Here is a 54778-nt window from a genome sequence, read left to right as displayed (position 1 = left end):
CCTCCCGCCCGCCTTCGGCGGTCGACCTCCCCCCTCGAGGGGGAGGTGGAGCACGAGCTTTTGAACGCCTGCCTCATCGAGGAGATTCCCGACATGATCGATTATGGAATTCTGCGGCTCGTCTGGTGGGCCCTGCTCGGAACGCTGCTCATCGGATTTGCGGTCGCCGACGGCTTCGATCTCGGCGCCGCCGTCCTCCACCCCTTCGTCGCGCGCACCGACTCCGAGCGCCGGCAGACGCTCAACGCCATCGGCCCGGTGTGGGAGGGCAATCAGGTCTGGCTGATCCTCGGCGGCGGCGCGATTTTCGCCGCCTTTCCGGCGCTCTACGCCGTCTCCTTCTCGGGCTTCTATCTGGCGATGTTCCTCGTCCTGCTCGGCCTCATTCTTCGGCCGGCGGCGATCGTCTATCGCAGCAAGGTGGAGACGCATGGCTGGCGACGCGCCTGGGACTGGATATTCTTCGTCTCCGGCTTCGTGCCGGCGCTGCTGTTCGGCGTCGCCTTCGGCAATGTCTTGCTCGGCGCGCCCTTCCGCTTCGACGATCAGATGAACATCGTCTATGAGGGCGATCTCTTCGGCCTGCTCACCCCCTTCGCCCTGCTCGCCGGAGTCGTCAGCCTCGCGATGATCACGCTGCAGGGCGCGTGCTGGCTCGCGAGCAAAACGCAGGGCCAGCTCGCATTTCGCGCCAAGCTCGGCGGCCTTCTGGCGGCGATCGCGCTGCTGGCCGCCTTCACCTATGCCGGCTATTGGGGCTCCGAAAATATCGAGGGCTATGTGCTGACCAGCGCCGTCGATCCGTCCGCCCCCTCCAACCCGCTCGCGAAAACCGTCGCTCATGAGGCCGGCGCTTGGCGGGCCGCCTATGAGGCGCGGCCGTGGACGCTCGCCGCCCCGGCCGCCGTCTATTTCGGCGCGCTGGTCGCCGTGCTGGCGCTGGCCTTCTCGGCGCCGCTGATCGCCTTCATCGGCTCGAGCCTGGCGACGGCGGGCGTCATCGCCACGGCGGGCTTCACTCTGTTCCCCTTCGTGCTGCCGTCTTCGATCGAGCCCAATCACGGCCTGACGCTCTGGGACGCCTCGTCCAGCCAGCGCACATTGACGCTGATGCTGGCGGTGGTCGTCGTCTTCCTGCCCATCGTCCTCGCCTATACGGCCTGGATATATCGCGTCCTGCGCGGGCCGGTGTCGCAGGCGAGCGTCGGCGACAAGGACAATTATCCGTATTGAGCGCAGCTTCCCCCATCGCGCATAGGAGATCGCCATGTGGTATTTTTCCTGGATTCTCGGTCTCGGCCTCGCCTGCGCCTTCGGCGTCATCAACGCCATGTGGCTGGAGCTCGAGGAATATAGCGAGGAAAAGTGATCGACCTGCGGGGCGGACGCCTTGACGGGTCGACGGCTTTCGCCTAGGAAGCCCACCTTCACCACTTCGGCGATGCGCTCCGTTCCTCGGCGGGAACGGAGCCGTCGTCGTATAAAAAGCCCGCAGGGGCCGGCCTCCACCGGACGCGGGTCTGATCGGCGAACCTCGAGTTCGCCCTCACATGGAGAGACGAGAAAATGGCCCGTATAGCCGGCGTCAACATTCCGACCAATAAGCGCGTCGTCATCGCTCTGCAGTATATCCACGGAATCGGGCCGAAAAAGGCGCAGGAGATCATCGAGAAGGTGAACATCCCGGCCGAGCGTCGCGTCGCCCAGCTGACCGACGCCGAAGTGCTGCAGATCCGCGAGACGATCGACCGCGACTATCTCGTCGAAGGCGATCTTCGCCGCGAAGTGGCGATCAACATCAAGCGCCTGATGGACCTCGGCTGCTATCGCGGCCTGCGCCATCGTCGCCAGCTGCCGGTGCGCGGCCAGCGCACCCACACCAACGCCCGCACCCGCAAGGGCAAGGCGAAGCCGATCGCCGGCAAGAAGAAGTAATCAGGCTTACGTGTCGCGGGCTCTCCCGCGACGATCACCTGGGCGCGGAGCGACGAACGCTTCCGCCCTCATCGAGCCCTAGCGCCCGGCATTACGGGCGCGTTCGAAGGACGAGAAAGAGACTATGGCAAAAGAGACCACCCGCGTTCGCCGCAGGGAGCGCAAGAACATCGTTTCCGGCGTCGCGCATGTGAATTCGACGTTCAACAACACGATGATCACCATCACCGACGCGCAGGGCAACACCGTGTCCTGGTCGTCCGCCGGCACGATGGGCTTCAAGGGCTCCCGCAAATCGACGCCCTACGCCGCGCAGATGGCCGCCGAGGACGCGGCCCGCAAGGCCGGCGAGCATGGCGTGCGCACCCTCGAGGTCGAGGTTTCCGGGCCGGGCTCCGGTCGTGAATCGGCGCTGCGCGCGCTGCAGGCCGCGGGCTTCACCGTGACCTCGATCCGCGACGTGACGCCCATTCCGCACAATGGCTGCCGCCCGCGCAAGCGCCGCCGCGTCTGACGAGACCTGTTTCATCGAGACGAATTGCGACGGGGTCTCGCGCCGCAGGCGCGCGGGACCCGGCCGAGAGCTGAAGGAAAGGCGCCACAGTGAGCATCCAGAAGAACTGGCAGGAACTCATCAAGCCCAGCAAGCTCGAGGTGACGGCGGGTTACGATCCGCGCCGCATCGCGGTGGCCGTCGCTTCGCCGCTCGAGCGCGGCTTCGGCTTGACGTTGGGCAATGCGCTGCGTCGCATTCTGCTCTCCTCCTTGCAGGGCGCGGCGATCACCTCGATCCATATCGACGGCGTGCTGCACGAATTCTCGTCGATCCCCGGCGTGCGCGAGGACGTCACCGACATCGTCCTCAACATCAAGGACATCGCCATCAAATACAGCGGCGAGGGCGTGAAGCGCCTGACGCTGAAAAAACTGGGTCCGGGCCCCGTCACGGCCGGCGACATCCAGGCCACCGGCGATCTGCAGATCCTCAATCCCGATCTCGTCATCTGCACGCTGGACGAGGGTGCCGAGTTCCGCGTGGAGTTCACCATCGCGACCGGCAAGGGCTATGTCCCGGCCGACCGCAACCGCGCCGAGGACGCGCCGATCGGCCTCATCCCGATCGACAGCCTCTATTCGCCGGTCAAAAAGGTGAGCTATCGGGTCGAGAACACCCGTGAGGGCCAGGAGCTCGACAAGGACAAGCTGACGCTGACGATCGAAACCAATGGCGCCATCTCGCCGGAGGACGCGCTCGCCTATGCGGCGCGCATTCTGCAAGACCAGCTCTCGGTCTTCGTGAATTTCGAGGAGCCGCGCCGCGAGGAGGCCGCTCCGTCCATCCCGCAGCTCGCCTTCAACCCGGCGCTGCTGAAGAAGGTGGACGAGCTCGAGCTTTCGGTGCGCTCGGCCAACTGCCTGAAGAACGACAATATCGTCTATATCGGCGACCTCATCCAGAAGTCGGAGGCGGAAATGCTCCGCACCCCGAACTTCGGCCGCAAGTCGCTGAACGAGATCAAGGAAGTGCTGGCGCAAATGGGCCTGCACCTCGGCATGGAAGTGCCCGGCTGGCCGCCGGAGAACATCGACGATCTCGCCAAGAGATTCGAAGAGCATTATTGATCCGCACTCTCCCTTCTCCCGCTCCGCGGGAGAGGGAAACACAGAGACGGCCGTTCCTTGGCACGGCGGCCGCTAAAATAACGGAGACGCCGAATGTATCATCGTAACAAGAAGCGCCGCTTCGGCCGCACCCACGAGCATCGTCAGGCGATGTTCGTCAATATGGCCCAGGCGCTCATCAAGCATGAGCAGATCGTCACGACTCTGCCCAAGGCCAAGGATCTTCGCCCCATCGTCGAGAAGCTGGTGACGCTCGGCAAGCGCGGCGACCTCCACGCCCGCCGTCAGGCCATCTCCCGCCTGCGCGACGTCGATCTGGTCAGAAAGCTCTTCGACGTGCTCGGCCCGCGCTACAAGGAGCGCAATGGCGGCTACACGCGCGTGCTGAAGGCCGGCTTCCGCTATGGCGACAACGCCCCGCTCGCCGTGATCGAATTCGTCGACCGCGACGTGGACGCCAAGGGCCAGGATTCCGGCCCCGTCCAGACGGCGACGGAAGAGGCGGCCTGAGCCGATGCTCCCCGGCCCCGCGAGTGGAAGCGTTCTCGGTTGGCCGAAAATTCTGCTGAGATTAGAAGGGGCGGCGCTGATGGCGGCCGCCCTTTTCGCTTATTTCGGCCTCGGCGCGGATTGGCGCCTGCTGGCCTGGCTGTTCCTCTTTCCCGATCTGTCGATGGCCTTCTATCTCGCCGGCCCGCGCGTCGGCGCAATCGCCTATAACACCGCTCATACGACGATCATCCCCTTCGCCGTGCTCGGCGCCGGCGTCTATCTCGACCAAGGGCTGATGATCTCGATCGCGCTCATTCATCTTTCGCATATCGGCTTCGACCGAATGCTCGGTTTCGGCCTCAAATATGGGACCGCCTTCGGCGACACCCATCTCGGCCGCGTCGGGCGCAGGGCGGAATCCGAAGGTTGACCCGCCGAGTGGAAGCCAACTATTGCTGAAGCCGATGCTGCTTTTGTAGCCGCGCGAGCAGCTTCGGATCGATCGGCTCGCCATCGAAGGCGGTGGCGAAGCCCGAGAGCGGCGCGTGGAGAATAAAGTCGCCTCTCGATTGGGTTCGTCCCCAAAGAAGCAATTCGTCGCCGCCTTTCAGCACTTCGAGCAGGCTACGATCGACGTCTGCTCGGACGAAGCAGCCGTTAGGAAAACAGGCTTGGCGCGCCGTTGCTCCCACATGGCCGCCGTCGATCGAAAAGCGAGGATGCGAATCTGCAATGAGTTCTGGGGGGATGATGAAGAGCAAGACGACTTTATGACTCTTTTGCAGGTCATGGACACTGAGGCCCAAAACAGTCTGCCCACCGGCGCCATAGTCGCGGGTGACGTAACAGGTCGGCTCGCCGAGCCTCTTGTCGAGACCGCAGGCTTTCAACCAATTTTGCAAAGGTCGAAGCGCGAGGTGAACAGGCCGCGCATCGGCGGCGCTCGAGAGCATGGCCGAGACAATCACGGCCACCGCCGCCGCACTCCGCGCTCGCATCTGCAAATCTCTCTCGAAAAACGCGATATTTACCGATGACGATAGTTCGCCCATGCGGCGGTGACAAGCGCGACGGCTCGGATCGCCAGAGCGAAACGACGGAATGAGAGTGATCGAGCCCTGGGACGAACTCGCCCGCGCCCGCACCGCCGCGGGCGACGAACTAATCCTGCGCCGGCGCGGCGGAATCTATGAAATCCGCTGCAACGGCTATGATCTCATGTCCAACCGAGCCCATCGCTCGGAGGAGGCGCTGGCTCGTCTCGCCCTCGCCGAGACGCGCGCCGCCGCGCCGCGCATTCTAATCGGCGGCCTCGGCATGGGCTTCACCCTACGCGCCGCGCTCGACGCCGCGCCGAGAGACGCGCGCATCATCGTCGCCGAGCTGCTCCCCGAGATCATCGCCTGGAATTGCGGCCCCCTCGCGCCGCTGGCCGGCCGGCCGCTGGAGGACGCCCGCGTCCAATTGCGGGAGGGAGACGTCGCCGCGCTGATGGAGGCAGAAGCGGGCGCCTATGACGCCATCCTCCTCGATATAGACAATGGCCCGGAGGCGGTGCTCTGCGACATCAATTCCGCGCTCTTCTCCGCGCGCGGCCTGCGCAAGATGCGGCGCGCCCTCGCCCATGCGGGCGTGCTCGCCGTCTGGTCCGCCGACCCGTCGCCGCGCTTCGAGGAGCGGCTAGAGGAGACGCGCTTTTCCTTCCGCGCGGTGGAGGTCGCCGCGCGCGGCGCCGAAGGCGATCCTCGCCACACCCTTTATCTCGCGCACGCCCGGTGATCGCAGTCCGCGTCACGCCGGCTCCAGAGCCGCCTCCGCATCCTCGCGACGCTGCGCCGCCCACATTTTCGCATAGCAACCATCGGCGGCGAGCAGAGCGTCATGCGAGCCGCGCTCGACGATAGCGCCCTCCTCGAGCACGATGATCTCGTCGGCCTCGACCACGGTCGATAAACGATGCGCCACGACGAAGCGCGTCACGCCTCGGGCCACATCGGCGATCCGCTCTTGAATGAGCCGCTCGGTGCGCGTGTCCAGCGCAGAGGTCGCCTCGTCGAGGACGAGAAGCCGAGGACGCTTCAACAGCGCACGCGCGATGGCGACGCGCTGCTTCTCGCCGCCCGAGAGCCGCAGGCCGCGCTCTCCGACGATGGTGTTCTCGCCCTGCGGCAGGCGCCCGACGACGTCGTTCAATCCGGCCGCGCTCATCGCCGCCTCTATTTCCTCGCGCGTCGCCCCCGGCCGCGCGAAGCGGATGTTGTCGACGAGCGTTTCATTGAACAGCACGCAATCTTGCGGCACCAGAGCGAGAGCGCCGCGCAAGACGCGGAGATTGAGGTCCTCGATAGGGACGCCGTCGAATCGGATCGCGCCGCGCTGCGGCTCGTGGAAGCGGAACAGCAGCCGCGCGAGCGTCGACTTCCCACCGCCGCTAGGCCCGACGATCGCGAGCGTTCGTCCGGGCGGAATGACGAAACTCACCTCGCGCAGCGTCGGATGATCCGGATGATGCGAATAGAGGAGCCCTTCGACGCCGACCGACAGCGGTCCCTCGCCGGGCAGCGCCTCGCCGCCGGGTGAAAGCTCGGCCTCGGTCTTCTCCGTCAGAATGGCGAGCATACGCTCGACCTGAGCGCCACTGCGGATGACCTCACGCCAAACGAGCGTGAAATGCTCGATCGGCCGGACGACTTGCGTGAGATAGAGCGCGACGAGCAGCAGATCGCTCGGCGGGCCGCCGCTCGTCTCGAGCCGCTTCACGGCGAGAGCGAATATGCCGCCGAACGACAAAGTGAAGACGACCGTCAGCGCGATCTGGTTTCGCGCGCCTTGCGCGGAATGGCGCAACCATCCCCCCTCGGCTTGGTCGAAGAGATCGCGGAGCCGCGCCATCACGGCGCGCTCGGCGACGAAAGCCTTCACGGTCTCGAAATTCAGCAGGCTTTCGATGAAGAGATTGGAGGCCTTGCCGTCCTGCTCCAGCGCCAGCAGCGCCGTTTCCCTGTACCCCTTCGCCGAGATCGCGAAAGTCGCCGCATAGAGCGCGACGAAAGCCGTATAGGCCGCGAGCATGGACGCGTCGAAGAGATGCGACAGGACGCCGGCGGCCGCGACGATCTCGATCGCCATCGGCAGAAGGCCGGAGACCATGGAGAGCAAATGACGGCAGGCGTTGACACCTTCCGAAATGGTGCGGCCGAGCTCGCCGGTCTTGCGCGTCAGATGATACGCATATGGCAGATCGAGCGCATGCGCATAGACTTTGCTCGAGATCGCATGGACGAGCCGCCGCTCGACCGACATTGTGAAGGGCGTCGCGATCGTCGGCGCCAGCCGCGCCGCCCCGAGCAGCCCCACATAGAGGCAGACCGCGAGCGTCGAGCCAGCGGCGTCGGCGTGGCTGAAGAGATCGACCGCGCGGCCGAGCGCCAGCGGCGCCACCGCCTGAAACAAGGCGCCGAGCGCCGTGAGCGCAGTTGTCGCGACAGTGAGGCCGAGAAGCCGCGGCCCCACCGCCTCCAGAATGAATTTCGGAACGCTTTTCATCATTTGCGAGCCTTTCGCCGCTTCGGCTCCGCGCAAAAAATAAAAGAACCAGCCGCTTTCGATCGAATCGAAAGGGCCGCATCCGGTAATAGAGAAGCCCGAGCCGCGCAAGCCTGTGGCGCGGACGACGTTCGAATTCTTCACCCGCCCCTACGCGCTCATGCGAATTCCACGAGTCTGACGCTTTTCGGGCTAATATGCGGGAACGAATCTCACCCCGACGAATCTCACCCCGAGAGGACGATCGATGATTTTTCTTCGGCGCCAATTCATTGCGGCTCTCGCCATTCTCGCGCTCGGCGCGCCGGCGGCGCGGGCGGAGACGCTGATCGCGCCACAGCAGGAGCGCGCGCTGCCGCATTCGCGCGCCGATGTCGTTCTATCCTTCGCGCCCATCGTGAAAAAAGCGACGCCCGCCGTCGTCAATGTCTTCGCGACGCGCGTCGAGCAGCGGCCGGCCAATCCCTTCTTCGACGATCCGATCTTCCGCCGTTTCTTCGGCGAGGGCGGCGGCGGCCAGCGCGGGCCGACGGCGCAATCGCTCGGCTCCGGCGTCATCGTCGACGCCTCCGGCCTGGTCGTCACCAATAATCACGTCATCGAAGGCATGACCGACGTGAAGGTCTCGCTCTCCGACAAGCGCGAGATACCGGCGAAAATCCTGCTGCGCGATCCGCGCACCGATCTCGCCGTGCTGAAGCTGACCGAGGCCGCGACCTATCCGATGATGGAGCTCGGCGATTCGGACGCGCTCGAGGTCGGCGACCTCGTCCTCGCCATCGGCAATCCTTTCGGCGTCGGGCAGACGGTGACGCAGGGCATCGTCTCGGCGCTGGCGCGCACGCAGGTCGGCATTTCCGACTATGGCTTCTTCATCCAGACCGACGCCTCCATCAATCCCGGCAATTCCGGCGGCCCTCTCGTCGATATGAGCGGACGCGTCATCGGCATAAATTCGGCGATCTTCTCCAAATCGGGCGGCTCGGTCGGCATCGGCTTCGCCATCCCCGTCAATATGGTCAAGATCGTCGTGGCGGCGGCCAAGGGCGGCGGCAAGCAGGTCAAGCGCCCGTGGCTGGGCGCGACGCTGCAAAATCTCTCCAAGGAGATTTCCGACAGCCTCGGCCTCGAGCGCCCCGCCGGCGCGCTGATCGCCGATCTCTACCCCAAGGGCCCGGCGCTGGAGGCCGGCTTGAAGCGCGGCGACGTCATCGTCGCCGTCGACGGACAATCGGCGGACGATCCAGAGGCGGTCGGCTATCGCCTCGCCACCAAGCCGCTCGGCGGACAGGCGACGCTCGGCGTGCTGCGCGCCGGCAAGACCATCGCCGTGCCTCTGAGGCTCTCCGCCGCCCCGGAAGTCCCCGCGCGCGACGCGGTGAAGGTGAAAGGCCCTTCGCCCTTCGCCGGCGCGACGGTCGTCAATATCTCGCCCGCCGTGCTAGAGGAATTCTCCGTGCAGGGCGCGGCCAATGGCGTCGTGGTGGCGGAGATCGATCCGCAGTCGGTCGCCGCGCAGCTCAATCTGCAAAAGGGCGACGTGATTCTCGTCGTCAATGACGAGAAGATCGGAACGACGCGCGACCTCGAGCGGGCGACGATCAACCGCCATTATTATTGGAAGATCACGCTCGCCCGCGAGGGGCAGGTGATTACGACGGTGGTGGGCGGGTGAGGCGGCGCCGATCGCATCGGATATCGCTTGGAGCTCTGCGACATTTCGGGCGAGCATCGCCCGATCGCGATTTTGAGCGCGGCGACCCCATTTCCGGCCGTGGCGGTCGGAGAGCGCTTCGACGACGAAGGCTGGCCGCGCCTCGATCCGAACGATCCGCCCGGCTCCGCAACGACGTCGAGGCGTTACACGATTCGTTCCGTCAAGCATGTCGTCACTCGGGGTGACGGCGTAATCATCGCTCGCTATTGTCTCAGTCTCGCGCCTTTCGACGGCGATCGATCGCCGGTGTGGGGCGCGAACAATCCTATCCGCTCGCAAGCGGATCGCTGACTGTCGCCCTCGTCTTTGCGTCTATTTCGTCCAAGGGTCTTTCATGTTCTCCATCCGAGACGATGGATTGCTGCGCGATGGCGCGCGGAGCCGACGCCTATTACGACCGTCTCATCGGCGGCGCCGTCGTGCGTGACTGACGCGATTTTCTCCCCTGTGCGCCTACGCACAAACACGCAGCCGCCGCTCCCTTAGAAACAGCATCGTTCGACGGGCATGAAGCCCGCGACGCTGGGGGAGTAGAGACAATGACCTTCGCCGTTTCGGAACTCGCTTCGCGCCCTGTGCAGACCGCCGCCGCCATGCGGATGGCTTTCGTCATTCTCGGCGCCACTGTCGCGCTCGCCGGCGCCAAGGCTTTCACGGCAAGGAGCGTCGCCGCCCCCATTCTCCCGAGCGCGCCCGTCGCGCCGATCGCCGAATCCGTCGCTCTCGCCGACGCCGAGACGACGCAGGACGTCTGTCGCCGCGTCGTGGTCGAGATCGACGAAGGCTATGGCGTGCGCGGCCATGTCACGCGTTGGATCTGCCGCAAGGCGTTTTGATCGTCGCTCTGTGTCCTCGCGCACAAACGCCGGGCCTCGGCCGTCGTAAAACCCCCCTCATGCGCTGGGCGAGCCGCCCGGACGCGCCTTCCGAGGATGAGACAATGACCTTCGCCGTCACCGAATTCGCGTCGCGCCCCGTCGAGACCGCTTCCGCCGTGAAGATCGCCTTCGTCATTCTCGGCGCGACCGTCGCCCTCGCCGGGACCAAGGCGCTGCTGTCGCGCAATGCTACGCCGATCGCCGAGCCGGCCGTCTTCGCCATCGCCGAGCACGCGGAAGACCGCTGCCGTTACGTCCCGGTCGAATCCCACGGCGGGCTCGCCGAGGGCAAGGCGCTGCGCGTCGTCTGCCGCAAGACGCGTTGAGCTTTCGCTGTCATAGCCGCACGAAACGATAGCCGACTCCGGGCTCGGTCACGAGGATTTTCGGCGCCGCGGCGTCTTCTTCGATCTTGGCGCGCAATTGGCCGATGAAGACACGCAAATATTGCGTGTCTTCGCCATGGGCGGGGCCCCATACCGCCGTCAATATCTGCCGATGGGTGAGCAAGCGGTCGGCATGGCGCGAGAGCGTCGCCAACAGCTCATATTCCTTGGGCGTCAGCTTCACGACGACGCCGTTGCGGGTCACGAGGCGCCGGCCGAGATCGATGCGCAGCCCGCCGCTTTCTATCTCGCTCGCCTCGGCCGCGGTTTTCCCGCCATGACGCAACGCGGCCCTCAAACGCGCCAGCAATTCGCCGATCGAAAAGGGCTTTTCCACATAATCGTCGGCGCCGGCGTCCAGCGCCGCGATCTTCTCCGCCTCGCGCTCGCGCGCCGAGAGAATGATGATCGGAACCTGTGAAAAGGCGCGCGCCCGGCGCAGAACCTCCTTGCCGTCCATATCCGGCAGGCCGAGATCGAGCAGAACCGCGTCCGGGGCATGGGCGGCGATCGCCTTCAGCGCCTCACGTCCGGTCGCGGCCTCCAGCGTCTCATAGCCGCTGGCGGCGAGCGCGGGCCGCAGCACGCGCAACATTTGCGGTTCGTCGTCGACGATCAATATGCGCGGGCCGCTCATGCCGTTTCGCCGCTCTGTCTTTCTCTGCCGCAGTCGCATAATCCGCTCCGCGGCGCCATACAACGGCGCCGATTCGCGCCGAATTGATCCGGCCGCCGCCACCGCCGAACGATCGAACGATTCCGTTCGATCGGAAAGCGCACTAGAAACGAGCCGATGACGCAAGCTCAATCCGAAGACTTCGCCCGCCTCTATCTGGCGACGCCCCGCCTCGCCGAGGTCGAGGCCTTTTTGCCGCGCCTCGCCGCGGCGCTCGCGGCCGCCGAGGTCGCGAGCCTGCTGCTGCGCCTAGACAATCTGGAAGGGTCGGCGGCGGAGCGCGCCGTGGGCGCCATCGCCGAAATCACGCAGCCCGCAGGCGTCGCTCTGCTGATCGAGGGCGATCCAGAGCTCGTCTCGCGCTGCGGCGCGGACGGGCTGCATCTTCCCTATGACGAGAAGCGCCTCGCCGCGGCGTCGAAGCGCCTCTCGCCGGATTATATCGTCGGGGTGGGCGGTCTTTCGACCCGCGACGAGGCGATGCGGGCCGGCGAGGCGGGCGCGGATTATCTCCTCTTCGGCGATGTCGGCGAGAATGGCGCGCCGCCGCCGCTCGAATGGACCGCCGAGCGCGTCGCCTGGTGGGCGGAGATTTTCAACACGCCCTGCGTCGCCTTTGCGCGCAGCCTCGCGGAGGTCGGCCCACTCTCCGCCGCCGGCGCGGAATTCGTTTTGCTGGCCGAGGCCGTGTGGGACGATCCCCGCGGCCCCGCCGAGGCCGTTCGCGACGCTGCGCGGCTCGCCCGCGAGGCGGGGCGATGAGAGCGCGACTCGCCCTCGCTCTCGCCCTGCTGGCGAGCCCCGCCCCGGCCGCCGAGTCGACGCCGCCCGCCGCCGATCTCGCCTTCGGGGCCTATCAGCGCGGTGACTTCGTCGCCGCCAGAGGCGAGGCGGAGAAGCGCCTCGCCGCAAATCCCAAGGACGCCGCCGCTCTGACCTTGATCGGCCGGCTCTATCTCGATGGGCAAGGCGTGGCGCGCGACCGGGCGCAGGCGATGCAATGGTTTCGCCGCGCCGCCGACGCCGGCGGCAGGGACGCGGCCTATTTCTTCGGCGCGGCGGCGCTCACCGGCCGCGACATCGCCAAGGACCACGCGCTCGCCCGCGCCTATCTCGAGAAAGCGCAGGACCATCCGGCGGCGCTCGAGCTGCTCGGCGAGGCCTCGCTCGAGAACGACGGCAAGGAGCCCGATTTTGCGCGCGCCATCGGCTATTTCCGGCGCGCGGCGCAGCTCGACAATTCCGACGCCGCCTATGCGCTGGCGCTGCTCTATAAGACCGGCCGCGGGGCCGCCGCCGATCCCGCCGAGGCGGCCAATTGGCTGCGCAAGGCCTCCGAGGCCGGCCACACCGCCGCCATGGTGGAATTCGCGATCATGGAGTTCAACGGCGTCGGCGTCACGCGCGACCGCGCCGATGCGGTAAAGCTGCTGCGGCGGGCGGCCACGGCCGGCAATATCGTCGCACAAAATCGGCTGGCGCGCTTGCTGGCGGAAGGACTCGGAGTCGAGAAAAATCATTCCGAGGCCATGCTGTGGAACAGCCGCGCCAAGGCGGCCGGCCTCGTCGACGACAAGCTCGACGCACTGCTGGCGGCGGCCACAGCGGCCGCGCAAAAGCCCGCGCCCGCCGCGCCGGCCGCCACGAAATAGCGCGCCATGGCGAGCCTTGCGGCGCATTTGTCGCGCGCGGTCCTGCGGCGCTCGCTGCGTCCGCGCCTTTGCGGCGAGGCGGGAGACGAAGCGGCCGTCCAGGCGCTGAATCTGCGCTGGCCCTGGCCCCCGGCCGGCGCCGCCGAGACCGATCCGCAAACGCCCGGCGAATGGGTCAGAACGGGCTCCGCCGAGGCGGCGACGCTGCTCTATCTGCACGGCGGCGCCTTCATGGCCGGCTCGCCGCGTCTCTACCGCTCGACCGCGCGTTTTTTCGCGCGGGCCGGTTTCGACGTCTTCACCCCCGCCTATCGGCTGGCGCCCGCGCATCGTTTTCCGGCCGCGCTCGACGATGTGACCGCCGCCTATGAGCGCCTCGCGGCGCTGGGGCCGCTCATGCTCGCCGGAGATTCCGCCGGCGGCGGATTGGCGCTGGCGCTGATGCTGCGGCTGCGCGCACGCGGCCTGCCGTTGCCGCGCGCGGCGGCGCTGTTCTCGCCCTGGACCGATCTTTCCGCGAGCGGCGCCTCGACGCGCGACAATGAGGGGAAAGACCCGATCTTCACGCGGCGCGCGCTGCGGCTGGCCGCGCGGCAATATCTCGGCGAGGCGAGCACGCGCGAGCTCGAAGCCTCGCCGCTGTTCGGCGATCTCTCCGGCCTGCCGCCGCTTCTATTGCATGTGGGCGCGGACGAGCTGCTGCTGGACGATTCGCGCCGTCTCGCCGAGCGCGCCGCAGCGGCGGGAACAAAAGTGGAGCTGACGATTTTCGCGTCTGTGCCGCATGGCTGGCAATTGGGCGTCGCCTTCATGCCGGAGGCGCGCGCCTCGCTGCGCGAAGCGGCCGCGTTTCTCGCGCGCTACGCCGGAGACTGAGCCGCCCGCCCGGCGCTCTCCCCGCGCGAGCGGGAGGAGCGCCGGGCGAGCGGCTCGATATTCTATCGTATTCCGCCTTACTCGCGGCCGACGCTCAGATAGGTGAAGCCGCGTTTGCGAATGTCGGCCGCGCGGTAGATGTTGCGCAGATCGACGATCACCGGCGTCTTCAACAGCGTCTTGACGCGATCGAGATCGAGCGCGCGGAACGCGTCCCATTCGGTGACGATGACCAGCGCATCGGCGCCTTCCGCCGTCTGATAAGGGTCGTCGCAGAAGGTCACTTCCGGCATCAGCGGCTTCGCCTGACCCATGCTCTCGGGGTCATAGGCGTGGACCTTGGCGCCGTCACCGGCGAGCGAGGCCACGATGGCGAGCGAAGGCGCGTCGCGCATGTCGTCGGTATTGGGCTTGAAGGCGAGGCCGAGCAGGCCGATCTTCTTGCCGCGCACCGAGCCGCCGAGCGCCGAGATCACTTTGCGCGCCATGGCGCGCTTGCGGGAATCATTGACCGCAACGACAGTCTCGACGATGCGCAGCGGCGCGGAATAGTCCTGGCCGGTCTTCAGCAGGGCGAGCGTGTCCTTGGGGAAGCAGGAGCCGCCATAGCCCGGCCCGGCGTGCAGGAATTTCGAGCCGATACGATTGTCGAGGCCGATGCCGCGCGCGACATCCTGCACATCCGCGCCCACTTTCTCGCAGAGGTCGGCGACCTCGTTGATGAAGGTGATCTTGGTGGCGAGAAAGGCGTTGGCCGCATATTTGGTGAGCTCGGAAGTGCGGCGGCCGACGAAGACCAGCGGCGGCTGGTTGAGGCTCAGCGGACGGTAGATTTCCGCCATCACCTCGCGGGCGCGGTCGTCCTCGACGCCGATGACGACGCGGTCCGGGCGCTTGAAATCCTCGATCGCCGCGCCTTCGCGCAAAAATTCCGGATTGGAGACGACCGCGAAATCGGCCTTGGGATTGACCTCGCGGATGAGGCGCTCGACCTCGTCGCCCGTGCCGACCGGCACGGTGGATTTGTTGACGATGACGGTGAATTTGTCGAGCGCGCGGCCGATCGTCTCGGCGGCGGCGTAGACATAGGAGAGATCGGCATGGCCGTCGCCGCGGCGCGAGGGCGTGCCGACGGCGATGAACACAGCGTCCGCGCCGCGCACGGCGGGGGTGAGATCGGTGGTGAAGAACAGGCGGTTCTGCTTCACATTATTGGCGACGAGCTCGTCGAGGCCGGGCTCGTAGATCGGAATTTCGCCGCGCAGCAGCCGCTCGATCTTGGAGGCGTCGCTGTCGACGCAGGTCACGACATGGCCGAAATCGGCGAAGCAGGCGCCGGATACGAGGCCGACATAGCCCGATCCGATCATGGTGATGTTCATCGTATGTGGTCTCTCATTCGGTCCAATGGAGTGTCATTGCAGCGAAACTATTTCGTCGCCATGACAAAATGGCAGTTCGGGCCGCGCGCCGGCGGGCCGGCCCTAACCTCCGACCCCGAAAGCCGCCAAAGCGGCCATATTGACGATATCGGCGTCGGTCGCGCCCAATTGAACGATTTGGATCGGCTTGTCGAGCCCGACGATCAAGGGACCGAGCACGGTCGCCCCGCCCAGCTCCTGGAGCATTTTGGTCGAAATGGAGGCCGAATGAAAGGCCGGCATGACCAGCACATTGGCGGTGTCGCTGAGACGTGAGAACGGATAGGCCGCCATTGCGTGGCGATTGAGCGCCACATCGGCCGCCATTTCGCCCTCATATTCGAAATCGACGCGTCGAGCGTCGAGCGCGCGCACCGCATCATGGACGCGGGCGGTGCGCTCGCCCGGCGGATAGCCGAAAGTAGAGAAGGCCAGCATGGCGACGCGCGGCTCGAGGCCGATGCGCCGCGCCACCCCGGCCGCCTCTATCGCTATATCGGCGAGGTCGGCGGCCTCCGGCATTTCGGTGATCGCCGTGTCGGCGACGACGACGATGCGCCCATGCGCCAGCACCAGCGAGACGCCGATGAGCCTGTGTCCCGGCTTCTGATCCACGACATGGCGCACATCTTCGAGCGCATTGGAGAAATTGCGGGTGACGCCCGTCACCATCGCGTCGGCGTCGCCCTGCGCCACCATGGCCGCAGCGAAATGATTGCGGTCGGTGTTGATGAGGCGTTGGCAATCGCGGAACAAATAGCCCTTGCGCTGCAGCCGCTCGAACAGAAATTGCGCATAGACGCCATTGCGCGAGGAGAGCTTGGCGTTGTGCACCTCGATCTGATCGCCGAGCTCCAATCCGGCGCTCTTGGCCATCTGCGCCACGCGCTCCTCGCGGCCGACGAGAATGGCGCGGCCCAATCCTTGCGCGACGAAGGAGAGCGCGGCGCGAATGACCTGCTCCTCCTCGCCCTCGGCGAAGACGACGCGCTTGGGATCGCGCCGCACGCGGTCATAGATCGTGTGCATCAGCCCGGCGATCGGATCGCGCCGCGCGGACAGCTCGGCGCGATAGACGTTCATATCGACGATCGGATGGCGCGCGACGCCCGAATCCATCGCGGCGCGCGCCACCGCCGGCGGCACGATGGAGATGAGGCGCGGATCGAAAGGCGCGGGGATGATATAGTCGCGGCCGAAGCGCGGGCGCGCGCCCTGATAGGCGTTGGCGACCTCGTCCGGCACATCCTCACGCGCGAGCTCGGCGAGGGCTTTCGCCGCGGCGATCTTCATTTCCATATTGATCGTCTTGGCGCGCACATCGAGCGCGCCGCGGAAAATATACGGGAACCCCAGAACATTGTTGATCTGATTGGGATAGTCGGAGCGTCCCGTGGCGACGATGGCGTCCGGCCGCGCGGCGAGCGCCTCCTCCGGCGTGATCTCGGGATCGGGATTGGCCATTGCGAAGACGATCGGGTCCGGCGCCATGGTCTTCAACATGTCGGGCGTCAGCGCGCCTTTCACCGAGAGGCCGAAGAAAATATCGGCGCCGTCCAGCGCCTCGGCGAGCGTGCGCGCGCTCGTCTCGACGGCATGGGCGCTCTTCCATTGATTCATGCCCTCGACGCGGCCGCGATAGACGACGCCTTTCGTGTCGCAGAGAATGACATTCTGCGGCGCGAAACCCATGGCCTTGGCGAGATCGAGACAGGCGATGCCGGCAGCGCCCGCGCCATTGCAGACGAGGCGCGTGTTCTTTATGTCGCGGCCGGTGAGATGCAGCGCATTCAAGAGGCCGGCGCTGGAGATGATCGCCGTGCCGTGCTGATCGTCGTGAAAGACCGGAATGTCCATCAATTCGCGCAGGCGCTCCTCGATGACGAAGCACTCGGGCGCTTTGATATCCTCGAGATTTATGCCGCCGAAGGAAGGGCCGAGATAGCGCACGGCGGCGATGAAGGCCTCCACCTCCTGCGTGTCGATCTCGAGATCGATGGAGTCGATATCGGCGAAGCGCTTGAACAAGGTCGCCTTGCCTTCCATCACGGGCTTGGCCGCGAGCGCGCCGAGATTGCCGAGGCCGAGAATCGCCGTGCCATTGGTGATGACGGCGACGAGATTGCCCTTGGCCGTATAGTCGAAAGCGAGGGACGGGCTTTCCGCTATGGCCAGCACGGGCGCGGCGACGCCGGGCGAATAGGCGAGCGAGAGATCGCGCTGCGTGGCCATCGGCTTGGTGGGCACGACGGCGATTTTGCCGGGGCGCCCGCGCGAGTGATAGAGCAGCGCCTCCTTGTCGGTGAAGACCGGACGTTCGCGTTTCGGCGGCTTTTCGGCCATTTTTCACCCTCTCGTTCCGAATCATCGGATTGCCGGCGGCAGTTAGCAAGAGGTTTGCGACGACAATATGCCGAAGGTCGCGGCGGCGCGCCGCTTCCGCCCGTCGCGCGCGCGACGGGCGTCGTCTTTCGGCCGGCAAAAATCCGCCGCAGGCCCCCGGAGAGCGTCGGAAGCTACGTCCGCCGCAGCACTTCCGTCTCGAAGCTCTCGCGGATCGCCTCTTCCTTCAACTTGCGGCCGATGAAGACGAGGCGGGCGCTGCGCTTTTCGTCCGGGCGCCAGTCGCGCTGCAGATCGCCGTCCAAAATCATATGCACGCCCTGGAAGACGAAGCGCTTCGGCTCGCCCGTGAAGGCGACGATGCCCTTGCAGCGTAGAATATCCGCGCCTTCGCGCTGCACGAATTCATTGAGCCAGGGCACGAAGACATTGGGATCGAGCTCGCCCTCGTGAAGGATGGAGACCGAGCCCATCTCCTCATCGTGATAATGCTTCAGCCCATGGCGGTGATCGTCGTGATGCGCGTGCGCGTGATGTTCGTGCTCGTGATGATGATCGTGGCCGCAATCCGGCCCGCACTCATGGTCATGGTCATGCTCATGCTCATGGTGATGATTGCCGTGACCATGATCGTGATGATCGCGATCCTCCGCCTCGAGGAAGCGCGGCTCGATCTCCAATATGCGATCGAGATCGAAAGCATTGCGCTCCAGCACCGCCGCGATCGGCACATCGGCCTTCACCGCACGATGCAGCGTCGCATAAGGATTGATGGCGCGAATGCGGCCCTCCACCTCGGCGAGCTCCTCGCGCGTCACGAGATCGGTCTTGTTCAGCACGATCACATCGGCGAAAGCGATCTGATTTTTCGCCTCCGGCGCATCGGCCAGGCGCTGCGCCAAAAACTTCGCGTCGGCGAGCGTCACCACCGCGTCGAGCCGCGCCGCCTTCTTCACATCAGCGTCGACGAAGAATGTCTGCGCCACCGGCGCCGGATCAGCGACGCCGGTCGTCTCGACGATGATGGCGTCGAATTTGCCGCGGCGCTTCAGCAGACCTTCGATGATGCGGATGAGATCGCCGCGCACGGTGCAGCAGATGCAGCCATTGTTCATCTCGAAGATTTCCTCGTCGGCGCCGACGACGAGGTCATTGTCTATGCCGATCTCGCCGAACTCATTGACGATGACGGCGTAGCGCCGCCCGTGCTGCTCGGTGAGAATGCGGTTGAGAAGAGTCGTCTTGCCGGCGCCGAGATAGCCGGTGAGGACGGTGACGGGAATCTTGTCGGTCAAGGGGCTGCTCCTATTGCGCGCCTTTGCGGAGCTGATCGCGCATTTTCATGAGCTCCTGCATGTTCATCTGTCCGCCCGGGCCGCCGAGCGCCTTCAGCGCCGGCGCGTCCACATCGCCGGGCTTCTGCCCCGGCTTGCAGGGACCGAGCCATTTCGCCTCCATCACAATGTCGGAGGGGGCGCGCGAGGACAACGGCGGGTCGAAAGTCATATGCAGCTCGGCGCGATAGGCGGACTGGAAACTGCCGGTGAAAGTCCCCTCCGTCGTCGCCACGCGGTCGCCGATCTTGCAGACCGAGCTCATGCGATATTTGTCGCCCTCTCGCCGAAAGCTCATCTTCTCACATTGCTGCTCCTGCCCGCCGAAGCGCTGGCGCAAGAGGTCGTCGGTCTTCTCGTCGACACAGGTCTCCATCGGTCCGACGAGGCGCGAGGCGGCGCCCTGCGTATGCTCGATCCGCCACAGCCCCGCCTTGCGGCGCGGAATCTCGTCCGCCGCGGCGGCTACGACGGACAAGGCCAAGATGGCGCCGGCGCCGAGAGGAAAGGGACAATGCATGAGAACAAGGCTCCGCGACGCGCGGCAATCTCGCGCCCTTCGCGCAGTATAGACGAAAATCCGGCCGAAAGTCGTCGGCGACGTCAGGGCCTCAGCGCCTGGGTCAATTGCGTCACATTGAAGCGCATCAGCCGAAGATAGTTCGGCGCCGGGCCGTCCGGCGCGGAGAGCGCGTCCGAATAGAGCGTGCCGCCGACCTTGGCTCCCGTTTCCGCGGCGATGCGCTTGGCGAAGCGCGGATCGACGACATTCTCGAGGAACACAGCCGCGACCTTATGCGCCTTCACAGCATCGACGATGCGGGCGATATCGCGCGCGCTCGCCTCGGCGTCGGTGGAGACGCCCTGCGGGGCGATGAATTCCACGCCATAGCGCGCGGCGAAATAGCCGAAAGCGTCATGGGTGGAGACGACGCGGCGGCGCGCCCGCGGAATGGCGTCGATCGCCGCGACGATCTCGGCGTCGAGCGCGCCGAGCGCATGGAGATATTGCGCCGCATTGACCTTATAGCGCTCGGCGCCGTCGGGATCGGCCTCTATGAGAGCGTCTCTTATGTTGGCGGCATAGATTTTCACATTGGCGACATCCTGCCAGGCGTGCGGATCGACCCCCTCGCCATCTTTGCGCGGCGTGACGGCCCGGCTCACGGTGACGATGCGCGCCTTTGTCTTGGAGGCGGAGACGAGGCGGTCGATCCAACCTTCGAAGCCGAGGCCGTTGACGAAGACGAGCTTCGCCGCGGCGAGGCGGCGCCCGTCCTGCGGGCTCGGCTGATAGACATGGGCGTCGCCGTCCGGCCCGACAATGGTCGCGACGTCGACGCGATCGCCGCCGACGATGCGGACGAGATCGCCGAGAATAGAAAAGCTGGCGACGACGGGAAGCCGGGGGGGCGGCGGCGGCGCGGGCTGGGCGCGCAGCGGCGAGGCGAAAAGCGCGAGCGTCGCGAGGACAGCGCGACGCGTCGCAAGGCTCAGGGGGCGGGGAAATTTCGAGGACGTCTCGCGCAACGATTCCATGTCATCCCTCCAAATGTCGCTTCGGCCTCCGCAAGCGAATCACGCCGCCTGTCTTTCCGAAAATCAAAGAGAGGAAGTAAGCGCCGCCCGCCATGAGGATGATCACCGGCCCCGCGGCGAGGCCGGAGTGGAAGGACAGGACGAGGCCGAAATAGGAAGAGGCGGCGCCGATCGCCGCCGCCAGCGGCAGGGCCCCGGTGAGACCGCGGGTCCACAGCCGCGCCGAGGCGGCCGGCAGCATGATGATTCCAACCGCCATCAGCGTGCCGAGCGCGTGGAATCCGGCCACCAGATTGAGCACCACCAGCGCCAGAAAGGCGAAGGGAATCCATTCCCCCAAAGGCGTGACGCGGCGCGCGAACAAAGGATCGAAAGTGTCCAGCGCCAGCGCCCGATAGGCGAGCGCGAGCGCCGCGAGCGTGACGCTCGCAATGGCGGCGAGGAAGATCAGAGTGGCGTCGTCGAGCGCCAGCACCGAGCCGAACAGCACATGCAGGAGATCGACATTCGAGCCCTTGAGCGAGACGAGGGCGACGCCGAGCGCGAGCGAGACGAGATAGAAAGCCGCGAGCGAAGCATCCTCGCGCAGGGCGGTCCAACGCGCCGCCGCGCTCGAGGCGACGGCGACGGCGAGGCCGGCGAGCAGGCCGCCGAAGGTCATGGCCGGCAGCGACAGGCCGCAGGCGAGATAGCCGAGCGCCGCGCCCGGCAATATGGCGTGCGAGAGCGCGTCGCCGGCCAGCGACATGCGCCGCAGAATGAGAAACACGCCGAGCGGACAGCCGGAGATGGAGAGCGCCACCGCGCCGATGAGGGCGCGGCGCATGAACTCATAATCGAAGAAAGGCGCGATGAAGAGATCATGCAGCATCGGGAGTCTCGTCGCGCCGGCATTCCTCCGCATCGCGGTCGAAAGCCTCGACCATGCGACTCGCCTCGGCGAGGCGGGCCTCGGACAAGGCCTCTTGCGTCGCGCCCCAGAACAGGGGCTCGCGCGCCAGCAGCAGCGCCTGCGGAAAGACCCGGCGGGCGAGATCGAGCTCGTGCAGAACCGCGATCACGGTGCGGCGCTCCTCGCGCCAGCGGGCGATGATTCGCACCAGATCGTCGATGGTGGCGGCGTCGATGGCGCCGAAAGGCTCATCGAGCAGAATGACCGGGCGATCCTCGACCAAAAGCCGCGCGAACAGCGCGCGCTGCATCTGGCCGCCGGAGAGCGTGCCGATCTGCCTGTCCTCGAAGCCGTCGAGACCGACGGCGGCGATCGCCGCGGCGACGCGCGCGCGCTCCTGCGGCCCGATGCGGCCGAAGAGGCCGATGCGGCGCATCGCGCCCATGCAGATGAAATCCAGCACATCGATCGGAAAGGCCTGATCGATCTCGGCCGCCTGCGGCAGATAGGCGATATCGCGCGGCGCGAGCCCGTCGAAGGCGATGCGCCCGCCGAGCGGCGCGAGCAGACCGGCGAGGCCTTTCAGCAGGGTGGATTTGCCGGCGCCATTGGGCCCGCAGACGGCGAGCGCCGCGCCGGCCTCGACGACGCCGGAAAGATGATGCACCGCCGGGCGGCGCTCATAGCCGAGCGTCACATTCTCCAGCCGGATCGCTCCAGCGCTCATGAATCGCGCCTTCAGTTCAGCGCCCAATAGACGCCGGCCCACAGCAACGCCGATACGGCGGCGGCGGCGAGGAGCCGCTCGCCCGCCGAGAGGCGCAGGAACGAGACGCGGTCGTCGGGGCGCGCGGCCTGCGCGTGAGCGGCGGGCGCGTGCTTATGGAAAAGCGCCGACTGCGGACGGTTCATTTCCGAATGTTATATTATTACACCCGACGCCGGCAAGCTCGGAATGCCGTCAACTCGCGCGCCCGGGCACCAGAATGACGCGGAAGTCGTTCACATTGGTGCGGGTCGGGCCGGTGACGAGCAGATCGCCGAGCTTCTCGAAGGCGGTATAGGCGTCATTATTGGCGAACAGCGCCTTGAGATCGACGCCCTGCGCCGCCGCCCGCGCGAAGCTGTCGGCGGTCATGATCGCCCCGGCATTGTCCTCGCTGCCGTCGATCCCGTCCGTGTCGCAGGCGATGGCGGAAATGCCGCCGAACCCCTCGAGCGCCAGCGTCAGCGCCAGCAGGAACTCGGCGTCGCGGCCGCCCTTGCCATTGCCGCGCACAGTGACGGTGGTCTCGCCGCCGGAGATGATGGCGACGGGCGGCGCGATCGGCTGCGCATGGCGGGCGATCTGCCGGGCGATGCCGGCATGCACCAGCGCGACATCGCGCGATTCGCCCTCGAGATCGCCGAGGATGAGCGGCGTGAAGCCGGCCTTGCTCGCCACTGCGGCGGCGGCGTCCAGCGAGCCTTGCGGCGTCGCGACGAGAATGTTCTCGACGCGATCGAAAATCTTGTCGCCGGGCTTGGGCGTCTCGCAGGCGTCGGTCGACAGATAGGCGAGCACGGCGGCCGGCGCATCGATCTTATATTTGGCGATGACGGCGAGCGCGTCCTGGCGCGTCGTCGGGTCCGGCACTGTGGGGCCGGAGGCGATGACGGAGAGATCGTCATTCGGCACGTCGGAGATCATCAGCGCGACGACCTTGGCCGGCGCGGCGGCGCGGGCGAGACGTCCGCCCTTGATGGCGGAGAGGTGCTTGCGCACGCAATTCATCTCGGAAATGGTCGCGCCGCTTTTCAGCAGCGCCTTGTTGACGGCCTGCTTCTCCTCGAGGCTGACGCCGTCCGCCGGCAGCGCCATCAGCGCCGAGCCGCCGCCGGAGATGAGCGCGAGCACGAGATCATCCTCGGTGAGGCCCTGAACTTTTTGCAGGATACGGCCCGCGGCGGCGCGGCCGGCGGCGTCCGGCACCGGATGCGAGGCCTCGATCACCTCGATCTTGGAGGTGGGAGCGCCATGCTCGTAACGGGTGACGACGAGGCCCTCGATCGGATGCGGCCAATGCGCTTCGACCGCCGCGGCCATGGAGGCCGCCGCCTTGCCCGCGCCGACGACGATGGTGCGGCCTTTGGGCGGCGCGATCTTCTCGAGGAAGGCTGGCAGGCAGACGGACGGATGCGCCGCGCCGACAGCGGCGTCGAACATGGCACGGAGAAGCGTGCGGTAATCGTCAGACATAGACCGAATCCCTGAATCTCGACGTTCTCCCTTCTCCCGCTCGGCGGGAGAAGAAAGGGGCGCGCTACGATCTTCGTGTTCTCCCTTCTCCCACTTGTGGGAGAAGGTGGCCCGACGAAGTCGGGTCGGATGAGGGTCCGGGACGATTTGCGATCGCCTCCCGAATCCGCTCCAACGGAATATTTCCGCCGCCGATGACGAGGTCATTGTCTAGGCGGAGCACTTGGTAACCCTGTTCACACAGCCAGCGATCCCGGATCGCGTCATGGCGGCGTTGGTCTTCTTGTTCGTGAGGCCGGCCGTCGAGCTCGACGATCAGCCGGAGTTCGACACGGAGGAAATCCACGACATAGTTCCCGACGGGGACTTGCCGCCGGAATTTCAGACCCTCGAGCCCAGAATTGCGCAAGGAACGCCAAAGAATTCCTCGGCGTTCGTCATCTCACGCCGCAAGCTGCGTGCGAATGCTGTCTTCGACTTCGAGACTCGTGCGGGCATGAAGAGCCCTCATCCGACCCGGCCATAGCCCGTCGCTTGCGACGGGCGTCCTAAAGGACGCCCTATGGCCGGGCCACCTTCTCCCATGAGTGGGAGAAGGATGAACCCGACGATTCGGCTGCTTACGCAGCGCCGATCTGATCCGCCTTGTCGATCAGCGCCTGCGCCATGCGGATGCTGGCGATGTCGATCAGGCGGCCGTCGAGAGACACGGCGCCGCGGCCTTCCTTGGCGGCCTGCTCCATCGCCTCGAGGATGCGGCGGGCCTTCTTCACTTCCGCCTCAGAGGGGGTGAAGACCTGATTGGCCAGATCGATCTGCGAGGGATGAATCGCCCACTTGCCCTCGAAGCCGAGGACCGCGGCGCGCTTGGCGGCGGCGATATAGCCGTCCGGATCGCCGAAATCGCCGAAGGGACCGTCGATCGGACGCAGGCCATAGGCGCGCGCGGCGACGAGGAAGCGCGTCTGCGCGGCGTGCCACTGGTCGGCCCAGAAATACTGGCGATTGCCCTCGGCGTCCTTGTCCGAGAGAACGCCGTAATCCGGGTTCACGCCGCCGATGACGGTGGTGCGGGCGCGGGTCGAGGCCGCATAGTCGGCGACGCCGAAGGAGAGCGCCTCATTGCGCTTCGAAGCCTGAGCGATCGCCTCGACATTGGCCATGCCGAGCGCGGTCTCGATCAAGAGCTCGAAGCCGATGCGCTTGGTGCGCTTCTTGTAGCTCTCGATCTGCGTGACCAGCATGTCGATGGCGTAGACGTCCTGCGGAACGCCGACCTTCGGAATGAGGATCACGTCGAGACGCGGGCAGTTCTCGACGACGTCGACCACATCGCGATAGGCGTAATGCGTGTCGAGGCCGTTTATGCGCAGCGTCATGGTCTTGGAGCCCCAATCGATCTCGTTGAGGCCCTGGATGATGTTCTTGCGCGCCTGCTCCTTGTCGTCCGGAGCGACCGCGTCCTCGAGGTCCAGGAAGACCTGGTCGGACTTGGAGGCCGCGGCCTTCTCGAACATGCCCGGGGCGGAGCCCGGAACGGCCAGCTCGGAGCGATGGAGACGCGGCGTCGCCTGCTCGATCAAAGTGAAACTCATGATGACTCCCTTTCCCTGTGTAAGAGTTTATCCGGTGGCGCCGAGGCCGGCGGCGATGCAGCTGATCGACAGCAGCAGAGCCGACTTGTATTCCTCCTTCAGCGCTTCCTCTTCGGTGGTGCGGAACAGGCGCAGCAACTCCACCTGCTCGCGGTTGACTTCATTGATGGTGGCGAGGCGATGCGCGAGCCGCGCCTGATAGTCGGTGAAGCGCGCGCCGATCTCGCCGCCGCCGGTGATGCGCAGCACGCTCTCGCAAGTGAGGTGATATTCGGCCTCGATCGCCGAGAAGATCTTCTTGCGCACGGCTTCGTCGGCGACCAGCGAGGCGTATTGCCGCGCGATGGAGAGATCGACCATCGCCAGCGTCTTCTCCACCTCATCGAGAATGAGGCGGAAGAGCCGCGAATCCTCGAACATGCGATGCAGCAGCTGCAGGCCGCGCTCGCCGCGCACCTCGATGAAGCTGGCGAGGCCGGAGCCGACGCCATACCAGCCGGTGATGGCGTGACGATTCTGCGCCCAGGCGAAGACCCAAGGGATAGCGCGGAGATCCGCGAGGCTGCGCGCGCCGAAGCGACGGGCCGGCCGCGAGCCGATATTGAGCAGCGAGATTTCCTCGAGCGGGCTCGCCGCCTGGAAATAGGCGACGAGATCGGGATCGGCGATGAATTTGCCATAGGCCGCGAGCGAGGCGCCGGAGAGCGCCTCCAGCGCATCGTCGAACTCCGCGCGGGGAACGAGCGCGTCCTCGCGCTCCGACTTCAGCGCATGGGCGAAGACGCTGCTCGCCAGCAGCTCGAGCTGATAGGAGGCCGTGCCGCGATTGGCGTATTTGAAGGAGACGACCTCGCCCTGCTCCGTCACGCGGAAGCGGCCGCGAATGGAGCCCGCCGGCTGCGCGGCGATGGCGTGTCCGGTCGGCGCGCCGCCGCGGCTGACCGAGCCGCCGCGGCCGTGGAAGAAGGCGATGGCCACGCCCAGCTCCTCGCCGAGGCGCGTGAGCTTCGATTGCGCTTTCGCCAGCTCCCAGTTGGACGACATGAAGCCGCCGTCCTTGTTGGAGTCGGAATAGCCGATCATCACCTCTTGCACATTGCCCTGCCAGCGCGTGCTGCGGCGCACGACCGGCACGCGCAAGAGCTCGCGCATGATGACGGGCGCGGCGCGCAGATCGGGGATCGTCTCGAACAAGGGCACGATCGGCAGGGTGCACAGCTCGAGGCCGGCGTCGTCGAGATAGAGCCCGCCATGCTTGGCCAGCACATAGGCGCCGAGAACATCGGCGACCGAATGCGTCATGGAGAGGATGAAGCTGCCGAAGGCCTCGCGATCGAGCCGCGAGCGCATGTCCGCGACCAGCGCGAACATGTCGAGCGTGTCCTGCGACTCCGGCGCGAGGCCGGTGAGCGGAAGGCCATTGCGCGGCTGCGCCAGCTCGGCGATGAGCCAAGCCTGCCACTCGGGCGAATCCACGTCCGGGGCGTCTTTGCCGGTCTTGATGCGATAGATATCACGCAGCGCATTATTGGTGCGCGTCGTGTTCTCGCGCAGATCGAGACGCACGGTGCTGAAGCGGAAGATCTCCACCGCGCGCCGCACCGGCCGCACCATGTCATTGGCGAGCGAAGGGCTGCGGCTCTCGGTCAGCGCCTGCTCGAGAGCGCGCAAATCGCGGATCAGCTCGTCGGCGTTGGCGTAGCGCGCCTTGCCGCGGCCTTCGCCCTTGGTGGTGAGGATCGTCTCGTCGAGCTTGCGCAGCACGCAGGTGAGATATTGGCGGAAGGCCTCGCCCTGATTGCGCGTACGGATTCGCGCGGCGTCCTCGACCTGCGCGAGCTCCGCCTCGAGCGCGGCGCGGAACTCGGCCGGGATCGTCGCCGAGCGCTCGCTGATCGACAGCACGCGCGCGAGATCGAGAATGCGCTGGCGGTAATAGTCGAGGCTGGCGAGCGCGTTGACGACCATGGTCTCGCGCGTCACCGCATTGGTGACGAAAGGATTGCCGTCGCGGTCGCCGCCGATCCAGGAGCCGAATTGGAAGAAGGGCGTGATGTCGAAGCGCTCATTGGGATAATGAGCGGCGAGCGCGCTCTCGAAGGAGGCGAGCATTTCCGGCGCGAGATCGAAGAGATTTTCGGCGAAGAAATGCAGGCCCCAGGCGACCTCGTGCTCGACTGTCGGCTTCTCGAGATGCAATTCGCCGGTGAGCCACAAGAGCTCGATCTGATCGCCGACGGCGCCGATACGGGCGGCGCGCTCGCGATCGGTCCAGCGCGAAGATTCGAGATCCTTGAGCAGCAGATAGATTTTGCGATTCTTCTCGAGGACGGTGACGCGCTTGGCCTCGGTCGGATGCGCGGTGATGACCGGGCGAATGCGCAGCGATTTGAGCTGCGCGCGAATCTCGTCGGCGGTGACGCCGGCCTTGGCGGCGTCGGCGAGAACATGGGCGAAGGAGCCGAGCAATTCGTCGCGGCCCTTGGCGCGCTCTATGGTGCGGCGGCGGCGCATGGCCGAGGCCTGCTCGGCGATCGACAGAAGCTGGAACCAAATGCCTTGCGCCTGCAGGGCGCGCCCCAGCAGCGCCGGGGGCAGACCGGCGGAGGAGGCGAAGCCGCGCAGCACGGGCGCGATCTCCGGCTGATGGCGCTGCGCTACGCCGACGAGCTGGTCGAACAGAAAGGCCGCCGCCTCTTTGACCGATCGCGTCGCCAGCGCCGAGGGAGCGGCGGACGAAGTCGATTCGGACAAGACCTTCTGGTCGGCGGTCATGCAGTCTCCCTGGCTATGGTGAGGCGAATGGGAGCCTCTCCCCGCGGCGCGGGAAGAGGCGTGTCTCGTGTCACGCGCGCTTCAGCACGGCGGCGACGGCCGAGCCGAACTCGGCCGGGCTCGGCGCGACGGTGAGGCCATAGGACTTCATGATCTCGGTCTTCTCCGCGGCGCTGTCGCCGGTCGCCGAAATGATCGCGCCGGCATGGCCCATGCGGCGACCCTTGGGCGCCGTTAGGCCGGCGACGAAACCGACGACGGGCTTCGAAAAATTCTCCTTGATCCAGGCCGCGGCTTCGGCCTCCTGCGGACCGCCGATCTCGCCGATGATCAGCACGGCTTCCGTCTCCGGGTCCTGATCGAACAGCACGAGATGATCGAGGAAGGACGAGCCGTTGATGGGATCGCCGCCGATGCCGACCGAGGTCGAGATGCCGAGCCCGAGCTCCTTGAGCTGCGAGGCCGCCTCATAGCCGAGCGTGCCGGAGCGCGAGATGAGGCCGACATTGCCCTGCTTGTAGATATGGCCGGGCATGATGCCGAGCATGGCCTTGCCGGGGCTGATGATGCCGGCGCAGTTCGGCCCGACCATCATCGGCCGGCGCTCGCGCGGATAGCGCAGGAAATAGCGCTTCACGCGCATCATGTCCTGAGCCGGAATACCGTCGGTAATGGAGCAGATGAGATGAATGCCGGCGTCCGCCGCCTCCATGATCGCGTCGGCCGCGAATGGCGGGGCCACGAAAGTGATGCTGGTGGTCGCGCCGGTCTGCTTCACCGCCTCGCGCACCGTGTCGAAGATCGGCACGCCATGCACGGTCTTCCCGCCTTTGCCCGGAGTGACGCCGGCGACGACATTCGTGCCGTAGTCGATCATCTCCTTGGCGTGGAAGCTGCCCTTGTCGCCGGTGATGCCCTGGACGAGGATGGGCGTTTTTTCGTCGATCAGAATGCTCATTATTTCCTCCCGGCCACGCCGCTCACTTCACGGAGCGCCAAGCGGCGACGGCCTTTTGGGCGGCGTCGGCCAGCGAATCGGCGGTGATGACATTGATGCCGCTCTCGTCGAGTAGCTTGCGGCCGGCCTCGACATTGGTGCCGGCGAGACGCACGACGAGCGGCGCGGTGATGTTCGTCGCCTTCACCGCGTCGATGACGCCCTGCGCGACCCAGTCGCAGCGATTGATGCCGGCGAAGATGTTGACCAGCACTACCTTCACATTGGCGTCGGAGAGCACGAGACGGAAAGCCGTCGCGACGCGCTCGGCCGAGGCGCCGCCGCCGACATCGAGGAAGTTCGCCGGATTGCCGCCGGCGTGCTTGATCATATCCATCGTCGCCATTGCGAGGCCGGCGCCGTTGACGATGCAGCCGATCTCGCCGTCGAGTCCGATGTAATTGAGCGAATGCTCGAGCGCCTGCGCCTCGCGCGGGTCGGACTGCGAGGGATCGTTCATGTCGACGATGTTGCGGCGACGGAACAGGGCGTTGTCGTCGAAGGACATTTTCGCGTCGAGCGCGAGAACCTTGTCGTCCTTGGTGACGACCAGCGGATTGATCTCCAGCATGGTCGCGTCATTGTCGCGGAACGCGCGATAGGCGCCGAGGATCGACTGAACCGCGCGCGAGACCTGCTTGAGGTTCAAGCCGAGCTGGAAGGCCAGCTCACGCGCCTGGAAGGGCAGGAGGCCGACGGCCGGCTCGACGATGACCTGAAGAATAGCGTCGGGATCGGTCTTGGCGATCTCCTCGATCTCCATGCCGCCATGCTTGGAGGCGATGACGCGCACGCGCTCGAGCTTACGGTCGAGCACGAAGCCGAGATACAGCTCGCGCTCGTAAGGATCGGCGAGCTCGACATAGACGCGCTGCACCGGCTTGCCTTCCGGCCCGGTCTGCTTGGTGACGAGACGCTTGCCGAGCAATTCGCGCGCGGCCTGCTGAACCTCGTGATAGGTGCGGCACAGCTTGACGCCGCCGGCCTTGCCGCGCGCGCCGGCGTGAATCTGCGCCTTCACCACCCAATGCGAGCCGCCGAGCTCGGTCGCCGCGTAAACGGCCTGGTCGGGGCTGAAAGCGACGGTGCCGGGGGGCACGGCGACGCCGCAGCTCGCCAATAATTCCTTGGCTTGATACTCATGGACGTCCATGTTCCCTCTCCCCTTGCAGTTTTTGTCGCCGCTTCGCGCGACGAAATCTCACGAGCCGATCTTGTCTCTCACGACCTTGTAGACGGCCTCCGTCTTCTCGGCCGCCGCGGCCAGCAGAGCCTCGACTTCGGCGATCTGCTTTTCGGCGAAATCGCGATCCTTGATCGCCTTTGCATTGATGTAGACGTTGAGAGCGGCGCTCCGCAATCCGGCATTGGCCGCGAGAACGGCGACGCCGGCGTCGCTGATAACGTTGAGATTGCCCTTGTCGGCAGCGGCCTCGGAGAGAACGATCACCTCGAAGCAGGCTTTCACGGCGCGAAGAGGGGCGAGCGTGGCGTCCTTCAGCGCGGCCTGAATGGCGGCCGAGCGCGCGGCCTTGTCCTCATCAGTGGCGCGCGGCAGGCCATAGGCCCCCATCACAGAATTGAAGGCGACGACGTCTTCCTCGATCGCCGCGGTCAGCTCGGCGCGAACGCGCTCCGCCTCGGCCCGGGCCGCTTTCAGATCTTCCTCGACGGCTTCGTAATTCTTCTTGCCGATGGTGAGATTGGCGACCATCGACACCAGCGCCGCGCCGATCGCGCCCATCACCGCGGCGGCGCCGCCGCCGCCCGGCGTCGGGCGCTCGCTGGCGAGATCGTCGAGAAATTTGCCGATCGTTTCGTCCTTGGTCATTCTCGTCGATCCTCAGGTCAGGCGTTGGCCTTGGCTTGCGCGTAGATTTCCTCGGCGTCGAGCACCTTGTCCGAGGCTTCGAACAGCTGGCCGATGCAGGCGCGATGCAGCTTCAGCTTCAAGCCGCCGACGCCGAGCGCGCCGATGACGATCTTGCCGTGACGCTCCTTCGCCTTGTCGGTCGCCTCGACGCCGCCGATTCCGAGCGGCGGCTGCGCATTGACGTCGGCGAGCAGCTCGATCGTCGGATCGTTCTGCCAATCCTTCTCTTCCAGCAGCTGCACGCCGATGGCGCCCGCCGCGAAGACGATATTGGTTCCCTTCACCGCCGCGGCGCGGGCGGCGTTGTCCACCGCCTCGACCGCGGTGGGCGTGAAGCCGAAACGCTCCTGTAGCGCGGCCGCCGCAGCGTCGGCGCGCGACTTCTGGCGCGAGGTGATGGCGACCTCGGCGCCCTCCGAATGCAGGAAGGCCGCGGCGCGCAGACCCACCGGGCCGGTGCCGGCGAGCACGATGGCCTTCTTGCCGGCGAGCGGCTTGGCCTTGGCGAGCAGCGCCACGCCCGCGGCCGCCGTCGTATTGGAGCCGTTGGAGTCGAGCATCACGGAGACGCGGAAATTCGAGAAGAAGCGCTTGCGCACCGCTTTGAACAAGGTCTCGCCGGCGACCATATCGCCGCCGCCCACGAAGAGCGCGGTGAACTGCTTCTCCTTCGGACCGCGCGTGTAGATCGCGCCATCGACCAGCGCGCCAACATTCGCAGGCGTCACATTGGCGTAGCCGATGACGTGATCCGCGCCGCCGTCATAGGCGACGACCGTGTCGAACACGCTCGGGACCGCATCGGTGTCGAGAAGGAAGAGCAGCTTCTGGGTCATATCAGTTCCTGCGAAAGGCTGGCCGTCATTGCCGGGCTGGTCTTGTCGGGCTCGTCATGGCCGGGCTCGTCCCGGCCATCCACGCCATGAGATCGCGCGCGGCGCCCGCGGCGTTCTCATGCATTTCAACTTTTATCTCGTCCATTCCGCCGCCTCTCGGCGTGGATGGCCGGGACGAGCCCGGCCATGACGCCTGGTCGGGCGCGAGACTGCAACTGCGCTTACGCCGTCACCAGATTGCGCGGCGCGCCGGCGACGAAAGCGTCGACATTGTCGATCAGCTGATCGGCCAGCACCTGCATCGCCTCCTTGGAGGCCCAGGCGACATGCGGCGTGACGATGAGATTGGGAATCGTCGGATCGAGCAGAATATTGCCCTGCTTGGGCGGCTCGACGGTCAGCACGTCGAAGCCCGCGCCGGCGATGACGCCATTGCGCAGCGCATCGGCGAGCGCCTGCTCGTCGACGATGCCGCCGCGCGCGGTGTTGATGATGATCGACGTCTTCTTCATCGAGGCGAGCTCTTTCGCGCCGATGAGATTCTTGGTCTGCGGCGTCAGCGGCAGATTGAGCGTGACGACATCGGCCTCGCGCAGAATCGTCGGAATGTCGACGATGCCGGGGCCGGGAACGACGTCATTGATGAGCAGCTTCATGCCCAGCGCCTCGGCGCGCGTCGCGATCGACTTGCCGAGCGCGCCATAGCCGATGATGCCGAGCGTCGAGCCGGCGATGTCATAGATCGGATAGTCGAAATAGCAGAACTGGTTGGATTCCTGCCAACGGCCGCGGCGCACCGAATCCACATAGTTCACGAGATTGCGGCGCAGCGCGAAGATCAGCGCGATCACATGCTCGGGAAGCGTGTTGTAGGCGTAATTGCGGATGTTGGAGACCGTGATGCCATTGGCCGTCGTATAGGCCTTGTCGATCACGTCGGTGCCGGTGGCAGCGACAGCGATCAGCTTCAGATCGGGAAGCTGCTTCAGCGTCTCTTCGCGCAGCGGAACCTTATTGGTGATGGCGATGGTCGCGCCCTTCAGACGCTCGACCACATCGGCGGGAGAGCTCTGCGCATATTCCGTATAGTCGTGCGGGAAATTCGGCTTGCGCAAATTGGCGTCGAGCGTCTCGCGATCGAGAAAGACGATTTTGTGCGACATGTTTGCTGCTTCCCCCGAAGTCGCTCGGCCGTTTCGGCTCGACATTTTGCGACGTCGAAACGTCGCCTCTCGTTTTGAAGAAGCGGCCTCGCCCTCGCGAGGGCGAGGCCGCGAATCATCAGGCCTGGAGGATCGGATTGGCGCGATAGACGGCCTGGGCCGCCGCGACGCCGCTGCCGGCCGTGACCGGAATGCCGACGTCGAGCATCGCCATTTCCGCGCCCGCGATGGCGCCGAGCAGCATCAGCTCGTTGAGGTCGCCGAGATGGCCGATGCGGAACACCTTGCCGGCGACCTTGTTGAGGCCGGCGCCGAGCGCGAGATTGTAGCGCTTATAGGCGATCTCGATGACCTTGGCGGCGTCGAAGCCTTCCGGCACCACGATGGCGGTCACAGTGTCGGAGTTCCACTTGGCTTCCTTGGCGCAGGGCTTGAGGCCCCAGGCTGCGACCGCGGCGCGCACGCCCTCGGCGAGATGGTGATGACGCGCATAGACCTGATCGAGGCCTTCCTCGAACAGAACATTGAGCGACTCGCGCAGGCCGTAGAGCAGCGGCAGCGCCGGCGTGTAGGGGAAGTAGCCGGTGGCGTTCGCCTTCACATGATCCTGGAAGTCGAAATAGGCGCGATGCAGCTTGGCGGTCTCGCCGGCCTTCAGCGCCTTCTGGCTGACGCTGAGGAGGGCGAGGCCCGCCGGCAGCATGAAGCCCTTCTGCGAACCGGAGACGGCGACGTCGACACCCCACTCGTCCTGCTTGAAGTCCAGCGAGCCGACCGAGCTCACGCCGTCGACGAACAGCAGCGCCGGATGCTTGGCGTTGTCGATCGCCTTGCGCACAGCGCCGATGTCCGAGGTCACGCCCGTGGCGGTCTCGTTATGCGTGGCGAAGACGGCCTTGATCTCGTGATTCTTGTCGGCCTTCAGCGTCTCTTCGATGCGGTCGGGATTGTTGCCGACGCCCCACTCCTCGTCCTGCTCGATCACATCGAGGCCGATGCGCTTGGCGAGGTCGATCCACAGATGGGTGAACTGGCCGAAGCGCTGCGCGATGACCTTGTCGCCGGGCGACAGAGTGTTGGTGATCGCCGCTTCCCAGCCGCCGGTGCCCGAAGCCGGGAAGATGAAGGCCTGGCCGGTCTCGGTCTTGAAGACCTTCTTGAGCTGGGTGAACAGCGGCAGCGTCAGCTCGGGGAACTTCGGCGAACGGTGGTCCTCGGAAACGACATTCATCGCGCGCAGGATACGGTCCGGAATATTGGTCGGGCCGGGAACGAACAGAAAATTGCGGCCCGGAATTCTGGAATTCGACATGTCTTGGGCTCCCTTCGAGCTCATCGGTTCGAGTTTGTTTTGGTCGGACGCGGGGAACGAGGCCCGGCGCCCGTTGCTTCTTCCCGCGGCGGCCGCGCTCAGAGCGGGCTCTGATCGCTCGAACGAGATCGTTCGAGCAAAGAGCGCTCTAGAACAGGCCGGCGATCCGCCCGTCCGCGCCGACCTCGATATTGTTGGCGGCGGGAACCTTGGGCAGGCCCGGCATGGTCATGATGTCGCCGCAGACGACGACGACGAATTCCGCGCCCGCCGACAGCCGCAGCTCGCGCACCGGGATCACATGACCCGAGGGCGCTCCCTTGGCGTTGGCGTCGGTCGAGAAGCTGTATTGCGTCTTGGCGATGCAGACCGGCAGATGGCCGAAGCCCTCTTTCTCCAGCTCCGCGAAGCGCGTCTTCACCGAAGGATCGAGCGCGATGTCCGAGGCGCCGTAGAGCTCGCGGGCGATGGTGCGCACCTTTTCCACCAGCGGCAGATCGTCGGCGTAGAGCGGCTTGAACTGCGACGGCTTCGCCTCGATCGTCGAGACGACCTTATGGGCGAGCTCCGCCGCGCCCGGACCGCCCGAGCCCCAATGATCGGCGAGCACGCAATCGACGCCCTCGGCCTCAGAAAGCTTCTGCAGCAGCTCGATCTCCGCCTGCGTGTCGGTGCTGAAGCGGTTGACGGAGACGATCACCGGCACGCCGAACTTCTGCACATTGGCGATATGGCGCTTCAAATTGGCGAAGCCCTTCTCCAGCGCCGCGACATTCTCGACCTTCAGATCGTCCTTGGCGACGCCGCCATGCATCTTCAGCGCGCGAATTGTCGCGACGATGACGGTGACGTCCGGCTTGATGCCCGCCTTGCGGCATTTGATGTCGAAGAACTTCTCCGCGCCGAGGTCGGCGCCGAAGCCGGCTTCCGTCACCACATAATCGGCGAGCTTCAGCGCCGCCTTGGTGGCGATGACCGAATTGCAGCCATGGGCGATATTGGCGAAAGGCCCGCCATGGATGAAGGCCGGATTATTCTCGAGCGTCTGCACCAGATTGGGCGCGATGGCGTCCTTCAGCAGCGCGGCCATCGAGCCCTGCGCTTTCAGCTCGGAGGCGCGAATGTTCTTCTTGTCGCGCGTCTGGGCGACGATGATGTCGCCGAGCCGGCGCTGAAGATCCTCGAGGCTGGTGGCGAGGCAGAAAATCGCCATCACCTCGGAGGCGACGGTGATGTCGAAGCCGTCCTCACGCGGAAAACCATTGGCGACGCCGCCGAGCGAGGAGACGATCGAGCGCAGCGAGCGGTCGTTCATATCCACGGCGCGACGCCAGGAGATGCGGCGCGGGTCAATGCCGAGCGAATTGCCCCAATAGACGTGATTGTCGATGAGCGCGGAGAGCAGGTTGTTGGCCGCGCCGATGGCGTGGAAGTCGCCGGTGAAATGGAGGTTGATGTCCTCCATCGGCACGACTTGTGCATAACCGCCACCGGCGGCGCCGCCCTTCACGCCGAAGCAGGGGCCGAGGCTCGGTTCACGAAGGCACATGATGGCCTTCTTGCCGATGTGATTGAGCGCATCGCCGAGGCCGACCGTGGTGGTCGTCTTGCCTTCGCCGGCGGGCGTCGGCGTGATGGCGGTGACGAGGATCAGCTTGCCGTCCGGGCGGTCCTGCAGGGAGCTGAGATAGTCGAGGGAGATTTTCGCCTTGTAATGTCCGTAAGGCAACACATGTTCGGCGGGGATGCCGAGCTTCTCACGCGCGACGTCGACGATCGGACGCATGGACGCCGCTTGGGAGATCTCGATATCGGATTTGGGAGAAAGATGCTGGTTGCCTTTCCCGCTGGCCGGGATGGACGTATCGGACATTACAATTTCTCTCCCCTCGCAGAAAGCGTTGCGTCCGCCCTCGAAGATTTATCCGGGCCGAATGGCCTCGTTCCGCGCAGTGGAATTGCTGCGCGCGCAGCCAACGACCGTCGGGCCGAAATCGGGAAGCGCCCGATCTCCGCCGTCATTGTCTCGTGAAACTAGAACCTACCGATAGTTTCATCAAGAACCACGGCCGGCGCAAGATTCACGGCTAGCGGATGTCGGGCTCTGCGCGAGGTCGTCCTCGCCCGCAAAACGTCGATTTTAAATCCGCGGCCCTGTGGCTATGGAGAGATAGAATTTCCTCGTCAAGCGAAATTATCGCGCGCGATCGCCCATGGTTTCCGCACAATTCGGGCGATCGCGACGCTCTCCTCTTCGTTCGGCGACGTCTCGCATTTTCTTCGCACATTCCAATAGCCGGGGCCTTCGGCCTACCCGGGCCCTATCCGTTCAGAGGAGCCGCCGCCTGTCGCCGGTCGTGGGCGCAGGAAGGCCGGCGGCCGGTGTTTTGCCGGCTGAATCGATCTTTGCGCGCCGGAATCGCCTCGCGCGTCCATCCAGCCTCGCCCCAAAGTCGGGGCCGAGGCGGCATGGAAAAACGGCCACGACCTACCCGTACCCCTTCGAGCGGGGGAGGGAAGGGTCGCTCGACGAATGGGATAGCGCCCGCCCGTTCGTCACTCTGGAAAAAAAGTCAGAGCGAGGCCGTTGATGCAATAGCGCAGGCCGGTGGGCGGCGGCCCGTCGGGAAACACATGGCCGAGATGCGAGCCGCAGCGGCTGCAATGCACCTCGGTGCGGGTCATCCCATGCGAGTGATCGACCGAGGTGCCGATGGCGCCGTCGAGCGGATCGAAGAAGCTCGGCCAGCCGGTGCCGCTCGCGAATTTCTGGCGCGTGGCGAAGAGCGGCTGATCGCATCCGGCGCAGGCGAAGACGCCGGGACGCTTCTCATGCTCGAGCGCGCAGCTTCCGGGCGGCTCGGTGCCATGGCGGCGCATGACGACATATTGGTCGGGCGTGAGCCGCGCCCGCCATTCTTCCTCGGTGCGGGTGACGGGGAATGGGGCGTCATCGGATTGGACCATGGTCAATTCCTCCGGGCGATCCTTTGTCGAGATACATAGCATGGATTGCGCCGCGTTCGCGGCGCATTGAGCTCGGTAAACATTGCGACTGTGGTTCCGATTGAGATAAATAACGAGTCCGTAGTCCGACGACTCGTCGGCAGGATTCGCGCTCTTGCAGCGAACAAGAGGGAAAAATGGCTAATTCGAAAAATTATTCTGAGACCTTTGCTCCTCTGTCGGACGAAGAATTCATTTATCTTCTCGGTTTGGGTCGATTGCCCTCCGAATGGGAAAGAAAGAAGAACGTAGAACTCGCCTTGCTGCGGCCGAAAATCGCCAACAGCGCCGAATTCGAGGCGAGAAATCCTCGCTGCCCGGAATTCGTGAACGACGGCTTCGATCTTTTGATGACGCCGGAGCCCGACTTCATCGATCGGGCCTATCGGATCGTGCTCGAACGTGAGCCGACGATCGAGGAAACGAACCTCTGGATGAGCGAGACTCCGCTCAACCCAGCCAAGCTCGCCAGCGCGCTTTTTCACTCCGACGAATTCACTTGTCGATATGGCGCTCATCCGAGCGAGACGCCCGATAGAATAGGCCAGCAACAAATATTGCAATTTAAAGTGGATACGATCAACTGGGATTTATACTGTAGATACGTATCCACCAGACGAAATGGGCAAGATAGAAGACGCATCGCAAAATTATCACTGCTAAAAAAATCTACGATATCCATCGGGATGAATTTTTTCGCTATGGACTTCCCAGATTTAGAAAGGGTCGTTCGGAAACTTTGGGAAGATCACCGAGTCGATGTTCGATTTGAAATGACGTCTCTTTCGAATCTTCGAAATAGTGAATCTAATTCAAGTATAGATGTATATATTACCAACAATAATTTTTTACAACATGAGCTTTATAATTGTTACGAATTCCTATCAGATCCTCCATTTTTGCTTGCTTGCTGGCTATGGGACAATCACCACTTGTTCAGCTTCAGTACGGGAGTAGCGCAAAATTTCGATATTGTGATTCCTGCACATTCAAATGGTCAAACCTATCTGCATGGCGGTCGCGCGATCGTCAGCTCGGTGACGCCCTGCTGCGTGTTTCAGTGGTCATCCGACGAAGTAAAGTTTTACTTTGATCAAATTTCATCTCTGCCTCGCTCGAACGAATTGTATGGGCGTTTCAATTCTTACGCGGGCCGTTGTAGCCTGCGAGACGGCTTTTTGCAGCAAGCCTCGGAGGCGCTACAACCGAACCGGATCAACGTCGTCCCCGTCCACGAAAATAAATTTCTGCACGCGACCAACCAGGATAGATTCAACGAGATCGCCGGATTCAAAGCCATTGTCTGCAATCCGATCTACAATGACGTTCCGGCCCGCGTCTTCGACGCTCTGGCGGTGGGGGCCGTTCCGATCGTGCCTCATGGATTGCCCGATCTGTCGCGTTGCTTCGATGCCGCCGCGCAAGTCGCGTTTCCGATCGTCTCTTATATTCCAGACAATATCGAATCTCTGCGCGCCGCTACCCGTGCCGCGATTGCCGCCTTCGACGCGGGAGGCGCGGAAGGCATGAAATTACGTCACCAAGCTGCGATGGACGGCCATTTCCTGCACCATAGACTGACCGCGATGCTTTCCGAATTGATCGCACTGGCGAAAAGCAGTTGTTGAACCAAGATGAGAAGATCAATTTGGTCGGCGCCTTCGGGAGGTGAGCGATATCCACATGTCCAACGCTTCACACGGTGGTGATCCGCTCTGACTTAGGCGACCTCTCCGCCGGGGGGCTGCTCGCTGAGCAGGGCTATAGTGTGCTGCTGCTCGACCGCGACATGGCCGCGCCTGGCGTTCACCCGCCAACGAGACGCGTCGTCCAATCCTCGACCACGCCGCGCGCGAGGCGCCGTGCGGCCAATTCCCGCCATGAGGGCGCGAGCTCGCGCAGCTCGGCCATTTGCGCCAGCGCGTCGCGATCGAGCATATGCCGATAGAGCAATTCGTTGAGCCGCGACAAGGGCCAGTCCGGCAGCGGCCGCTCGATGCGCTCCAGACGATCGCCCGGCTCGGCGACGCCCTCCCGCAGCACGCGATAATACCAGCCCGTGCGCCCGCTCGTCTGCACGCGCCGCGCCATATCCGGCCGCGCGAAGCGGGCGTTGAGCTTCCAGCAGGGCTGACGCCCCTGGCTCACCTGCAACAGCGCCGAGCCGAAGGCGAAGACGTCGCCGACGCAGACGTCTCTCTCGGTGACGCCGAGCGTCGAAATATTCTCGCCGAAGGCCGGCGGCGCGGCGAGCGCCCCGACCAGCTCGGGCCCTTCCTTCGCCCATTGATCGTAATGGTCGCGCGGATAATGATGCAGCGCCTTCTCCGGCCCGCCGTGATGGCGCAGATCGCCCTGGCGGTCGCCCGAAAGACCGTCGCGACCAATGCGCCAGGGCGGCGCAGCGGCGCTTTTGACGATGCCGCTCGGCGCGTCGCGCGGGCCGAGCGGAACGAGCGCCGCGGCGGCGAACATGGTTTCGATCGACGGCGACATGGTCGAAAAGCCTCGTCCGCGAAAAGGCCTCGCGCGAGCGACGCCCGGCGAGGCAAGTTTCGGAGTCGCCGAAGTGACATCGGCGGGGGGTCGTCCAGAATTACTTCAGCGCCGCGAGATCGGCGCCGAAATTGATGTGATAGGCGCGCCCGTCGATGACGAAGGCGGGCACGGATTTGACGCCGGCCGCCTCCGCCTCGCCGAGCCGCGCCTTGTCCTCGCCGAGATGCACGATTTCGACGTCGAAGACATTCGGGTCGAGCGCTTTGGCGAATGCGGTCTCCGCATCGGCGCAAACCGGACATCCCGCGTGATAGAATGTCGCTTTCGTCGCCATGGCCTTGGTCCTCCTCTCTCGTGGTTTCGGCGCGCCCGTCTCATGCGGGGCGCCGGCTTTCTGCGAGATCGCCTGGGGCTTGGAACGGCGACGCCGCGGCCCTCTGCGTCTCGAGAAGCTGCGATTCATCCTATCTATGCTCCAGGGCCGGCGGGCTCCGGCGCGCGACGCGCGAAAAGGCTCCAAGCCGCCTCGCGGGCCGGTTGCGGGGCCGGGTCGTGCTCGGCGCAATCCAGTCGCAAATGGCGGCCGCCGAAAGCGGCGTCGACCAGCGCGCAATGATGCGGAAGCTCCGCGTCCTCATGCGCATAGGGGCGGAAATGGCGGCAGGTGACGCAGAGGCGTTGCGGCGGAATGGCCTTCGCTTGCTGCAAGGCGCGAATGGTCTTGATGATCAGATCGAGCAGCGTCTGCTGCTCTTGCGGCGAGAGCGTCTCCAGCGCGCGTTCGGCGGAGGTCATGGCGAGGCCAATGGCGCGGACCACGTCGCAGCCCGCTTGCGTCACGCGAATGGCGACGGCGCGCTTGTCCTGCGCATCGGGGAGCTTGATCACGAGCCCCTTGCGGACGAGCGCCGCGATGGAGTCGGTGGCCGTCGGCTGGGTGACGCCCAAATGTTCCGCGACGGCGCGCAGGCGCATCCCTGCGTCGCCGCGACCCGCGACGAAGGTGAGCGCGTGAAGCTGCGTCGGCGTGAGCCCGGCCTCTTCCGCCACGCCCCATTCGTCCGCGCGCATTGCGGCGGCGATGCGGTCGAGTCCTTCCCGCAAGCGACGGGGCAGAGGGGTCGTGATGGCGTCGAAGGGCGTCATGGAATTTAATTAGGATTCCTAATTATTTTTGTCAAGCGCCGGCTGGACAGCGGCGTGACCGCCGGGCTCCGGCGCCACATGATAGCGCCGCACGGCGGGAAATAAGATGAGAACCAGAGTTAAAATCTGCTGCATCGGATCGCCGCGCGAAGCGGAATTGGCGATCAGCGCCGGAGCGGATGCGCTCGGACTCGTCGCAGCCATGCCCTCGGGACCCGGCCCCATCGCCGACGAATTGATCGCCGATATCGCCGCCGCCTCTCCGCCGGCGATCTCGACCTTTCTCCTCACCAGCGAAACGAGCGCCGCGTCGATCGCCGCCCATATCGATCGCACCAGGCCCACGACGGTGCAGATTGTCTCTCACATCGCCGCCGGCGACGCCGCGGAACTGGCGAGGCTTCGGCCGCACATAAGGCGCGTTCAGGTGATTCATGTAGAAGGCCCGCAGGCGCTGGATCTCGTTCCGGCCTACAGCCCCTTCGTTCATGCCTTTCTGCTCGATTCGGGCCGCCCCGGCGCCGCCACGCCGGAACTCGGCGGCACCGGCCGCACCCACGATTGGTCGATCAGCGCGGCTTTCGTCGCGGCGAGCCCGAGGCCCGTCTTCCTCGCCGGCGGCCTCGACGCCGGCAATGTCGGCGAGGCGATCCGGCGCGTCCGTCCCTTCGGCGTCGACGTATGTTCCGGGGTACGGCGAAATGGCGCGCTCGACCTCACGGCGCTGCGCGATTTCATGCGCGCCGTGCGCGCGGCGGACGAGAGCTGACGCGCGATCGCGCTTGCGAGCCGTCGCCTCTCTGCGCTAGGCCAGAAAGGTCATTCGCCTCTCGCAGGATCGACCCTCATGCTCCGTCCCGCCGCGTTTCTGCTCGCCCTCGCCGCCGCGCTTCCGGCGCGCGCCGCCGATCTCAATGATTATCCGACCTCGGCGCGGGCGGATTATGTGTTCGGCTGCATGAAGGCCAATGGCGATTCGCGGCAGGCGCTGGAACAATGCTCCTGTTCCATCGACATCGTCGCCTCCCTATTGCCCTATGAGCGCTATGTCTCGGCCGAGACGGTCGCCAGCATGGATCAGCAAGTCGGGCAGATCGGCTCGCTGTTCCGTAACTCGCGCCTCGCCAAGGAGGCGCTGGAGGAGTTGCGCCGCGCCCAGGCCGAGGCGCAGGTGCGGTGTTTTTGAGAGAACTCGCCTGAGTTATATAACTCAGGCGAGCATTCGTAAAGGCTATCGCCATCCGCGAAAAATTTGTGGTCTAGACTCTAGCACTTAGCCGAGCATAAATATTTGTGATCCGGAAAAGCGTTGAATAGCAGGCCTTACTTTTTCCCATCGTTTGCGGGTTATGGGCGGCTATGTCCATGTACGCCTGCTTAGCAGACTCTATAAGTTCATTGTCGCTAAATTCCGTTGGCTTGTTTATTACCCATGTTCCACGCTTCGCCCGCCCCACGAAAGCTGAATGCGCGGCCAAAATCGGGAAGATCACACCGTCCGGAACCTCCACGATCTCCCCATTATCACGCTCTATTGAGCGAATACGGGTACCGCGAAATCCCTGATGACTCTTCCATTTTTCGTACAATTTCCACGCTATCGGCGCCAAGTCAAGACAACAGTCATACACCTCACCGGGCCCATCCTCTACGATCTTCTGAAACAGCTTCAAGCATCTAGTTTTTTGACTGTAAGTAAAAACCTTGTTCGATGCTTCGATCTGTGGGTCTATTTGGCCCAATATCTGCGCAGGCAGCAATGCGAATATAACCTGAATTAGTTTCTCCGTATCGAGAAACTCCCCGTCAGAAATTAGATCCGTTTCCGATTTTCTTAGCTTCGCGTTCGGCACAGCCAAGCGGACCGCACGCTCTAAGTCATCGAGCTGTCCGCGTCTGCCCGCGATCGAAATAGCGCGCACATCATTTTGGAAATTTCGCGCAATAGAAATCTCTGCAATCAGGTCATCATCATCCGTTACAATGAGCTCATACTTAACACTAGGAACATCATCGGGAGTCCCATTTGCTTGCTCAAAATAACGCCGTAATTCCCCCTGGGTCTGCGAGCCGTTAATAATACTTGGATGCTTTAGTCGTATCACTTTTTCCTTGTCATCGACAACTGCTCCACGCGCAACAATCACCATTCCGCCGTTTAGGATACTGAATTGATCCGGCGTGTCCCGCAACGTCTTACGAATTGCCTGATGAACGAGCGTCGGAGTCCTTTTCTGTTTACCCTTCGCATCAACCAAATACTCTCTAACGTTTTCATTGTCTTCAAGATCAAGAACCGACGTTGAGGGCGCGTGTCCCGCGTAAACCTTTCGACTTTGCCGATCGTCCTCGGGCGCGCTGATATTTCGGCAGCTAAGATAGGGGAAAAGGTAATCGCGAGACTTTTCGATCGAAGCCATGGTAATCTCCTTGTTTTCCGACGACCGTCTACAAAAGGCGTGCCCGCCTGGGCAACCACAACGAGTCGTCATCAAGATTAGAGCATCCCTGAACTGGCAACGTCAAGGTCGTGTAGCCGTCAAGCTCCCGACAGCCGCGCCGTCGCCCGCGCATGGCCGATCAGCGGCAGCAGCAGCGATAGTTCCGGCCCATTCTCCGCGCCCGTGAGCGCGACGCGCAATGGATGAAACAGCGCCTTGCCCTTGCGGCCCGTGCCCGCCTTGACGGCGCTGGTCCAGCCGGACCATGTCGCCTCGTCCCAGGGCTCGGCGGGCAGCAGCGCCAGCGCCTCGGCCAAAAACTCCGCATCCTCGCGGATCGGCGCGATCTCGCCCTCGACGACGCGCCACCAGTCCAGCACATCGGCGAAGCGCGTCAAATTCCCCCGCACCGCGCGCCAAAAAGGCTCGGCCTTGAAGCCGACGATGTCATGCGCCTCCAGCCGTTCGCGGACGTCGTCATAGTCCAATAACGCCAGAGTGCGATGAGTGAGCGGACCCAAATCGGCGGGATCGAAGCGCGCGGCGTTGCGCGAGAGATGCGCGAGATCGAATGAATGCGCGAGATCGCCGAGCGAGCGGACCGCATGGACGCTGTCCGAGGAGCCGGTGAGCACGGCGAGCGCCGCCACGGCGAGGGCCTCATAGCCCTCCTCCCGCAGCGAGGCGATGGCGAGCGAGCCGGTGCGCTTGGAGAGCGCCTCGCCGGTCCCGCCGACGAGAAGATTGTGATGCGCGAAGATCGGAGCCGGCCGCTCCGGCGCCAGCGCCTGGAACAGGCGAATCTGCACCGCGGTATTGGTCACATGATCCTCGCCGCGAATCACATGGGAGATGGCGAGCTCTATGTCGTCCACCACGGAAGGGAGCGTGTAGAGAAAGCTGCCGTCCTCGCGCAGCAGCACCGGATCGGACAGAGTGGCGCAATCGATCGCGCAATCGCCGCGCACGAGATCGCGCCATTCGACGACGCCGTCCGGCAGCTTGAAACGCCAATGCGGCTTGCGCCCCTCCGCCGCGAGCCGCGCTCGCTCCTCGAGCGAGAGCTTCAGCGCGGCGCGGTCATAGACGGGCGGCAGGCCGCGCGCCTGCTGCAATTTGCGGCGCTTCTCCAATTCCTCCGGCGTCTCGTAGCAGGGATAGAGCAGGCCGGCCGCCTCGAGGCGCGCCGCCGCCGCCTCATAGCGCGCGACGCGCTGCGACTGCCGCACCACCACATCCGGCCGCACGCCGAGCCAGGCGAGATCGACCTCGATCGCCTGCGCGAACTCCTCGCGCGAGCGGGCGAAATCGGTGTCATCGAATCGCAGCACGAATCTTCCATGGTGGGAGAGGGCGTACAAATAGTTCAGCAGGGCCGGACGCGCATTGCCGATATGGATGCGGCCGGTCGGCGAGGGCGCGAAGCGAACGATCGGAGTGGTCATGAGCAAACTTCGGCAGGAGGAGAATGCGAGGGCCGCGCGACGCGAAAAGATTCTCGCGCCGCCCCCCTTTTGCCAAGAGCTGAGCTCCTTGTCAGGCGGAATATCGGTCTGGCCCGCCCCGGGGCTGCGCAGCCGTCGCCGACCGCCGGCGCAGAGCGCCGCCGCCGCCCGTCTCGAATCCCGCAAGTGACAGGCAGGGAACACGCATGATTATGGCCTATGTGTGCGCCGCCTTTTGCGCGACGCTGCTCACGCTCAACCTTTCCAGCATCGCCATCGCCGCCTTTCGCTGCAAAGCCCGCCCTCGCAATCTGCGCGTTCCGGCCCATGCGCCGCCGGTGAGCATCGTGCGGCCTCTGCGCGGACTGGAGACCTTCAGCGAGGAGACGCTCGGCTCCACCTTCGCGCTGGATTATCCCCGCTACGAGGTGCTCTTCTGCGTGCAATGCGCCAATGATCCGGTGATTCCGCTGGTCGAGCGGATGATCGCCGCGCATCCGCAGATTTCCGCTCGGCTGCTCGTCGGCGACGATTATGTGAGCGTCAATCCCAAGCTCAACAATTGCGTCAAGGGCTGGGACGCCGCGCGCTACGCCTGGGTGGTGCTGGCCGACTCGAATGCGCTGCTGCCGCCCGACTATATTCAGACCATGCTCGCCGCCTTCCGCGACGACACGGCGCTGTCCATCTCCATGCCGATCGGCTCTCGCCCCAAGGGCTTTTGGGCGGAAGTGGAATGCGCTTTCCTCAACACCTTCCAGGCGCGCTGGCAATATGGGGCGGAGGCGGTCGGCATCGGCTTCGCGCAAGGCAAGAATATGATGTGGCGCCGCGAGGTGCTGGAGCGCGCCGGCGGCATTCGCGCTCTCGGCGCCGAGATCGCCGAGGACGCCGCCTCCACCAAGATCATCCGCGCGCAGAAGATGAAGGTGCGGCTCGTCGACATGCCCTTCGAGCAGCCGCTCGGCCATCGCACGGCGCATGAGGTCTACTCCCGCCATGTGCGCTGGGCGCGTCTGCGCCGCGTCACCTTCCCCGCCTATTTCGCGCCGGAATTCATGAACGGCAGCTTCATGCCCGTGGTGACGGGCGCTTACGCCGCGCATCTGCTCGACGCCAATGTGGCGTTGACGGCGGGCGCGATCCTCGCCGGGCTCTATGGCGCGGAATGCCTCCTCGCCCGCATCGCCGGCTGGCGGCTCTCGCGGCTGACCCCGCTGGCGCTGCTGACGCGCGACATTCTGCTGCCGGTGATGTTCGTGGACGCCTGCCTCTTCGACGATTTCGTCTGGCACGGCAACGCCATGACCGTGCGCGAGCAGGAAGAGCAGACGACCGGCTGAACGAATTCCCCCGACATTCCCTCGAAAAGACCCGCGAAGAGGAAGGGGCGCCGCGAGGCGCCCCTTTTCATTTGGCCGGCTCCTCCGGCGTCGTTATGTCGATCTTGCGAATGACGCGCTCCGGCTCCGGCCGCACCAGATCGATGGACAAGAGCCCGTTGACGAGATCGGCGCCCAGCACCTGCATCCCCTCGGCCAGCAGAAAGGCGCGCTGGAACTGCCGCGCGGCGATGCCGCGATGCAGGAACTGCCGCTCGCGATCGTCCTCCAGCTGCTTGCCGCGAATGACGAGCTGGCTCTCCTCGAGCGAAATCTCCAGTTGCTCGCGCGTGAAGCCGGCGACGGCCAGCGTCAGCCGCAGCCGATCGGGACGAGAATCGGCGCCCGGCAGCCTCTCGATATTATAGGGCGGATAACCATCGGAGCCCGAGCGTGTGACGCGATCCAGCGCGCGTTCGATTTCGTCGAACCCCAGGAGGAAGGGGGAATTCAGCGTCGGCAGTCGTGCCATTACGAAGCCCTCGCGGCGCTTCTCGTGCGAAAAATCTGCGAGGCCCGGCGTCGGCGCCTCGGGGCCGTATATGGAGCCGAAGCTCGACACGATCAAGCGGGGGCGGCAGGACGTAGCGTCCCCACCTCAGAATTGCCAGAGGAACCGCCCTTTCAGCGCATGAGCTTCCGCGCTGGAGGCGAGACGGGACGAATAGACGAGCGAGGCGAGCGCATTGGGCGCGACGGCGGCGTCGAGCCCCGCCTCGATCAGCAGCGCGTCGACCGCGAGCGGCGCGCCGGCGACGAAGACCGGCGCGGATCCAGGAGCGAGGGACATTCCGGTCGTCGGAACGATGCGGTCGAAAGCGTGGCTCCAGGCGAAGGACGCTCTGGCGGAGACGGCCGCGGCTCCGATCGTCCATGCAGAGGTCCGCGCTCGGACGCCGATGGAGGAGAAGGTCGTGGCGGTCTGCGCTCCGGCGACGGTCAGGGCCGCGGACCCGCCGCTCTCCCGAAACCCATCGCTCGCCACCCGCACATGAGCGACGCCGGCAAAGGCCTCCGTCCCCTCGAACGGCCAGAAGCCGCGGAACAAGCCACGATAGGAGGCCTCGCCGAAAGCCTGCGCGGTATGCGCGCCATAGTCGGCATGAGGGGCGTCGGCGAAGCCGCGGAAGGCGATCCTGCGCATCGTCGTCACATCGTGATGAGAATAGGCGCCGCCGACTCGCAAGCCGAGATCGGCGGCGCGCGTGTCGCCATAAACGGCCACATGAGCGGATTCCATGTCGCCGGTCGAGGCGCGGGAGTCGACGCGCGCCTCGCTGTGTCCGCCGCCGGCGGCGACGCCCAATCGCGAATCGCCGAGCGCCATATCGACGCCAGCGAGGCCTCCGGCCGTGCTCATGCGCGCGGTCGCGGCATTGCCGTCGCCGCCGAGGCGCGCCCAATCGCCAAAGCCATGGGCCCAGACCGCGAAGACGGGGACGGTCGATCCGGAGACCGCCTGCCGCTGCCGCTCGAGCACCGCATCGCGCAGCATCCGGCTCTCATCGACGAGCAGGGCGCGCAGGCTCGAATGGATCTCACCCGAGAGACCGTCGAAGGCGGCCCTCGCCTCGGCCGCCGTCAGCAGCAGCGCGGGCGCGACGATCGGATGCGCGAGGCCGGCGAGCTCCAGCGCTCGGCCTGCGGCGACCTGATTGCGCGTGCCGCCGACGTTCGAGAAATCGACGCTGTTGCGCACGAGCTTCAGATAGACGTTGTTCGCGTCATAGCTCAGCGACGGACTGTAGAAGGCGAGATCGGTGGTCGCCTCGTCGAAAACGCCGGAGCGCCCGCCCGCGGCGGTCAGAATCGTGTAGGAGGCGTTGGCCGCGTAATCCCCCTGCGCCGCCAGCGCGCGCACCGCGCCGCCGTTGATCGTCGCGGTCCCGGCGACGGAGAGCGCGCCGGCCGCGCTCGGCGTCACGCCGACGGTCAGCGCGGAGCCCGCCTGCTGGACGTAATTGCCCTCGATCGTGAACGTTCCGCTGTCGATTCGCACATTGCCGAAATTCGCGACCGCGCCGGCGACGACGCCCGCGCCGGTCAGCGTCGCGCCGCTCCGCACCTCGATCGCCGGGCTCGTGAGCCGCCCGCCGACATGCGTCACGCCGCTCGTCAGCGTCACGCCGCGCGAGAAGGCGCCGGCTCCCGTCAGCGTCCAGTCGGCGCCGTTCATCGCGAGCGTTTCGAAATTCTGGAACTTCGCGATGCTTTCGGCGCCCGAGCCTTCGAGGATGAGATTGTCGGTATTGGCGCCGCCCAATACATTGCCGTTGAGCGTCGACCCGGTCTGTAGCCGCAGCGTATGGACAGCCGCTGTCGCTGCGCCGCCGCCGGCGGCGAAACTGATCGCGTTGACGGCGCCGCTGATGGAGCCGCTATTGGTGATGTCGGCATTCGAATTGTTGCGGATCAATATGCCCTCGGCGTTCGTCGAGCCGATCGCGCCGGTGTTGACGATCGTCCCGCCACCGGTGGCTTCGACCGCCGGTCCGCGCCGGGAGGAAATGGAGCCGGCGTTGCCGAAGGAGGTGAAGACGGCGCTGGCGCTGGCGTAGACGCCATTATAGTCGCCGAAGATCACGCCGCCGACGGCGTTCGTGAAGACCGAGGGCCCGCCCTGCATGAGCACGCCGGTGCTGAAGCCGCTCGTCTTCGTCGCCTGTATCGAGCCGGCGTTGAAAAGGACGCGCGACGTCCCCTGCCCGATGGAAACGGCGTTCAGGCCGGTGTCGGTCTTGATCGTTCCGCCGCCGAAATTATTGACGGTTCCTCCGAACCACATCGTCACGCCCTCGCCGGCGCCGCCGGTGATCGTTCCGTAATTGTCCAGATGGCCTGGGCCGCCCGCCGGAGGCAGGCCGAACGGCTTGTAGCCGAACGTCATGGCGGTCAGCGTGCCGGTGACGGTCGCTCCGCTCGCGTTGAGGAACGCGCCGCCCTGGCCGAGCGTCACCGTGTTGCCGCCGCTGACGGAGCCTTTATTGGTCACCGACCATGCCTGGAGCGTGGCGCCGATCGCCGGACTCGAAGAGCCGATGGCCACGCCGCCGTTGATATGGGCTGTCGTTCCGGTGAAGGTGTCGAGGTTGACGCTCGGCGCGTTAGCGGTGATTTCGACATCGGCGGCGAAGGCGCCTTTGGCGTCGAGAAATGCCGCGATCAGAACGGTTGCAAAACCAACCGCCGCCGATCCTCGACCGGCGCTCGAGCAAGCTGTCATCTGCCCCTCCCCCCGCGGCGCAGAGCGCTGCCTCGGCCGTAAGTATCGAAAGGCCGGCGATTCGAAACCTGACTCTTCAGCCAGGTCGCGTTCAGATGAGGCCGTAGAGCGCGAGGCGGGTCACGCATTCCGAGCGCGACGAGGAGCCGAGCTTTCTCTTCGCGCCTTCAATGTGGAAATGCGCGGTCGAGCGCGAGATGCCGAGCACCTGGGCGATTTCCCAATCGGTCTTGCCGACGGCGACCCATTGCATACACTCGATTTCCCGCGCGGTGAGCTTCGGCATGTCCTCCGAGACGAGGCCGAAGCCGATCTCTCTGCGGCAGCGCTCGTGAATGGCGCGGGAAATGAGATCGAGACAGGCGCGCTCCTGCGGCGAGAAGGTCACCGCCTCGAAGGAAGCGAGGGAGACGAGGCCCTGATAGCCCATGGGCCCATGGATCGGCACGCCGACGACCTCGCGCCACCCATAGGCGCGGCCGACGTCATAGACCGCTTGCGCGCGCGGCGTCAGCGGCCGGCGCGTCTCCACCTCGCTCCAGAGGTAGAGCGTCATCGAGCGCCGCGCCTCCTCGACGAAAGGATCGTCGGCGAATATCTGCCTTTCATTGTAGAGGGCGAGCCAATCTTCCGGCCAATCGTTGAAGAAGAAGCGATGGACGCGATGCGCCGAAACGCCCGTCCAGGCGCCGCAGACGGAATGGACGAGGCCGACCATGCGGATGATTTCACGAAATTCGGCGACGGCCGAGTGAATGTCGACATCGTCCGAGCAGGCGCCGGCGAGCGCGAGGGAGCGGGCGGAGAACGCGAGGGAGCGGACGGAGAAGTCGGCGGACATGAACGGCCCCGGCGAAATTCGGAAACGCGCCAGAGCCTAGCCGAAGCTCCAGAAACCGTCCAGAAATGAAGCAGGGAAGCGCGGAGGCGAGACGCGGGTCAGGCTGTCGAATTCGAGCCTTGATTTAGCTGAGCGGCCAGCTTATCGATTCAGAATAATACAGGAAAGATGTAATGACTGCGCATCCAGACGGCGATGATCGAGAAGTCGACTTTAGTCAGAAGCTTTTTGGCAGACCGCTACGAGGAGCGCGCGAGGACGCGCCCGTCTCGAGCGAGACCGCTGGCAGATCGGAAGTCGATGTGAGCGACGACGTCTTGACCCGCAGCGAAGCGCTCGGCGCTCTTTATGCCGGCCTGCTCGGCCGCGAGCCGGACGAGTGCGGTTTCAATGGCTATATGCTGGCGATGCGCAATGGCGAGTCGCTCGCCTCGATCGTGAAGGGAATGGCCAACAGCCCGGAATTTCTCGGCCGTCACGGGCTGGTGCGCGTAGGCGCGGTCGAGCTTCCGGACCTCACCGAGATTTTTCCGACCAAATATGTTCGTCGGCATGGTGGGCGGTCGATTTTCAATGCGTCGCAAGACGATGATTTCAGCTGGATGTTGCGTATGATCGATGAAAATCGATATTACGATCATCTCGGAATCTGGTCTCCGGTGATCGACCGCGACAAGCGCATTACGGCCGCGATCGCTATGGGCCTCGGCGCCGAGAGCTGCCTGGAACTCGGCTGCTTCAGCGGCCCCGTTCTCAGCGTGCTCGCGGACCATGGCGTCGACGTGTGCGGCGTCGAGCTCAGCCATATCGCCTTCATCCTCGCTTTTCCCAACGTCCTGCGAAAGCTGAAATACGGCGATCTTCTGGATATCGCCTTCGATCGGACCTTCGACGTCTTCGTAGGCATGGATATTCTCGAGCATCTGAACCCGATCGAGCTGCCAAAATATGTGCGCCGTATCCGTGAGTTGATCGCACCCGACGGCTTTGCGCTGATCAATTCTCCAATGATTGGAAACGACGACGTCTTCGGCCTCGCATTCGATCCCTATTTGCCGGAGTGGCGTCAGGCCGAAGAGGACCGCTTCTGGCGGCATATGGATTGCGACGCCAAGGGCTGGCCGATGCATGGGCATTTGGTTTGGGCCAGCCCACGCTGGTGGGAAAAGCTGTTTATCGAGGAAGGCCTCGTCCGCGATCGACGCCTGGAGCGCCATGTTCAGCTCTTGCTGAAGGATTTTTTCGAACAATTTCCGGGCCGCAGGTCGCTGTTCCTGCTTCGCCACGTCGATCACGAGCCGGACATCGCCGCGGTCGAGAAAAGCCTGACCGCCCGGATCGGCGAAGCGCTGTCGGCGCCGTAACTCGGCGCAGAGATCGTGATCGGGAGCCCGGTCCAGGCTAGCCATGCGCGCCGATTTGTTGTATGCGGCCCGCACGAGTTTTCACCCCGCCCCCGATGCGGGGAGTTGGAGATCGAGACAAATGGCCGTTCCGAAGCGAAAAACCTCCCCGATGAAGCGCGGGTTCCGCCGCTCCGCCGACGCGATCAAGGCGCCGACCTATGTCGAGGACAAGGATTCGGGCGAGCTGCGCCGTCCGCATCACATCGACCTCAAGACCGGCATTTATCGCGGCCGGCAGGTGCTGAAGGTCAAGGCTCAGGAAGCCTGATCTTTTCGGCCGCGCGAATTTGCGAGCCCGACGCGCGAGAGCGCCGTCGGGCTCGCGGCGTTTCGGCGAGGACGATCTTCAGCGCGCCTGCTGCGCCTTGGCCAGCAGCGGCAGCAGAATCGCGCGCGGCGCCGCACGTCCCGCAGCGACGAAGAATTTGTTCACCAACCCCGGCACCACCACGCGCCGGCCGGAGAACAGCGCCTCATAGCCCTGCCGCGCGACCTCCTCGGCCGGCAAGAGCGCGGGCTTCACCGCTTTCATCTCGCCTTTGTAATCAAAGCCGGCGCGCTCTTGAAAACCCGTCTGCACCGGACCGGGACAAAGCGCGGTGACGCGCACGCCATGCGGCTTCAGCTCCTCGGCCAGAGCCTCGCTGAAGGAGCGGACATAGGCCTTGCTGGCGTAATAGACGGCGAAGCCCGGCCCCGGCATGAAGGAGGCCACGGAGGCGACATTCAATATGCCGCCGCGCGTCTCTATGACCGAGGGCAGGAAGCGCAGGGTCAGCGCCGTCAGCGCGCGTATGTTGAGATCGACGATCGCCAATTGCTCGGCGGCGTCCAGCTCGGCCACACGGCCGACGAGGCCGAAGCCGGCGTTATTGACCAGAATCTCCGGCTTGCGCCCAGCCGCGCTCAAAATCTCTGCGAGACTCTCGCAAGCGCCCGTCTCGCAGAGATCGAGATCGACGACCATCGGCCGCTCCGTCGCGCCGGACGCCTCGATCTCGCCGGCCAGCGCCTCCAGCCGCTCGCGGCGGCGGGCGACCAGAGTGACATGATGGCCCTTGCGGGCGAAGAGCTTGGCCAGTTCCAGGCCGATGCCGTCCGAGGCTCCGGTGACGATGGTGGTGGTCGCGGCGTCGCTCATGTCTTCAGCCTCCCCAGGGGCCGGGCGGAGCCGGCTTGTCCGCGTCCTTCGCAGCCTGACGCAACGAAACGCGATCGCGCGTGGAGACGCCGAGCAGCTCGGCGACACGCCAGATCACATTTTCCTCGAATTCATGGACCTCGCCATCGGCATAGGCCATTTCCCACAACATGCCGATGACGACGCGGCGGCCGTCCTCGTCGAGCCGGCGCTTCAGTACCTGGGTGAAACGGTAGAGATCGACGGCCTCGCGCTCGCTCTCCGCCGCGGCCTCGATCAGCGCGCGGGCGGCGGCGTGATCTAGGCCGAAGCGCGTCTCGACCAGCTTTTGCAGCAGCGCGCGCTCGCCGGGGTCGAACTCCCCGTCTATGGAGGCGAGATGCACCAGAAGCGCGACCGCGGCGAGCCGATAATCGGAAGCCTCCAAGGGCCGCGGCCGCGCCGGCGCGGCGACTTCGTCGAGAAAAGCGCGGAGGGCTTCGAGCATGAGCGCAGCTTTCGAAAGTTGGAACCGTCATTACGTTCTATATGTCGTCCGCCGCGCCTCGCATAGCTCGCGGCCGGCGCCCGCGCTCGGAGCGACATCGCCGCTATCGACGCGAACTGCGCAATTGCCGATTGACAGAGCCTTGAATTCGCTTTACCTACGTTATTGCTGCAATGCAGCGTGACTCGTTCCGGCCGCGTGGATCGCTTCCCACAGGGGATCGGAGCCGTAGAGCGGGTCCTCATCATGACGACGGCCCGATACGCGGGGCAGGTCTCCCATCCATCGCTGCATGGCCTCGCGCGGGAGACGTTTTCGCGCACATGCGGCCTATTTCGAAAGTTACGCAGTGACCAATTTCGCCGATCTCGGCTTCGCCGAGGTCATTCTGCGCGCGCTCGCGCAGGAAGATTATGTGACGCCCACGCCGATCCAGGCTCAGGCGATTCCCCCGCTCCTCCAGGGCCGCGACCTGCTCGGCATAGCGCAGACCGGCACCGGCAAGACCGCCGCTTTCGCTCTGCCGATCCTGCAACGGCTGCTCGACGAGCGCAGCCGTCCCGCTCCCAACACGGCGCGCGTTCTGGTGCTCGCCCCGACGCGCGAGCTCGCGGCGCAGATCGCCGATAGTTTCCGCGCCTATGCGCGCTTCGCCCGCATCAGCGTCGGCGTCATCGTCGGCGGCGTCGCCCATGGCCCGCAGATCCGAATGCTCGCAGGCGGAGTCGATGTTCTGGTGGCGACCCCCGGCCGCCTGCTCGATCATGTCGCCTCCAATCATCTGCGGCTCGATTCGACGCGGACGATCGTGCTGGACGAGGCCGATCATATGCTCGACCTCGGCTTCGTCGTCCCCATTCGCAAGATCGTCTCGCGCCTGCCGAAGGATCGGCAGAATCTCTTCTTCTCGGCCACCATGCCGAAGGAGATCGCGTCGCTCGCCGACGATATGCTGCGCGATCCCGTCACCGTGCGCGTGACGCCGGCGGCGACGACGGCCGAGCGCGTCGCGCAGCGCGTGATTCTGGTGGACGGAACGGCCAAGCGCGACGTTCTGCTGGAACTCTTTTCCGATCCGAACTTCTCGCGCGCCATCGTCTTCACGCGCACCAAGCGCGGCGCCGATCGCGTGGCGCAGCATCTCGCCGTGAACGCCGTCGGCGCCTCGGCGATTCACGGCAACAAAAGCCAGAATCAGCGCCAGCGCGCGCTCGACGATTTCCGCGCCGGCCGCACCCGCGCGCTGGTCGCGACCGATATCGCCGCGCGCGGCATCGATATCGACGGCGTCTCCCATGTGGTGAATTTCGAGCTGCCGGAAACGGCCGAGGCCTATGTTCACCGCATCGGCCGCACTGCGCGCGCCGGCGCGACGGGCGCCGCCGTCTCGCTCTGCGACAATAGCGAACGCTCGCTGCTCAAGCAGATCGAACGCGTGACCCGCCAGACGCTGCCGATCACCGACCGCCGCAGCGCGCCGGGCGCCGCAGCCGAGGCGGACGCCGCGCGCCGCGCGCCGCCGCATGAGCATCGTCGCACGCATCAGGAGGCCGGCCGCGCCGCGCGCCATCCGGGCAAGCCCGGCGAGCATGGACGCCCGCCTCAGCAGCAGCAGCGCCGCCGCAGCGGCAAGCCCGGCGGCCCTCGGCCGGACCATAATG

At 65.2% G+C, this 54778-nt stretch carries 55 protein-coding genes (1 of these 55 running past the window's edge); 22 read left to right on the top strand and 33 right to left on the bottom strand.

Annotated elements, in window-relative coordinates:
• Window positions 1-93 precede the first annotated feature (93 nt).
• The 7 genes from cydB to C5689_RS02105 all read left to right on the top strand — a co-directional run bounded on the left by cydB (window position 94) and on the right by C5689_RS02105 (window position 4480).
• Window positions 94-1233 carry a cytochrome d ubiquinol oxidase subunit II gene (gene cydB / locus C5689_RS02135; RefSeq protein ID WP_108915640.1) on the top strand — a complete coding sequence of 380 codons (1140 nt, stop codon included), beginning with the start codon at window positions 94-96 and terminating at the stop codon, window positions 1231-1233.
• A 34-nt stretch (window positions 1234-1267) separates the two neighbouring features.
• Window positions 1268-1369 carry a cytochrome bd-I oxidase subunit CydX gene (gene cydX / locus C5689_RS02130; protein WP_024878255.1) on the top strand — a complete coding sequence of 34 codons (102 nt, stop codon included), beginning with the start codon at window positions 1268-1270 and terminating at the stop codon, window positions 1367-1369.
• A gap of 197 nt (window positions 1370-1566) precedes the next feature.
• On the top strand, window positions 1567-1935 hold the full coding sequence (gene rpsM, locus C5689_RS02125; protein ID WP_018267193.1) for a 30S ribosomal protein S13: 369 nt from the start codon (window positions 1567-1569) through the stop codon (window positions 1933-1935).
• Between the two features lie 124 nt (window positions 1936-2059).
• Window positions 2060-2449, top strand: coding sequence for a 30S ribosomal protein S11 (gene rpsK, locus C5689_RS02120; protein WP_018267194.1), 390 nt, complete (start codon window positions 2060-2062; stop codon window positions 2447-2449).
• Between the two features lie 89 nt (window positions 2450-2538).
• A complete protein-coding gene (locus C5689_RS02115; RefSeq protein ID WP_108915574.1) occupies window positions 2539-3558 on the top strand; it encodes a DNA-directed RNA polymerase subunit alpha in 1020 nt (339 codons plus the stop codon).
• Between the two features lie 93 nt (window positions 3559-3651).
• Complete coding sequence (gene rplQ / locus C5689_RS02110; protein ID WP_024878253.1) at window positions 3652-4068, top strand: 50S ribosomal protein L17; 417 nt, start codon at window positions 3652-3654, stop codon at window positions 4066-4068.
• A gap of 4 nt (window positions 4069-4072) precedes the next feature.
• Complete coding sequence (locus tag C5689_RS02105; protein ID WP_108915573.1) at window positions 4073-4480, top strand: DUF4260 domain-containing protein; 408 nt, start codon at window positions 4073-4075, stop codon at window positions 4478-4480.
• Between the two features lie 19 nt (window positions 4481-4499).
• Here the strand turns inward: C5689_RS02105 and C5689_RS02100 are convergent, their stop codons facing one another.
• Entirely contained in the window at window positions 4500-5024 is a 525-nt protein-coding gene (locus C5689_RS02100) for an invasion associated locus B family protein (RefSeq protein ID WP_158271730.1), read from the bottom strand.
• A 127-nt stretch (window positions 5025-5151) separates the two neighbouring features.
• Between C5689_RS02100 and C5689_RS02095 the strand changes: the two genes are divergently transcribed.
• Window positions 5152-5829, top strand: coding sequence for a spermidine synthase (locus C5689_RS02095; RefSeq protein ID WP_108915571.1), 678 nt, complete (start codon window positions 5152-5154; stop codon window positions 5827-5829).
• A 12-nt stretch (window positions 5830-5841) separates the two neighbouring features.
• Here C5689_RS02095 and C5689_RS02090 read toward each other — a convergent pair whose 3' ends face one another.
• A complete protein-coding gene (locus C5689_RS02090) occupies window positions 5842-7599 on the bottom strand; it encodes an ATP-binding cassette domain-containing protein (RefSeq protein ID WP_146188304.1) in 1758 nt (585 codons plus the stop codon).
• 244 nt (window positions 7600-7843) lie between these two features.
• On the opposite strand from C5689_RS02090, the gene C5689_RS02085 reads away from it, so the two are divergent.
• The 3 genes from C5689_RS02085 (at window position 7844) to C5689_RS02070 (ending at window position 10517) form a co-directional block, all read left to right on the top strand.
• Window positions 7844-9271, top strand: a complete 1428-nt coding sequence (locus C5689_RS02085) for a Do family serine endopeptidase (protein WP_108915569.1) — start codon at window positions 7844-7846, stop codon at window positions 9269-9271.
• 581 nt (window positions 9272-9852) lie between these two features.
• On the top strand, window positions 9853-10149 hold the full coding sequence (locus tag C5689_RS02075) for a hypothetical protein (protein WP_108915567.1): 297 nt from the start codon (window positions 9853-9855) through the stop codon (window positions 10147-10149).
• 104 nt (window positions 10150-10253) lie between these two features.
• Entirely contained in the window at window positions 10254-10517 is a 264-nt protein-coding gene (locus C5689_RS02070) for a hypothetical protein (RefSeq protein ID WP_108915639.1), read from the top strand.
• A 10-nt stretch (window positions 10518-10527) separates the two neighbouring features.
• Here the strand turns inward: C5689_RS02070 and C5689_RS02065 are convergent, their stop codons facing one another.
• The gene (locus C5689_RS02065) at window positions 10528-11214 is read right to left on the bottom strand and encodes a response regulator (protein WP_108915638.1); all 687 of its coding nucleotides are present in this window, start codon (window positions 11212-11214) and stop codon (window positions 10528-10530) included.
• Window positions 11215-11370: 156 nt separating this feature from the next.
• Here C5689_RS02065 and C5689_RS02060 point away from each other — a divergent pair, with 156 nt between their 5' ends.
• Genes C5689_RS02060 through C5689_RS02050 form a run of 3 tightly spaced genes read left to right on the top strand, consistent with a single transcriptional unit; the run spans window position 11371 to window position 13781 of the window.
• Window positions 11371-12015 carry a thiamine phosphate synthase gene (locus tag C5689_RS02060; RefSeq protein ID WP_108915566.1) on the top strand — a complete coding sequence of 215 codons (645 nt, stop codon included), beginning with the start codon at window positions 11371-11373 and terminating at the stop codon, window positions 12013-12015.
• Window positions 12012-12905 (top strand): tetratricopeptide repeat protein, encoded by an 894-nt coding sequence (locus tag C5689_RS02055; protein ID WP_108915565.1) that lies wholly within the window; start codon window positions 12012-12014, stop codon window positions 12903-12905. Before C5689_RS02060 ends, C5689_RS02055 begins: the two co-directional genes overlap by 4 nt.
• Before the next feature lie 6 nt (window positions 12906-12911).
• Window positions 12912-13781: an alpha/beta hydrolase fold domain-containing protein gene (locus C5689_RS02050; RefSeq protein ID WP_108915564.1), complete on the top strand. Its 870-nt coding sequence runs from the start codon at window positions 12912-12914 to the stop codon at window positions 13779-13781.
• A 77-nt stretch (window positions 13782-13858) separates the two neighbouring features.
• Here the strand turns inward: C5689_RS02050 and C5689_RS02045 are convergent, their stop codons facing one another.
• The 10 genes from C5689_RS02045 to C5689_RS02005 all read right to left on the bottom strand — a co-directional run bounded on the left by C5689_RS02045 (window position 13859) and on the right by C5689_RS02005 (window position 23934).
• Window positions 13859-15163 carry a UDP-glucose dehydrogenase family protein gene (locus C5689_RS02045; protein WP_108915563.1) on the bottom strand — a complete coding sequence of 435 codons (1305 nt, stop codon included), beginning with the start codon at window positions 15161-15163 and terminating at the stop codon, window positions 13859-13861.
• A gap of 102 nt (window positions 15164-15265) precedes the next feature.
• Complete coding sequence (locus C5689_RS02040) at window positions 15266-17545, bottom strand: NADP-dependent malic enzyme (RefSeq protein ID WP_108915562.1); 2280 nt, start codon at window positions 17543-17545, stop codon at window positions 15266-15268.
• A 173-nt stretch (window positions 17546-17718) separates the two neighbouring features.
• Window positions 17719-18840 (bottom strand): CobW family GTP-binding protein, encoded by a 1122-nt coding sequence (locus C5689_RS02035; RefSeq protein ID WP_108915561.1) that lies wholly within the window; start codon window positions 18838-18840, stop codon window positions 17719-17721.
• Window positions 18841-18850: 10 nt separating this feature from the next.
• Window positions 18851-19399, bottom strand: a complete 549-nt coding sequence (locus tag C5689_RS02030) for a DUF3617 domain-containing protein (protein WP_108915560.1) — start codon at window positions 19397-19399, stop codon at window positions 18851-18853.
• A gap of 83 nt (window positions 19400-19482) precedes the next feature.
• Window positions 19483-20418, bottom strand: a complete 936-nt coding sequence (locus tag C5689_RS02025) for a metal ABC transporter substrate-binding protein (RefSeq protein ID WP_108915559.1) — start codon at window positions 20416-20418, stop codon at window positions 19483-19485.
• Between the two features lies 1 nt (window position 20419).
• On the bottom strand, window positions 20420-21289 hold the full coding sequence (locus C5689_RS02020) for a metal ABC transporter permease (RefSeq protein ID WP_108915636.1): 870 nt from the start codon (window positions 21287-21289) through the stop codon (window positions 20420-20422).
• A complete protein-coding gene (locus C5689_RS02015; RefSeq protein WP_108915637.1) occupies window positions 21279-22037 on the bottom strand; it encodes a metal ABC transporter ATP-binding protein in 759 nt (252 codons plus the stop codon). The genes C5689_RS02020 and C5689_RS02015 overlap by 11 nt, the downstream gene beginning before the upstream one ends.
• 11 nt (window positions 22038-22048) lie before the next feature.
• Entirely contained in the window at window positions 22049-22222 is a 174-nt protein-coding gene (locus C5689_RS18315) for a hypothetical protein (RefSeq protein ID WP_158271729.1), read from the bottom strand.
• 49 nt (window positions 22223-22271) lie between these two features.
• Entirely contained in the window at window positions 22272-23549 is a 1278-nt protein-coding gene (locus C5689_RS02010; RefSeq protein WP_108915558.1) for a glycerate kinase type-2 family protein, read from the bottom strand.
• Window positions 23550-23613: 64 nt separating this feature from the next.
• Window positions 23614-23934 (bottom strand): endonuclease domain-containing protein, encoded by a 321-nt coding sequence (locus C5689_RS02005; RefSeq protein ID WP_244594542.1) that lies wholly within the window; start codon window positions 23932-23934, stop codon window positions 23614-23616.
• Here C5689_RS02005 and C5689_RS18775 point away from each other — a divergent pair.
• Window positions 23815-24075: a hypothetical protein gene (locus C5689_RS18775; protein WP_244594543.1), complete on the top strand. Its 261-nt coding sequence runs from the start codon at window positions 23815-23817 to the stop codon at window positions 24073-24075. The genes C5689_RS02005 and C5689_RS18775 overlap by 120 nt on opposite strands.
• 94 nt (window positions 24076-24169) lie before the next feature.
• On the opposite strand, the gene C5689_RS02000 is transcribed toward C5689_RS18775, so the two are convergent.
• The 10 genes from C5689_RS02000 to msrB all read right to left on the bottom strand — a co-directional run bounded on the left by C5689_RS02000 (window position 24170) and on the right by msrB (window position 37067).
• Window positions 24170-25144: an HpcH/HpaI aldolase/citrate lyase family protein gene (locus C5689_RS02000; protein ID WP_108915557.1), complete on the bottom strand. Its 975-nt coding sequence runs from the start codon at window positions 25142-25144 to the stop codon at window positions 24170-24172.
• A 27-nt stretch (window positions 25145-25171) separates the two neighbouring features.
• Window positions 25172-27919 (bottom strand): phosphoenolpyruvate carboxylase, encoded by a 2748-nt coding sequence (locus C5689_RS01995; protein ID WP_108915556.1) that lies wholly within the window; start codon window positions 27917-27919, stop codon window positions 25172-25174.
• 70 nt (window positions 27920-27989) lie between these two features.
• Window positions 27990-28877, bottom strand: a complete 888-nt coding sequence (gene sucD / locus C5689_RS01990; protein ID WP_108915555.1) for a succinate--CoA ligase subunit alpha — start codon at window positions 28875-28877, stop codon at window positions 27990-27992.
• A gap of 22 nt (window positions 28878-28899) precedes the next feature.
• On the bottom strand, window positions 28900-30069 hold the full coding sequence (locus C5689_RS01985) for a malate--CoA ligase subunit beta (protein ID WP_108915554.1): 1170 nt from the start codon (window positions 30067-30069) through the stop codon (window positions 28900-28902).
• A 48-nt stretch (window positions 30070-30117) separates the two neighbouring features.
• On the bottom strand, window positions 30118-30747 hold the full coding sequence (fchA, locus tag C5689_RS01980) for a methenyltetrahydrofolate cyclohydrolase (protein WP_108915553.1): 630 nt from the start codon (window positions 30745-30747) through the stop codon (window positions 30118-30120).
• A 17-nt stretch (window positions 30748-30764) separates the two neighbouring features.
• On the bottom strand, window positions 30765-31625 hold the full coding sequence (locus tag C5689_RS01975) for an NADP-dependent methylenetetrahydromethanopterin/methylenetetrahydrofolate dehydrogenase (protein ID WP_108915552.1): 861 nt from the start codon (window positions 31623-31625) through the stop codon (window positions 30765-30767).
• Between the two features lie 221 nt (window positions 31626-31846).
• A complete protein-coding gene (locus C5689_RS01970; RefSeq protein WP_108915551.1) occupies window positions 31847-32788 on the bottom strand; it encodes a D-2-hydroxyacid dehydrogenase in 942 nt (313 codons plus the stop codon).
• 118 nt (window positions 32789-32906) lie between these two features.
• Entirely contained in the window at window positions 32907-34100 is a 1194-nt protein-coding gene (locus C5689_RS01965; protein ID WP_036293367.1) for an aminotransferase class V-fold PLP-dependent enzyme, read from the bottom strand.
• A gap of 148 nt (window positions 34101-34248) precedes the next feature.
• Window positions 34249-35973: a formate--tetrahydrofolate ligase gene (locus C5689_RS01960; RefSeq protein WP_108915550.1), complete on the bottom strand. Its 1725-nt coding sequence runs from the start codon at window positions 35971-35973 to the stop codon at window positions 34249-34251.
• Window positions 35974-36656: 683 nt separating this feature from the next.
• Window positions 36657-37067, bottom strand: coding sequence for a peptide-methionine (R)-S-oxide reductase MsrB (msrB, locus tag C5689_RS01955; RefSeq protein WP_108915549.1), 411 nt, complete (start codon window positions 37065-37067; stop codon window positions 36657-36659).
• 176 nt (window positions 37068-37243) lie between these two features.
• On the opposite strand from msrB, the gene C5689_RS18105 reads away from it, so the two are divergent.
• Complete coding sequence (locus C5689_RS18105; RefSeq protein ID WP_146188303.1) at window positions 37244-38734, top strand: hypothetical protein; 1491 nt, start codon at window positions 37244-37246, stop codon at window positions 38732-38734.
• Window positions 38735-38912: 178 nt separating this feature from the next.
• Here C5689_RS18105 and C5689_RS01945 read toward each other — a convergent pair whose 3' ends face one another.
• The 3 genes from C5689_RS01945 to C5689_RS01935 all read right to left on the bottom strand — a co-directional run bounded on the left by C5689_RS01945 (window position 38913) and on the right by C5689_RS01935 (window position 40751).
• Entirely contained in the window at window positions 38913-39602 is a 690-nt protein-coding gene (locus C5689_RS01945; RefSeq protein ID WP_108915547.1) for an MOSC domain-containing protein, read from the bottom strand.
• Between the two features lie 100 nt (window positions 39603-39702).
• Window positions 39703-39939, bottom strand: a complete 237-nt coding sequence (locus C5689_RS01940) for a thioredoxin family protein (protein WP_108915546.1) — start codon at window positions 39937-39939, stop codon at window positions 39703-39705.
• A 134-nt stretch (window positions 39940-40073) separates the two neighbouring features.
• A complete protein-coding gene (locus C5689_RS01935) occupies window positions 40074-40751 on the bottom strand; it encodes a MarR family winged helix-turn-helix transcriptional regulator (RefSeq protein WP_167398671.1) in 678 nt (225 codons plus the stop codon).
• A 106-nt stretch (window positions 40752-40857) separates the two neighbouring features.
• Between C5689_RS01935 and C5689_RS01930 the strand changes: the two genes are divergently transcribed.
• Window positions 40858-41520 (top strand): phosphoribosylanthranilate isomerase, encoded by a 663-nt coding sequence (locus tag C5689_RS01930; RefSeq protein WP_108915545.1) that lies wholly within the window; start codon window positions 40858-40860, stop codon window positions 41518-41520.
• Between the two features lie 78 nt (window positions 41521-41598).
• Window positions 41599-41937 (top strand): hypothetical protein, encoded by a 339-nt coding sequence (locus tag C5689_RS01925; RefSeq protein ID WP_108915544.1) that lies wholly within the window; start codon window positions 41599-41601, stop codon window positions 41935-41937.
• A 73-nt stretch (window positions 41938-42010) separates the two neighbouring features.
• On the opposite strand, the gene C5689_RS01920 is transcribed toward C5689_RS01925, so the two are convergent.
• Together C5689_RS01920 and C5689_RS01915 are read right to left on the bottom strand one after the other, a co-directional pair.
• Window positions 42011-43171 carry an AIPR family protein gene (locus tag C5689_RS01920; protein WP_158271728.1) on the bottom strand — a complete coding sequence of 387 codons (1161 nt, stop codon included), beginning with the start codon at window positions 43169-43171 and terminating at the stop codon, window positions 42011-42013.
• Between the two features lie 119 nt (window positions 43172-43290).
• A complete protein-coding gene (locus tag C5689_RS01915) occupies window positions 43291-44637 on the bottom strand; it encodes a glutamate--tRNA ligase (protein ID WP_108915543.1) in 1347 nt (448 codons plus the stop codon).
• 206 nt (window positions 44638-44843) lie between these two features.
• On the opposite strand from C5689_RS01915, the gene C5689_RS01905 reads away from it, so the two are divergent.
• Window positions 44844-45980: a ceramide glucosyltransferase gene (locus tag C5689_RS01905; protein ID WP_108915541.1), complete on the top strand. Its 1137-nt coding sequence runs from the start codon at window positions 44844-44846 to the stop codon at window positions 45978-45980.
• A 67-nt stretch (window positions 45981-46047) separates the two neighbouring features.
• Here the strand turns inward: C5689_RS01905 and C5689_RS01900 are convergent, their stop codons facing one another.
• From C5689_RS01900 to C5689_RS01890, 3 genes are all read right to left on the bottom strand, one after another.
• Window positions 46048-46491 carry an Hsp20 family protein gene (locus C5689_RS01900; protein WP_108915633.1) on the bottom strand — a complete coding sequence of 148 codons (444 nt, stop codon included), beginning with the start codon at window positions 46489-46491 and terminating at the stop codon, window positions 46048-46050.
• A 126-nt stretch (window positions 46492-46617) separates the two neighbouring features.
• Entirely contained in the window at window positions 46618-49242 is a 2625-nt protein-coding gene (locus tag C5689_RS01895; protein WP_108915540.1) for an autotransporter outer membrane beta-barrel domain-containing protein, read from the bottom strand.
• A 91-nt stretch (window positions 49243-49333) separates the two neighbouring features.
• The gene (locus C5689_RS01890) at window positions 49334-50083 is read right to left on the bottom strand and encodes a helix-turn-helix transcriptional regulator (RefSeq protein ID WP_108915539.1); all 750 of its coding nucleotides are present in this window, start codon (window positions 50081-50083) and stop codon (window positions 49334-49336) included.
• A 173-nt stretch (window positions 50084-50256) separates the two neighbouring features.
• Here C5689_RS01890 and C5689_RS18990 point away from each other — a divergent pair, with 173 nt between their 5' ends.
• Both C5689_RS18990 and rpmF read left to right on the top strand, forming a co-directional pair.
• Window positions 50257-51447, top strand: coding sequence for a methyltransferase domain-containing protein (locus tag C5689_RS18990; RefSeq protein WP_108915538.1), 1191 nt, complete (start codon window positions 50257-50259; stop codon window positions 51445-51447).
• 121 nt (window positions 51448-51568) lie between these two features.
• On the top strand, window positions 51569-51757 hold the full coding sequence (gene rpmF, locus C5689_RS01880; protein WP_024878183.1) for a 50S ribosomal protein L32: 189 nt from the start codon (window positions 51569-51571) through the stop codon (window positions 51755-51757).
• Between the two features lie 78 nt (window positions 51758-51835).
• On the opposite strand, the gene C5689_RS01875 is transcribed toward rpmF, so the two are convergent.
• Complete coding sequence (locus tag C5689_RS01875) at window positions 51836-52630, bottom strand: SDR family NAD(P)-dependent oxidoreductase (protein ID WP_108915537.1); 795 nt, start codon at window positions 52628-52630, stop codon at window positions 51836-51838.
• 4 nt (window positions 52631-52634) lie between these two features.
• On the bottom strand, window positions 52635-53117 hold the full coding sequence (locus C5689_RS01870; RefSeq protein ID WP_108915536.1) for a tellurite resistance TerB family protein: 483 nt from the start codon (window positions 53115-53117) through the stop codon (window positions 52635-52637).
• Window positions 53118-53409: 292 nt separating this feature from the next.
• On the opposite strand from C5689_RS01870, the gene C5689_RS01865 reads away from it, so the two are divergent.
• Window positions 53410-54778, top strand: partial view of a DEAD/DEAH box helicase gene (locus tag C5689_RS01865; protein WP_108915535.1) — the 5' portion only. 26 nt of this gene lie beyond the right edge of the window; only the first 1369 of its 1395 coding nucleotides appear in the window; it begins with the start codon at window positions 53410-53412; its stop codon lies off the right edge, out of view.

It is taken from the genome of Methylosinus sporium (assembly GCF_003113265.1).
Classification (GTDB): Bacteria; Pseudomonadota; Alphaproteobacteria; order Rhizobiales; family Beijerinckiaceae; genus Methylosinus; species Methylosinus sporium.
The sequence above is the reverse complement of the archived record's forward strand: the minus strand, read 5'-3'. Positions and strand labels throughout refer to the sequence as shown.

Bases quoted from the DNA above. Each gene is read 5' to 3' on its own strand.
- C5689_RS18315 (WP_158271729.1), bottom strand. From the start codon at position 22,222: ATGAACCGTCCGCAGTCGGCGCTTTTCCATAAGCACGCGCCCGCCGCT.
- C5689_RS18775 (WP_244594543.1), top strand. From the start codon at position 23,815: ATGGCGGCGTTGGTCTTCTTGTTCGTGAGGCCGGCCGTCGAGCTCGAC.
- rpsK (WP_018267194.1), top strand. From the start codon at position 2,060: ATGGCAAAAGAGACCACCCGCGTTCGCCGCAGGGAGCGCAAGAACATC.
- C5689_RS02050 (WP_108915564.1), top strand. From the start codon at position 12,912: ATGGCGAGCCTTGCGGCGCATTTGTCGCGCGCGGTCCTGCGGCGCTCG.
- C5689_RS18990 (WP_108915538.1), top strand. From the start codon at position 50,257: ATGACTGCGCATCCAGACGGCGATGATCGAGAAGTCGACTTTAGTCAG.
- C5689_RS02085 (WP_108915569.1), top strand. From the start codon at position 7,844: ATGATTTTTCTTCGGCGCCAATTCATTGCGGCTCTCGCCATTCTCGCG.
- C5689_RS02090 (WP_146188304.1), bottom strand. From the start codon at position 7,599: ATGATGAAAAGCGTTCCGAAATTCATTCTGGAGGCGGTGGGGCCGCGG.
- C5689_RS02105 (WP_108915573.1), top strand. From the start codon at position 4,073: ATGCTCCCCGGCCCCGCGAGTGGAAGCGTTCTCGGTTGGCCGAAAATT.
- C5689_RS01965 (WP_036293367.1), bottom strand. From the start codon at position 34,100: ATGTCGAATTCCAGAATTCCGGGCCGCAATTTTCTGTTCGTTCCCGGC.
- rpmF (WP_024878183.1), top strand. From the start codon at position 51,569: ATGGCCGTTCCGAAGCGAAAAACCTCCCCGATGAAGCGCGGGTTCCGC.
- C5689_RS01870 (WP_108915536.1), bottom strand. From the start codon at position 53,117: ATGCTCGAAGCCCTCCGCGCTTTTCTCGACGAAGTCGCCGCGCCGGCG.
- C5689_RS02095 (WP_108915571.1), top strand. From the start codon at position 5,152: ATGAGAGTGATCGAGCCCTGGGACGAACTCGCCCGCGCCCGCACCGCC.
- C5689_RS18105 (WP_146188303.1), top strand. From the start codon at position 37,244: ATGGCTAATTCGAAAAATTATTCTGAGACCTTTGCTCCTCTGTCGGAC.
- C5689_RS01875 (WP_108915537.1), bottom strand. From the start codon at position 52,630: ATGAGCGACGCCGCGACCACCACCATCGTCACCGGAGCCTCGGACGGC.
- C5689_RS01975 (WP_108915552.1), bottom strand. From the start codon at position 31,625: ATGACCCAGAAGCTGCTCTTCCTTCTCGACACCGATGCGGTCCCGAGC.
- C5689_RS01985 (WP_108915554.1), bottom strand. From the start codon at position 30,069: ATGGACGTCCATGAGTATCAAGCCAAGGAATTATTGGCGAGCTGCGGC.
- C5689_RS01915 (WP_108915543.1), bottom strand. From the start codon at position 44,637: ATGACCACTCCGATCGTTCGCTTCGCGCCCTCGCCGACCGGCCGCATC.
- C5689_RS02025 (WP_108915559.1), bottom strand. From the start codon at position 20,418: ATGGAATCGTTGCGCGAGACGTCCTCGAAATTTCCCCGCCCCCTGAGC.
- C5689_RS02055 (WP_108915565.1), top strand. From the start codon at position 12,012: ATGAGAGCGCGACTCGCCCTCGCTCTCGCCCTGCTGGCGAGCCCCGCC.
- C5689_RS02065 (WP_108915638.1), bottom strand. From the start codon at position 11,214: ATGAGCGGCCCGCGCATATTGATCGTCGACGACGAACCGCAAATGTTG.
- C5689_RS02020 (WP_108915636.1), bottom strand. From the start codon at position 21,289: ATGCTGCATGATCTCTTCATCGCGCCTTTCTTCGATTATGAGTTCATG.
- C5689_RS02045 (WP_108915563.1), bottom strand. From the start codon at position 15,163: ATGAACATCACCATGATCGGATCGGGCTATGTCGGCCTCGTATCCGGC.
- sucD (WP_108915555.1), bottom strand. From the start codon at position 28,877: ATGAGCATTCTGATCGACGAAAAAACGCCCATCCTCGTCCAGGGCATC.
- C5689_RS02010 (WP_108915558.1), bottom strand. From the start codon at position 23,549: ATGTCTGACGATTACCGCACGCTTCTCCGTGCCATGTTCGACGCCGCT.
- C5689_RS01945 (WP_108915547.1), bottom strand. From the start codon at position 39,602: ATGTCGCCGTCGATCGAAACCATGTTCGCCGCCGCGGCGCTCGTTCCG.
- C5689_RS02070 (WP_108915639.1), top strand. From the start codon at position 10,254: ATGACCTTCGCCGTCACCGAATTCGCGTCGCGCCCCGTCGAGACCGCT.
- C5689_RS01930 (WP_108915545.1), top strand. From the start codon at position 40,858: ATGAGAACCAGAGTTAAAATCTGCTGCATCGGATCGCCGCGCGAAGCG.
- fchA (WP_108915553.1), bottom strand. From the start codon at position 30,747: ATGACCAAGGACGAAACGATCGGCAAATTTCTCGACGATCTCGCCAGC.
- C5689_RS01960 (WP_108915550.1), bottom strand. From the start codon at position 35,973: ATGTCCGATACGTCCATCCCGGCCAGCGGGAAAGGCAACCAGCATCTT.
- rpsM (WP_018267193.1), top strand. From the start codon at position 1,567: ATGGCCCGTATAGCCGGCGTCAACATTCCGACCAATAAGCGCGTCGTC.
- C5689_RS02030 (WP_108915560.1), bottom strand. From the start codon at position 19,399: ATGCATTGTCCCTTTCCTCTCGGCGCCGGCGCCATCTTGGCCTTGTCC.
- C5689_RS01970 (WP_108915551.1), bottom strand. From the start codon at position 32,788: ATGTCGCACAAAATCGTCTTTCTCGATCGCGAGACGCTCGACGCCAAT.
- msrB (WP_108915549.1), bottom strand. From the start codon at position 37,067: ATGGTCCAATCCGATGACGCCCCATTCCCCGTCACCCGCACCGAGGAA.
- C5689_RS02075 (WP_108915567.1), top strand. From the start codon at position 9,853: ATGACCTTCGCCGTTTCGGAACTCGCTTCGCGCCCTGTGCAGACCGCC.
- C5689_RS02015 (WP_108915637.1), bottom strand. From the start codon at position 22,037: ATGAGCGCTGGAGCGATCCGGCTGGAGAATGTGACGCTCGGCTATGAG.
- C5689_RS01995 (WP_108915556.1), bottom strand. From the start codon at position 27,919: ATGACCGCCGACCAGAAGGTCTTGTCCGAATCGACTTCGTCCGCCGCT.
- cydB (WP_108915640.1), top strand. From the start codon at position 94: ATGATCGATTATGGAATTCTGCGGCTCGTCTGGTGGGCCCTGCTCGGA.
- C5689_RS01925 (WP_108915544.1), top strand. From the start codon at position 41,599: ATGCTCCGTCCCGCCGCGTTTCTGCTCGCCCTCGCCGCCGCGCTTCCG.
- C5689_RS02000 (WP_108915557.1), bottom strand. From the start codon at position 25,144: ATGAGTTTCACTTTGATCGAGCAGGCGACGCCGCGTCTCCATCGCTCC.
- C5689_RS01940 (WP_108915546.1), bottom strand. From the start codon at position 39,939: ATGGCGACGAAAGCGACATTCTATCACGCGGGATGTCCGGTTTGCGCC.
- C5689_RS02060 (WP_108915566.1), top strand. From the start codon at position 11,371: ATGACGCAAGCTCAATCCGAAGACTTCGCCCGCCTCTATCTGGCGACG.
- C5689_RS01900 (WP_108915633.1), bottom strand. From the start codon at position 46,491: ATGGCACGACTGCCGACGCTGAATTCCCCCTTCCTCCTGGGGTTCGAC.
- rplQ (WP_024878253.1), top strand. From the start codon at position 3,652: ATGTATCATCGTAACAAGAAGCGCCGCTTCGGCCGCACCCACGAGCAT.
- C5689_RS01935 (WP_167398671.1), bottom strand. From the start codon at position 40,751: ATGACGCCCTTCGACGCCATCACGACCCCTCTGCCCCGTCGCTTGCGG.
- cydX (WP_024878255.1), top strand. From the start codon at position 1,268: ATGTGGTATTTTTCCTGGATTCTCGGTCTCGGCCTCGCCTGCGCCTTC.
- C5689_RS01920 (WP_158271728.1), bottom strand. From the start codon at position 43,171: ATGGCTTCGATCGAAAAGTCTCGCGATTACCTTTTCCCCTATCTTAGC.
- C5689_RS01890 (WP_108915539.1), bottom strand. From the start codon at position 50,083: ATGTCCGCCGACTTCTCCGTCCGCTCCCTCGCGTTCTCCGCCCGCTCC.
- C5689_RS02040 (WP_108915562.1), bottom strand. From the start codon at position 17,545: ATGGCCGAAAAGCCGCCGAAACGCGAACGTCCGGTCTTCACCGACAAG.
- C5689_RS01905 (WP_108915541.1), top strand. From the start codon at position 44,844: ATGATTATGGCCTATGTGTGCGCCGCCTTTTGCGCGACGCTGCTCACG.
- C5689_RS01895 (WP_108915540.1), bottom strand. From the start codon at position 49,242: ATGACAGCTTGCTCGAGCGCCGGTCGAGGATCGGCGGCGGTTGGTTTT.